This is a genomic window from Erwinia plantamica, from assembly GCF_043420595.1.
Classification (GTDB): domain Bacteria; phylum Pseudomonadota; class Gammaproteobacteria; order Enterobacterales; family Enterobacteriaceae; genus Erwinia; species Erwinia aeris.
The window spans coordinates 57,672-115,342 of sequence record NZ_JBGCUC010000015.1 but is presented as its reverse complement, the minus strand read 5'-3'; the positions used below and the strand labels follow the sequence as shown (position 1 = coordinate 115,342).

Annotated in this window: 45 protein-coding genes and 2 pseudogenes (1 of these 47 only partly in view); 24 read left to right on the top strand and 23 right to left on the bottom strand. The window is 55.8% G+C overall.

Annotation, left to right across the window (positions count from 1 at the left end; all coding sequences use genetic code 11):
• The 10 genes and pseudogenes from AB3U87_RS16200 to tssH all read right to left on the bottom strand — a co-directional run.
• Positions 1-516: the 5' portion of a type VI secretion system Vgr family protein gene (locus AB3U87_RS16200; protein ID WP_477181479.1), read on the bottom strand. 1,707 nt of this gene lie to the left of the window's left edge; the window shows 516 of its 2,223 coding nt (coding positions 1-516); the start codon lies at positions 514-516; the stop codon falls past the left edge of the window.
• A gap of 59 nt (positions 517-575) precedes the next feature.
• Positions 576-1,205, bottom strand: coding sequence for a hypothetical protein (locus AB3U87_RS16195; protein ID WP_394149733.1), 630 nt, complete (start codon positions 1,203-1,205; stop codon positions 576-578).
• A gap of 22 nt (positions 1,206-1,227) precedes the next feature.
• Entirely contained in the window at positions 1,228-5,052 is a 3,825-nt protein-coding gene (gene tssM / locus AB3U87_RS16190; RefSeq protein WP_394149731.1) for a type VI secretion system membrane subunit TssM, read from the bottom strand.
• A 10-nt stretch (positions 5,053-5,062) separates the two neighbouring features.
• On the bottom strand, positions 5,063-6,412 hold the full coding sequence (gene tssL, locus AB3U87_RS16185; RefSeq protein WP_301252822.1) for a type VI secretion system protein TssL, long form: 1,350 nt from the start codon (positions 6,410-6,412) through the stop codon (positions 5,063-5,065).
• Entirely contained in the window at positions 6,412-7,758 is a 1,347-nt protein-coding gene (tssK, locus tag AB3U87_RS16180) for a type VI secretion system baseplate subunit TssK (protein ID WP_301252824.1), read from the bottom strand. The genes tssL and tssK overlap by 1 nt, the downstream gene beginning before the upstream one ends.
• A gap of 3 nt (positions 7,759-7,761) precedes the next feature.
• On the bottom strand, positions 7,762-8,286 hold the full coding sequence (gene tssJ, locus AB3U87_RS16175; RefSeq protein WP_370734908.1) for a type VI secretion system lipoprotein TssJ: 525 nt from the start codon (positions 8,284-8,286) through the stop codon (positions 7,762-7,764).
• Positions 8,287-8,368: 82 nt separating this feature from the next.
• Positions 8,369-8,854, bottom strand: coding sequence for an Hcp family type VI secretion system effector (locus tag AB3U87_RS16170; RefSeq protein ID WP_253456364.1), 486 nt, complete (start codon positions 8,852-8,854; stop codon positions 8,369-8,371).
• Positions 8,855-8,965: 111 nt separating this feature from the next.
• A complete protein-coding gene (tssC, locus tag AB3U87_RS16165) occupies positions 8,966-10,453 on the bottom strand; it encodes a type VI secretion system contractile sheath large subunit (RefSeq protein WP_394149750.1) in 1,488 nt (495 codons plus the stop codon).
• 23 nt (positions 10,454-10,476) lie between these two features.
• Positions 10,477-11,010, bottom strand: coding sequence for a type VI secretion system contractile sheath small subunit (tssB, locus tag AB3U87_RS16160; protein ID WP_125289338.1), 534 nt, complete (start codon positions 11,008-11,010; stop codon positions 10,477-10,479).
• A 143-nt stretch (positions 11,011-11,153) separates the two neighbouring features.
• Positions 11,154-13,799 (bottom strand): annotated as a pseudogene (gene tssH / locus AB3U87_RS16155) (type VI secretion system ATPase TssH); the annotation flags it as partial.
• A 436-nt stretch (positions 13,800-14,235) separates the two neighbouring features.
• On the opposite strand from tssH, the gene tssF reads away from it, so the two are divergent.
• The 7 genes from tssF to AB3U87_RS16120 all read left to right on the top strand — a co-directional run bounded on the left by tssF (position 14,236) and on the right by AB3U87_RS16120 (position 22,075).
• Positions 14,236-16,113 carry a type VI secretion system baseplate subunit TssF gene (gene tssF / locus AB3U87_RS16150; RefSeq protein ID WP_301730628.1) on the top strand — a complete coding sequence of 626 codons (1,878 nt, stop codon included), beginning with the start codon at positions 14,236-14,238 and terminating at the stop codon, positions 16,111-16,113.
• A complete protein-coding gene (tssG, locus tag AB3U87_RS16145) occupies positions 16,113-17,117 on the top strand; it encodes a type VI secretion system baseplate subunit TssG (RefSeq protein WP_253456375.1) in 1,005 nt (334 codons plus the stop codon). Before tssF ends, tssG begins: the two co-directional genes overlap by 1 nt.
• Before the next feature lie 29 nt (positions 17,118-17,146).
• Positions 17,147-18,184: a type VI secretion system protein TssA gene (locus AB3U87_RS16140; protein ID WP_301730626.1), complete on the top strand. Its 1,038-nt coding sequence runs from the start codon at positions 17,147-17,149 to the stop codon at positions 18,182-18,184.
• 96 nt (positions 18,185-18,280) lie between these two features.
• Positions 18,281-19,612 (top strand): GlcNAc-transferase family protein, encoded by a 1,332-nt coding sequence (locus tag AB3U87_RS16135; RefSeq protein ID WP_394149726.1) that lies wholly within the window; start codon positions 18,281-18,283, stop codon positions 19,610-19,612.
• Positions 19,609-20,193 (top strand): DotU family type IV/VI secretion system protein, encoded by a 585-nt coding sequence (locus AB3U87_RS16130; protein WP_301730624.1) that lies wholly within the window; start codon positions 19,609-19,611, stop codon positions 20,191-20,193. Before AB3U87_RS16135 ends, AB3U87_RS16130 begins: the two co-directional genes overlap by 4 nt.
• Before the next feature lie 2 nt (positions 20,194-20,195).
• Complete coding sequence (locus AB3U87_RS16125; protein ID WP_301252833.1) at positions 20,196-21,593, top strand: OmpA family protein; 1,398 nt, start codon at positions 20,196-20,198, stop codon at positions 21,591-21,593.
• Complete coding sequence (locus AB3U87_RS16120; protein ID WP_253456389.1) at positions 21,590-22,075, top strand: DcrB-related protein; 486 nt, start codon at positions 21,590-21,592, stop codon at positions 22,073-22,075. The genes AB3U87_RS16125 and AB3U87_RS16120 overlap by 4 nt, the downstream gene beginning before the upstream one ends.
• A 46-nt stretch (positions 22,076-22,121) precedes the next feature.
• Here AB3U87_RS16120 and AB3U87_RS16115 read toward each other — a convergent pair whose 3' ends face one another.
• On the bottom strand, positions 22,122-22,718 hold the full coding sequence (locus AB3U87_RS16115) for a helix-turn-helix domain-containing protein (protein ID WP_301730623.1): 597 nt from the start codon (positions 22,716-22,718) through the stop codon (positions 22,122-22,124).
• 867 nt (positions 22,719-23,585) lie between these two features.
• Here AB3U87_RS16115 and AB3U87_RS16110 point away from each other — a divergent pair.
• On the top strand, positions 23,586-25,700 hold the full coding sequence (locus tag AB3U87_RS16110; RefSeq protein WP_394149723.1) for a TonB-dependent receptor: 2,115 nt from the start codon (positions 23,586-23,588) through the stop codon (positions 25,698-25,700).
• Positions 25,700-26,716 carry an ABC transporter substrate-binding protein gene (locus tag AB3U87_RS16105; protein ID WP_253456398.1) on the top strand — a complete coding sequence of 339 codons (1,017 nt, stop codon included), beginning with the start codon at positions 25,700-25,702 and terminating at the stop codon, positions 26,714-26,716. The genes AB3U87_RS16110 and AB3U87_RS16105 overlap by 1 nt, the downstream gene beginning before the upstream one ends.
• Positions 26,717-26,725: 9 nt before the next feature.
• On the opposite strand, the gene AB3U87_RS16100 is transcribed toward AB3U87_RS16105, so the two are convergent.
• The 3 genes from AB3U87_RS16100 to adhP all read right to left on the bottom strand — a co-directional run bounded on the left by AB3U87_RS16100 (position 26,726) and on the right by adhP (position 29,676).
• A complete protein-coding gene (locus AB3U87_RS16100; RefSeq protein ID WP_369895407.1) occupies positions 26,726-26,872 on the bottom strand; it encodes a hypothetical protein in 147 nt (48 codons plus the stop codon).
• Positions 26,873-27,283: 411 nt separating this feature from the next.
• Positions 27,284-28,294, bottom strand: coding sequence for an alpha/beta fold hydrolase (locus AB3U87_RS16095; RefSeq protein ID WP_394149721.1), 1,011 nt, complete (start codon positions 28,292-28,294; stop codon positions 27,284-27,286).
• Between the two features lie 356 nt (positions 28,295-28,650).
• Positions 28,651-29,676: an alcohol dehydrogenase AdhP gene (gene adhP / locus AB3U87_RS16090; protein ID WP_253456406.1), complete on the bottom strand. Its 1,026-nt coding sequence runs from the start codon at positions 29,674-29,676 to the stop codon at positions 28,651-28,653.
• Positions 29,677-29,984: 308 nt separating this feature from the next.
• Between adhP and AB3U87_RS16085 the strand changes: the two genes are divergently transcribed.
• The 7 genes from AB3U87_RS16085 (at position 29,985) to AB3U87_RS16055 (ending at position 35,811) form a co-directional block, all read left to right on the top strand.
• A complete protein-coding gene (locus AB3U87_RS16085) occupies positions 29,985-31,571 on the top strand; it encodes an MFS transporter (protein WP_301252841.1) in 1,587 nt (528 codons plus the stop codon).
• A 31-nt stretch (positions 31,572-31,602) separates the two neighbouring features.
• Positions 31,603-32,742: a beta-galactosidase BglB gene (bglB, locus tag AB3U87_RS16080; protein ID WP_253456411.1), complete on the top strand. Its 1,140-nt coding sequence runs from the start codon at positions 31,603-31,605 to the stop codon at positions 32,740-32,742.
• A 13-nt stretch (positions 32,743-32,755) separates the two neighbouring features.
• Positions 32,756-33,517 (top strand): 2-dehydro-3-deoxy-D-gluconate 5-dehydrogenase KduD, encoded by a 762-nt coding sequence (gene kduD / locus AB3U87_RS16075; protein ID WP_253456414.1) that lies wholly within the window; start codon positions 32,756-32,758, stop codon positions 33,515-33,517.
• Positions 33,518-33,559: 42 nt separating this feature from the next.
• Positions 33,560-34,201, top strand: a complete 642-nt coding sequence (locus tag AB3U87_RS16070) for an RpiB/LacA/LacB family sugar-phosphate isomerase (protein ID WP_301252843.1) — start codon at positions 33,560-33,562, stop codon at positions 34,199-34,201.
• A gap of 349 nt (positions 34,202-34,550) precedes the next feature.
• Positions 34,551-35,006 carry an SgcJ/EcaC family oxidoreductase gene (locus tag AB3U87_RS16065; RefSeq protein ID WP_253456419.1) on the top strand — a complete coding sequence of 152 codons (456 nt, stop codon included), beginning with the start codon at positions 34,551-34,553 and terminating at the stop codon, positions 35,004-35,006.
• 172 nt (positions 35,007-35,178) lie between these two features.
• The gene (locus AB3U87_RS16060; protein WP_253456422.1) at positions 35,179-35,361 is read left to right on the top strand and encodes a hypothetical protein; all 183 of its coding nucleotides are present in this window, start codon (positions 35,179-35,181) and stop codon (positions 35,359-35,361) included.
• Between the two features lie 108 nt (positions 35,362-35,469).
• Complete coding sequence (locus AB3U87_RS16055) at positions 35,470-35,811, top strand: hypothetical protein (RefSeq protein ID WP_253456425.1); 342 nt, start codon at positions 35,470-35,472, stop codon at positions 35,809-35,811.
• A 279-nt stretch (positions 35,812-36,090) separates the two neighbouring features.
• Here the strand turns inward: AB3U87_RS16055 and azuC are convergent, their stop codons facing one another.
• Entirely contained in the window at positions 36,091-36,168 is a 78-nt protein-coding gene (gene azuC / locus AB3U87_RS16050) for a stress response protein AzuC (protein WP_367317866.1), read from the bottom strand.
• 172 nt (positions 36,169-36,340) lie between these two features.
• Positions 36,341-36,907: a manganese efflux pump MntP gene (gene mntP / locus AB3U87_RS16045; protein WP_253456428.1), complete on the bottom strand. Its 567-nt coding sequence runs from the start codon at positions 36,905-36,907 to the stop codon at positions 36,341-36,343.
• Positions 36,908-37,278: 371 nt separating this feature from the next.
• Here mntP and AB3U87_RS16040 point away from each other — a divergent pair, with 371 nt between their 5' ends.
• Positions 37,279-37,521, top strand: a complete 243-nt coding sequence (locus AB3U87_RS16040; protein ID WP_125289315.1) for a DUF1158 family protein — start codon at positions 37,279-37,281, stop codon at positions 37,519-37,521.
• A gap of 211 nt (positions 37,522-37,732) precedes the next feature.
• Here AB3U87_RS16040 and mgtA read toward each other — a convergent pair whose 3' ends face one another.
• Positions 37,733-40,378, bottom strand: a complete 2,646-nt coding sequence (gene mgtA / locus AB3U87_RS16035; protein WP_394149715.1) for a magnesium-translocating P-type ATPase — start codon at positions 40,376-40,378, stop codon at positions 37,733-37,735.
• A 619-nt stretch (positions 40,379-40,997) separates the two neighbouring features.
• Between mgtA and AB3U87_RS16030 the strand changes: the two genes are divergently transcribed.
• Entirely contained in the window at positions 40,998-42,437 is a 1,440-nt protein-coding gene (locus tag AB3U87_RS16030; protein WP_394149713.1) for an alpha/beta hydrolase, read from the top strand.
• Here AB3U87_RS16030 and AB3U87_RS16025 read toward each other — a convergent pair.
• Genes AB3U87_RS16025 through AB3U87_RS16015 form a run of 3 tightly spaced genes read right to left on the bottom strand, consistent with a single transcriptional unit; the run spans position 42,425 to position 47,690 of the window.
• Entirely contained in the window at positions 42,425-43,474 is a 1,050-nt protein-coding gene (locus tag AB3U87_RS16025; protein WP_394149712.1) for an AI-2E family transporter, read from the bottom strand. The two genes, AB3U87_RS16030 and AB3U87_RS16025, sit on opposite strands and share 13 nt — an antisense overlap.
• Positions 43,474-46,581 carry an efflux RND transporter permease subunit gene (locus AB3U87_RS16020; RefSeq protein WP_394149710.1) on the bottom strand — a complete coding sequence of 1,036 codons (3,108 nt, stop codon included), beginning with the start codon at positions 46,579-46,581 and terminating at the stop codon, positions 43,474-43,476. Before AB3U87_RS16020 ends, AB3U87_RS16025 begins: the two co-directional genes overlap by 1 nt.
• A gap of 8 nt (positions 46,582-46,589) precedes the next feature.
• Positions 46,590-47,690, bottom strand: coding sequence for an efflux RND transporter periplasmic adaptor subunit (locus tag AB3U87_RS16015; protein WP_253456444.1), 1,101 nt, complete (start codon positions 47,688-47,690; stop codon positions 46,590-46,592).
• A gap of 181 nt (positions 47,691-47,871) precedes the next feature.
• Between AB3U87_RS16015 and AB3U87_RS16010 the strand changes: the two genes are divergently transcribed.
• Positions 47,872-48,075, top strand: a complete 204-nt coding sequence (locus tag AB3U87_RS16010) for a hypothetical protein (RefSeq protein ID WP_301730615.1) — start codon at positions 47,872-47,874, stop codon at positions 48,073-48,075.
• 57 nt (positions 48,076-48,132) lie between these two features.
• Positions 48,133-49,461, top strand: coding sequence for an MFS transporter (locus AB3U87_RS16005; RefSeq protein WP_253456447.1), 1,329 nt, complete (start codon positions 48,133-48,135; stop codon positions 49,459-49,461).
• Between the two features lie 72 nt (positions 49,462-49,533).
• Here the strand turns inward: AB3U87_RS16005 and AB3U87_RS16000 are convergent, their stop codons facing one another.
• Together AB3U87_RS16000 and pdeH are read right to left on the bottom strand one after the other, a co-directional pair.
• A complete protein-coding gene (locus tag AB3U87_RS16000) occupies positions 49,534-51,597 on the bottom strand; it encodes an AsmA family protein (protein WP_394149707.1) in 2,064 nt (687 codons plus the stop codon).
• Positions 51,598-51,657: 60 nt separating this feature from the next.
• The gene (pdeH, locus tag AB3U87_RS15995) at positions 51,658-52,431 is read right to left on the bottom strand and encodes a cyclic-guanylate-specific phosphodiesterase (RefSeq protein ID WP_125289307.1); all 774 of its coding nucleotides are present in this window, start codon (positions 52,429-52,431) and stop codon (positions 51,658-51,660) included.
• Between the two features lie 206 nt (positions 52,432-52,637).
• Here pdeH and kdgK point away from each other — a divergent pair, with 206 nt between their 5' ends.
• From kdgK to AB3U87_RS15975, 4 genes and pseudogenes are all read left to right on the top strand, one after another.
• Positions 52,638-53,573, top strand: coding sequence for a 2-dehydro-3-deoxygluconokinase (gene kdgK / locus AB3U87_RS15990; protein WP_301730613.1), 936 nt, complete (start codon positions 52,638-52,640; stop codon positions 53,571-53,573).
• A gap of 61 nt (positions 53,574-53,634) precedes the next feature.
• Positions 53,635-53,886, top strand: a pseudogene (locus AB3U87_RS15985) (tlde1 domain-containing protein); the annotation flags it as partial.
• A 100-nt stretch (positions 53,887-53,986) separates the two neighbouring features.
• Positions 53,987-54,319 carry a hypothetical protein gene (locus AB3U87_RS15980; RefSeq protein ID WP_394149704.1) on the top strand — a complete coding sequence of 111 codons (333 nt, stop codon included), beginning with the start codon at positions 53,987-53,989 and terminating at the stop codon, positions 54,317-54,319.
• A 608-nt stretch (positions 54,320-54,927) separates the two neighbouring features.
• Positions 54,928-55,803, top strand: coding sequence for an alpha/beta hydrolase (locus AB3U87_RS15975; protein ID WP_253456460.1), 876 nt, complete (start codon positions 54,928-54,930; stop codon positions 55,801-55,803).
• 201 nt (positions 55,804-56,004) lie between these two features.
• Here AB3U87_RS15975 and AB3U87_RS15970 read toward each other — a convergent pair whose 3' ends face one another.
• Positions 56,005-57,504 carry a M16 family metallopeptidase gene (locus AB3U87_RS15970; protein ID WP_253456463.1) on the bottom strand — a complete coding sequence of 500 codons (1,500 nt, stop codon included), beginning with the start codon at positions 57,502-57,504 and terminating at the stop codon, positions 56,005-56,007.
• Between the last annotated feature and the right edge of the window lie 167 nt (positions 57,505-57,671).

Here is a 57,671-nt window from a genome sequence, read left to right as displayed (position 1 = left end):
ATCCGTTTCACCGTATTGCACCTGAAAATCCAGCTGGGGATAAGAACCGGTTAGCCGTTTTTCCAGCGGAAAGTTATATTCCTCCAGCACCTCGTCAATAATCTCCACCACCGTTTTTTGCTGGAAGATCTTGAAGTCGGAGGTCAGCTCCGTCAGGTAAAGCCAGGGGCGAAGGATAATTTCAAAGATGGCCTGATTCGCATCCCGCCCCAGAAACCTGGCACGCTGCACCAGGCCGGAGATTTCCCGGCTGCCCGCGCCGATGCCCATCAATTCATCCAGCCCGTTGCCGTCCAGCTCTATCGACACGGTCATCTCTTTACCGATCAGTGCTTTAATATCCACGTTCGCCGCTGACTGCCAGGGAATAAGATCGCTGGCTGGCGTTTTGGCAGTTAGCTTGTAGGTATATAAAGAAGAGAACGACTCCTTGCCTTCCAGCTTCGTTAATACCAGCGCGGTTTCACCCAGCAAAAGCGGCATTGCTGAGCTGCTTAACGTTATGGTTCTTGCCATATCAACACCTAATCCTTGGTTTGTATTGCACCCTAAGGGAGCGCCTCTCCCTCTCCTTTTCAGCAGATAATGTGCTGCGAATCGATAATTTTGCCGTAGCGGCTTTGCCGCCAGAGCCACGCTTTGCGATCCGTCTGGATAATTTCCGGCCAGTCCGGCCAGGGCATGCTGCCGACGCCTTTTTCCTCCGTGATGCTTCTGTCGTACTCGCTCAGCTCCGCCAACAGCAAATCCGCATGATAACTGAAGCGATAGCGCTCATTAAGCAGCCGTTCGCGAAACGGGGAGTAGTGAGACCGTAATAAATTAACCCATTTTTTCAAATAGATATCTTGATTAACCACGCCATCCTGATTTTGCTGCGCCATCATAATTCTCGCCAGCCAGAAGGCGATATGAAAATCAGACGCCAGTTCCTTTTGCAGCCATTGCACGCTGACGGCGGCGTAAATGGCCGAAAGCCCCGCCGCGCGGCTGTTGACCAATGCCCCCACGTAAAAGCGGCCTTTTTTCCGCAACGGCGGCAGAATAAAGCACCACGGGTAATGCGCCGGTAAAAGCTGTCCGGGCAGCGTCGACTGCATCGCCGGCACCACTTTTGCGGCCAGTACGGCGGCGACTTTTTTCCGCTCTCTGCCTGGCAATAACGTTCGCGCCTCTTTGCCAATAATACCGGTACGAATGGCCATATGCCGCTCCGTGCCCCACGGCTTAAAATGCGCCGGGACAGTTAAAATTTTTCAGTAAATCCACGATAAGCTCATCGTTCCAGGTCAGGCCGGTGACCTCGATTTTGACGGGCCGCTGATGCAGATTAAACAGCAGCACCGGCTGGCCGCCAGGCGAAGTCCCAATATCGTTGACGGTATCCAGCCAGCGCATCAGCGCCCAGGGACCGGTGAAGGTCAGGCCGTTTTCCTGCCCCAGAATGCGCGGCTTGGTGCTCATATTGACGACGGATTCCGCACGCGCGCCCGGCCAGTGAAAAAGTTTTGGCGTAACCGGGCCGTGCGAATACCCCATTACGCTGCCGTCAAAGTTGAGGTTAAGCTGGGTAACCGAAGGATCCAGGTAGGGAATGGAAACGGAGAAATCGATACCCGGCGTGCGGCCGCCGTTCTGGAAGAAAGCGCTGCGGATCGCAGCGGCCTGCTCAAAAACATCCAGCGCGTCTGAATCCTGGCTATTAATATCGCCGCGATAGCGCCAGGGCCTTGCTGCCGTATCAACTTTGTCGGCCAGTTTTTTTTGAAAATAGTCATCCAGCACGCCGCCCGTGGCGAAAAAGCGCTCAAAGTCACGCAGGCTGACTTCCTCACTGTTATCCGCAAAAGGATAGCGGCCCTGCAAAGTGTTGCGGCACACTCCGCCCGGCCCTGAGGCGATGGTTTTATTGCTGCTGTAGACGATCTGATGATTGACCCGTCGGTAAGCGCCGTTCAGCAGCGGCGCGATAATATATTTAAAAGGGTCGGGCCAGACGGCGGACTCCGCGCTCAGCCGCTGTCCTGCGTCGGACACCGACGGCAGATTGCCGTTTTTGATCGCGCTGTCGGAGATGACCAGCAGCGTGTACTGATCGTTCAGCACGCCCATAATCTGGTGCAGTTTAGTACCGGAAGCCGCGCCCATGCCTTTTTCGCCGCCGCCCACGAATTCACGCAGCGGCACAAAATAGTTATCCACGCCCTGACGCAGCGCTTTTTTCTCCTGAGCGGCCAGCGCCAGATTAAGCTTTGAGGCGGCATCCACCAGTCGACTGTTGGATAATCCTGAGCTGCTGACACGCTGGTTTTTTAGCAGGTTATCCTGCTGATCCACGGCAAGCGTGGTTTCCCTGACGGCGCGCCTCGCCAGATTTACCAGCGGCGAGTGGGTAGAAACCAGCGTGCGCAGCATGTAGATATCAAAAGAAAGCCCGGTATTGTTCTGGTCTGCATCCTCGCTTTTCAGCCGGATGCTTTGCAAAAAAGCCTGCCATCGCCGCGTATACTCCTTCAGATAAAGCGTCATCAGGGCTTCGCGCGTCGGATCGACAATGCCCGATCCTCTGTCCACCTTCAGCGCTTTCAGGGCGCTTTGCGCCTCGCTATTGCCCATTACCCAGCTATCTTCAGCCTGTAACGCCCGCACGCTGTCGCCCAGCTTTTTTTTAAAAACGTGGTGATAGCCTTCCCAGGTAAACAGTCCAGGCATCCCTTTTTCCGCCAGCGCCTCATCGGTAAGGGTAAAAATCTGACCGGCGTCCTCATCGGTCATTTTGCTTAAGGTCAGATTCTCCGGCGCTTCCGCCTGCATCTGCGCTATCACGCGTGCATAAAGTCGATTAACCGGCGTGTTGCGATTAAGTATTTCGCGCGCTTCCGCCACCAGGTTTTTATCCGGTTGCTGGCCATACTGCCGCCAGTCCGGGCGGCTGAATAACGCCTCAAGATGGGCGATAAACAGGCTCCTTTCTTCATAAGGCTGGAGCTTTCCGGCATTGTCCCACTGCCGGGCAATCTCGCTGACCAGCCATGCCCGATCGAACTGGCCCTGTCCTGCCAGCATCAGATAACGTTTAAGCGCGTTGTAAAGTGTCGCAGGATCGCGTTCATAAACGGCGCTCTGCAAAGCCTCATGCGCCTGTTGTTCGATTTGCGGAAACAGCAGCCGCTGCAGAAAATAGTGGTAAAGGCCGTCGGCATCGTGGGTTAAACGCTTGCCGACATAAAGGCCATAGCGGAAAGGAAGATCGGGATGCAACACGTCAAGGCCGTTAAATTCAGGCAGATAGTGCGCCAGATTCAGCAGCAGCGGCAGCTTGCCGGGATCCGCCGCCTGTTGATAGCTTTTGACCTCTGCTTCCAGCCTGGTCGCTTTTTCCCCGGCCGCGACAAGGTAGCCGCCGTTATGATGATAGCTGTGGTAGATCCCGCTCAGTAACCAGCAGCAGGCCGCGATGCAAAGCATATGACCAAAGAAGTTCTGGAAGCGATATTTTGACTCTACCCGTAAATTGCGCCGCACCAGATCGCCATCTTTCAGGATGATGTCGGAAAACAGGGATTTCAGAAAATAGTGCCTGCCCCAGGCAACATCCCTGACCAGAGCCTCGCTCTCACCAGTCAGCGAAGCTGGATAAGCCAACGGCACCGTCTGTCGGTTAGCAATATAGTTGCGCCACTTCTGCATCAGCGTCCCGTTATTGACCATAACGGTATCCTCAGGCTGGTGGCTGCTGACAAAGTAGATACCGCGCAGCGAGGTATAGCCCTGATTTTCATCATAGCGTGAGGCGAAGAAAATCGTCTGCGCCACTTCCGTTACGCTGTCCAGCAGCATGCGGAAATCCTGCGGCAGCACGTACATGCGCTTTCTGTCCGTATTGCTGTATTCCTCCTGTTGGCGCACCGTCATTGCCTTTTCCAGACGATTTTCCAGCAGCGCAAATTCCGCTCCGACCCGTTCGCGCAGATCGCCAATGCCGGTTTTCACCTCTTCCCCCCAGGGGAAAGTCACGCCCCATACCTGCTCGCGCTCCTGCTCGGTCAGGCTGCGGAAATATTCGGCGAACCCCATCAGCCGATCCAGTTTGGTAATCAGCATATAAACCGGAAAGCATACCCCCAGTCTGCTGCGCATCGCCTCCAGCCTGGCGCGAACTTTCGCGGCCAGATCGTAGAGCTCCGTTTTATTTTTACCCATTACGTCGGTCACGCCGATCGCCACAATCACGCCGTTAATCGCCTCTATCGGACGATATTTTTTAATGGCCTTGATAATACCGTCCCACTCCGGCTGCTCGTCCGACGAAACAAGATATTTTCCGGCCGTGTCGATAAACAGCGCGTCATTCGCAAACCAGCACTCACAGTTACGGGTAGGCGCGCTCTCTTTGCAGACCCTGCTCAGCTGTTCCGGCAGCGGGAAATGCTGGCCCGACGATAAGATCGCCGTGGTTTTTCCCGCGCCCTGCGTCCCGATAGTCATGTACCAGGGAAGCTCGCCGTGCATTTTTCCAAATGAAAAAAACCGCTTAAGCCAGGTACCGTTTTTACGCAGCTGTCTTATATATGCCGCTGCATCACGGATAGCCGCATTAACCTCGCTGACGTCGCCATCGCTTTTAACCTCTTTGCTGCCGAAAAAAGCGTCAAGCAGCTTAGGATTGTTTTTCAGCGCCAGCAGCAGCTTCCAGCCGCCATACAGCAGCGTGACCAGCAGGATAGCGCCAATCAGGCTGGCCCTGGTGGCGATACCGCTTAGCGGATAGCTTTCACCGATCAGCAGGTAAGGCCCAATCGTCCAGACGACAACGCAGGCCGTTGCGGCCAGCAGAAGAAACGACGGTACGTTAAACCACAGCCCAATCAGACAAAGCAGCGCCAGAACAACATAAATCACGCGCGCCTCAACGCCTGCCAGCGGACGCGTGTCGCCAAAGCCCAGCAAAGGGCCGAGAAACCAAACCGCAGCGATAATCAGCATAAAAAAGGCTATGACCATCACTACTTTAAAAACGCGAAGCGAGAACATCCTGTTCAGATTAAACATGGCTAACTCATTAATAGGTCACAAAAAATTCCACGCGCCGGTTCTGCGCACGTCCTTGTGCATGGTTATTACTGCTGACGGGCTGACTCTCTCCGGCGCCCTGAATGCGGATTTTGTCAGGCGCTATCCCTTCGGTAAGAAAATAGCGCGCCACGTCCGTCGCTCGTTTTTCCGACAGCACCTGATTATTGGGAAAAGCTTTTGTCCTGATGGGCGTGGCATCCGTATGCCCTACGATCACTACCCTGCCGTTCACGCGATGAACTTCCTTCGCGACGCGTTTGATAATAGGCTCCATATCGGCGATGACTTTGTCCGATCCTGAAAGGAACACGGAATCGCCACGAAAAACGACCTTGCTCTGACTTTGCGTTTCGTCAACGCTGACCAGCCCCTGCCTGATCTCTTCTTTCAGCAAAATAGCCAGCCGTAGCTTCATTGCCGCTACGGGGCGGCTTATCTTCAGCTGCTGCATTGCGTGGATCCGCTGCTGAAGCGCTATCTGATGCGTACCCAGCCAGTATTTGCACCAAATCCACAGGCTCCCGACCAGCAGACAGCTCAGCAGCAGCGTGACGCGCACGGGCACAATGCGCCTTTTAGATTTTTTCTGGCCGCGTATGGCCGCGCCATGCGGCGACAGCGCTGGCGAGAGCGAGTCGCGCGTGCTTTGAATAAGGGTCAGAAGCCGCTGACGGATTTTCATCAGCTGTCGGTCGCCATCTTCCAGAATGCTGTAGCGGCCCTCAAAACCCAGCCCGAGGATACGCAGCAGCACTTCAAGCACGTCTCCGTACTCGTGGGGATCTATAGAAAGACGGCCAACCAGCAGGAAAAATTTGTTGCCGCCGTCGTTGTCGCCTTCAAAATGGTTAAGGATGTTGCTTTGCGACCAGCCGGTCTGCATTCCCCACGTTGTGGTATGTGCCGCTTCATCCAGCGCGGTACAAAGGCAATAGCGAACGATAGCCATCTTTTTCCAGGCGATATTGACCTCGTCACATACCACGCTAAACAGATTGATGTCGTGTTTCAGGCTTTGTTTCAGCAGCTCGACATGTTCGGGATACGGGATGGTTTCCGGCATCTCGCTAAGCGCGCGCAGCAGTGGCTGGGCGGCTTCGAGCAGCGGATTTTCAGCCGCCCTTACCTTTTGCACCCGCAGCTGTACGCCTTCGCTTTGCAGCAAAACCTCACTTTTCTGGCTGGACCAGCCCTGGATAAACGCATCAGGATCGCCGCGTTCCGGCGTTCCTGGGTTTCCCGGATCGTCATCCAGCAGAAACTTGCCCAGCGCCTGCGGCGTCAACGTTTCTTCGGGCGCGGCATCCGGCGCGGCAGATTGGCTCTCGTCGCGCATCAGCTTCTGACTCCCCAAAGCTCCATATTCAGGTCAGGGAAATCACCTGCAATATGTAACGCCAGCGCGCCGGTTGCGGCAATTTTGTCCCAGAACGGCCCGCTTTGCAGCAGGTCGAAATAGACATAGCCGGCGTGATAAGGGATCTGACGCGGCGGCACCGGCAGCGCCTGTAACACCAGCCCCGGCAGGTGTGAACGAACCAGCTCATGCAGCTGCTGCGGCGCGCTGATTTTCGCCTGCGCCGAAAACTGCTGTTGCAGTACGTCCATCGGCAGCTGAGCGTGTACGGCCAGCACCAGATTAGAAAACTCGCGCAGCTCGCCCGGCAGCATGGCGGCCGTCCAGACGCCATTGCCTTTCGCATGGAGGTCGATCATTTGACCGGCACGGATCAAAATCTGATTCAGCAAATAATGCAGCTCTTCAACCAGCGGACGAACAGAAGGATAAAGCCTGGCGTGATCGTAGCCCGGCGCGCTCACCGGCCGTCGCGTCTGCGTACGGATAAAGGTCGACAGCTCGCCCGAGAATTTCGCCAGCTCCTGATAAAGCACAATTGGCGGCAGCTCGGGCACGTGCCGCAGATGATCCAACACCGGCTCATATTTATTGAAAATTTGCAGCAGCAGATAGTCGACCACTTCGGCGCTGGCGCTGGCTTTGCCGTCGCTATTAGCCAGTCGGCCCGCCAACATATCGGCGCGCATCCTGACCAGACCGTTAAGATGCGTCAGCCATTCGGCTAACAGTGTGCTGGCCGCATAGCCGGTGACCGGCGGAATATAGTCTTCGGTATGCAGCAGCACGCTGCCATCGGGCTGAATGGCCCTGATGCGGGTCAGCGGCAGACCAATCCAGGATTCCGTCATTTCTTTTTCAGAAACCAGATTCAGGCGCAGCCTTGCCAGCTGGACAGGTTTTGGCCCCTGACGGATCGCATTGGTATCGCTCAGCTCCGTTTCAAAAGCGGCGAAGCGCGCCAGCGAACCGCTGTCGCTGAGATCGAAGATGGTTTCGTCGCTGTTATCCAGCCGCAGCGGCACGGCCAGGAAAATCAGCTGCCCCAGATGATCCGGCGTAATAGTCAGCGGTTCAGGCAGTTCGGCATGGCCTGGTATATCAAAAGGCGTGCCGTCCGGCAGCACGCCGCGCCCGGCGCGCAGCACCAGTTTGCCGTAAGAGAGCGCCTCCAGATCGATATCGTATTGCGCAAACCCCCAAAAAAAAGGCGATATCGTTGCCGCTCGCTTGTGGGCGTAATATTCAAAATAGCGTTCCTGCTGCTGAAACAGCTGCGGACGTAAAAACAGTCCTTCGCTCCAGATAACTTTATTTGTTCTCACTGGCTATTCCCTTTTATCAAGCGCGATGGTTAAGGCATCAAAATGTACCGTCAGCACGACCGCTTCTCCGGGCAACACTTTTCGCCACCAGGATCGTTTTTTATTTTTTTTATAAAGCTCCCACGTTTCACTCCATCCCGCGCGGTCGATATCCCGATAGGCGGCGACGATGCCTAATGCAACGGTATCCTTTTCCGGCGTCAGGCTGATTATTCTGTTTTCGCCAGGCTGTAATATGCCTTCATAGACTTTTTTCGCCTCCGCCTGTAAAGCCGGGTCCGCGCCATCGGTAAGCGTAAAGAAATCGCTGTTTTCAAAGTTATCCAACGATTTTAAAAGATAAAAAGTAATATCCAGCGGCGCAGGCTCTCCCTTTTCATTGGGATTAATTTCTTTTGACGCTTCCAGCCTGATAGTTAACTCCGGCTTGGGAGAGTCGCTGAAAGGGGAACGGCAGCCCGCTGACGTTAAAACCGCCAGAATAATAAGCAAACGACTAATGAATCGGGCTATGTTGATTAACTGCATGGTAAATATCACCTTAAAATCCCGAAGCCAGGCCGAAAAGCTTGTCACCCAGGGATGACAAGCTTTTGTATCGCTTAACGTATTAGCTGCTCAGGTTCGCTTTGACGTCATAGCTTGCGGAGATAACGCCAGATTTGCTGCCTTCAGAGTTCTGCATGACGTAATCCTGCGTCACTTTAGTGAAGGAGAATTTAACCAGCTCACGAGGACGGGTTTCATCCTCTGAAGATCCTGACATATCGACACGGGTAATAATGGTGTCGGTAAAGTTAATGGTTAAATATTCCAGCGGATTGCCGCCCGCTTTACGCACCACGAAGACAATGTTTTTAATATGCTTGCCCGTCAGACAGTGGCTTAATAAATTAGGGCTGGCCTTATCGGTGTAATGGGTAAAGCAGAAATCGGCCACGCTTGCCTTGCCTGAGCCGCCGCCGGATCCGCTGTGCATATTGGAATGCTGTGAAACATCCCAATGCCATTCCAGTACCTCAATTTCATTGGTATGTGCGGCATCCAGCGATTCACCTTCAATGCCGTCGATCTTAATAAACATATCTTGTGCCATGATCATTCCCTTATTCAGCACTATTAAAATCGCTACGCCTGCGCGCAGCGTATGTAGTTAAAGCAGCCTTGCGAACAATGCTGCTGTTAACAATATTAAAATCTGCGATCGTTATGCTGCGCCTTTCAACGACGGTAATTTCGCTACCATACGCAGCGAAACGGTCAGGCCTTCCAGCTGGAAATGCGGACGCAGGAAAAATTTCGCCTGGTAATAGCCTGGATTGCCTTCCACATCCTCAACCACCACTTCCGCTGCGGCCAGCGGACGACGCGCTTTGGTTTCAAAAGTGGAATTAACCGGGTCGCCGTCGACATAATTCATTATCCAGTCGTTCAGCCATTTCTGCATTTCATCGCGTTCTTTAAATGTACCGATTTTGTCGCGCACGATGCACTTCAGATAGTGGGCAAAGCGAGAACAGGCAAACATGTAAGGCAGCCGCGCGGAAAGGTTGGCGTTTGCCGTGGCGTCCGGATCGTAATATTCCGCCGGTTTTTGTAACGACTGCGCGCCGATAAAGGCGGCATAATCGGTGTTTTTACGATGAATAAGCGGGATAAAGCCGTTTTTAGCCAGTTCCGCTTCGCGACGATCGGAGATAGCGATCTCCGTTGGGCATTTCATATCAATGCCGCCATCGTCGGTCGGAAAGGTATGGCACGGCAGGCCTTCGACCACGCCGCCGCTTTCCACGCCTCGGATCAGCGTGCACCAGCCATAGTGTTTGAACGAGCGGTTGATATTGACCGCCATCGCATAGGCCGCGTTGGACCAGGCGTACTTGCTGTGATCGGCGCCGTCGGTAGTTTCTTCAAAATTGAAGTCGTCGACGGGATTGGTATGAATGCCATACGGCAAACGCGACAGAAAACGCGGCATTGCCAGGCCGATATAGCGTGAATCTTCCGACTGCCGCAGCGAGTTCCACGCCGCATATTCCAGATTCTGGGTAAAGATCTTGGTCAGATCGCGCGGATTAGCCAGCTCCTGCCAGGAGTCCATCTGCAGCACGGACGGTGCCGCACCGGTAATAAACGGCACGTGCGCAGACGCGGCGATTTTGCCAATGGAGGCCAGCAGATCAACGTCTGGCGCGGTGTGATCGAAATAGTAGTCGGCGACCAGGCAGCCGTAAGGTTCACCCCCCAGCTGGCCATATTCTTCTTCGTATACCTGCTTAAAGAGCGGGCTTTGATCCCAGGCGATCCCTTTAAAGCGCCGCATATTGCGCCTCAGCTCATCTTTGGAAATATCCATAAAACGCAGCTTCAGCTTTTCGTCGGTTTCGGTGTTGTAGACTAAATAATGCAGCCCGCGCCAGGCACTTTCCAGGGACTGGAACTGTGGATGATGCAGGATCAAATTGATCTGTTCGGACAACTTGCGATCGATCTCGGCAATAAAAGCGGCAATATTTTTATAGGCGTCGTCGGCCATGGTGACCGAACTGCTCAGCGCCTGCTCGGCCAGCGTTTTGACCGCGCTCTCTACGGCGGTTTTCGCCTGCTCCGATTTCGGTTTGAACTCCTTGCTTAACAGCGTATTAAAATCGCTGTAGCCTGCGTTGGTCACCTGGTTCTTTTTCTCAGCTTGCATCGACATGATATCCCTCTCTCGCTTTATTCGTTCCCTAATGGGCTGCCGTCTGTTTTCACTGGTTTCGGTGCGGAAGCCAGCGCGGTTAGCAGCGATTTATCCTGTAGCACTTTCATGACCAGACTTTCCGCGCCGGCTTTGCCGTCCATATAGGTTTGCAGATTGGCCAGCTGGGTGCGGGCATCCAGCAGCTGGGAAAGCGAATCCACTTTTTTGGCGATTTCGTCCGGTGAAAAGTCATGAATGCTTTCAAACGTCATATCGATCATCAGCTGCCCTTCCCCGGTCAGGGTATTGGGCACGGCGAAAGCCACGCGCGGTTTCATGGCTTTCATTCGCTCGTCGAAATTATCGATATCAATGCTGAGAAATTTGCGATCGGCAACCGGCGGCAAAGGCTCAATCGCCTTCCCGGACAGATCGGCTAATACGCCCATAACAAAGGGCAATTCTATTTTTTTCTCGCTGCCATAGATCTCCACGTCATATTCAATTTGTACGCGCGGCGCCCTGTTTCTGGCGATAAATTTTTGAGCACTGCCATTTCTTGAAATCATGATATCCCTTTCATCGTGCTTTATTAAAAACAGCCTATATTCACATTAATAGCGGCCTGTTAAGCGGCGCTATTACCCGTTAAAAATCCGTCCTGCCTTGCCGGATTTTCTCGCTTCTCGCCTGTTTTATCATTTATCGCGTTTTCTTCTTCCCCTTTCGGCTGAAAACGGATAACGATATTATCCCCTGCCGTTATGTAGAGACATTGTTCGCTTAGTGATGCCTGGCTGTTTAATATCTGGCGCGCTATTTCCGGCGCGATATTTTGCTCGATAAATCGGATCAGCATTCGTGCGCCCGTTTCAGCCACGGGACACTGCCCGATAATATGCGTCACCAAATCTTCGCCATAATGCAGCGAAGCGCCATGCTGTTCGCGTAAACGCAAAGCCAGTCTGTCAAGCTGCTGCCGGACAATACGTTGTAGTGATGCTTCCTGAAGCGGCAGATAAGGCACCACGGCCAGGCGCCCTAAAAAGGCCGCCGGGAAGACTTTCAGCAGCTCAGGCTGCACCATTTTTCTGACGCTTTCGGCATCGGGCGCCGTCTCTGCATCGGCAAACAGGCTGGCGATCGTTTCGCTGCCGACGTTGCTGGTCAGCAGCAGCACCGTATTTTTAAAGTCGATTTGCCGCCCTTCGCCATCTTCCATACTGCCCTTGTCGAAGACCTGAAAAAACAGTTCATGCACGTCGGGATGCGCTTTCTCAATCTCATCCAGCAGCACTACGCTGTAGGGCTTGCGACGTACCGCTTCCGTCAGCACGCCGCCTTCGCCATAGCCCACGTAGCCCGGTGGCGATCCCTTCAGCGAGGAAACGGTATGGGCCTCCTGATACTCGCTCATATTGATGGTGATCAGATTCTGCTCGCCGCCGTAAAGCTGCCCGGCGATCGCCAGCGCGGTTTCCGTTTTCCCCACGCCGGACGGGCCAACCAGCATAAAGACGCCGACCGGCTTACGCGGATCCGCCAGCCCCGCGCGAGCCGTCTGGATGCTTTCGCTGACCTGACGCAGCGCATAGTCCTGGCCGATGACGCGCCCGGCCAGCCGCTGCGGCAGTTCCAGCACGGCGCGAATATCGTCTTTTAACATCTGTCCGACCGGGATCCCCGTCCAGTCGGCCACTATCGCGCCGATAACATCCGCATTGACCTCCGCCTGCACCAGCGGCTGCTCGTTCCGGGCCGCCTGCAGGCGCGCTTCCAGCTCCGCCAGCTCATTTTGCAGCGGCGCCATCTCTTCCTCAGCCGTAGAGGCCTCGTCCTGTAGTTTTTCACGTACCGCGACGATGGCGGCGACCAGCTCTTTTTCCCGCGTCCAGCGCTGCTCCAGCTGAAGGGAAGCCTCGGTCCGCTCGGCGATCTCCTGTCTCAGACGTTCGCCGCTGTTGGGCTGCAGTTTGCCAAATCGGCTGGCCTTTTCAACCAGGTCCAGCTCTGCGCGGGCGGCGTCCGTCCGACAGTGGAGACGTTGCAGCATGACCGGCGCCGCATGTTGCGCGACGGCCACGCGCGCACAGGCCGTATCAAGAAGGCCTATCGCCTTATCTGGCAGCTGCCGGGCCGGAATATAACGGTGCGACAGCCGCACGGCGGCCTGCAAAGCCTCTTCCATAATCCAGACGCCGTGATGCTTTTCCAGCACCGGCAACAGCCCCCGCAGCATAGCGACGGCGGCTTCCTCATCCGGCTCTGCAATTTGCAGCACCTGAAAACGCCGTGTCAGCGCCGGATCCTTCTCAATATGGCGTTTAAATTCGCTCCAGGTCGTGGCGCCAATAGTGCGCAGCTGGCCCCGCGCCAGCGCAGGCTTCAACAAGTTAGCCGCGTCGCCCGTCCCGGCATTGCCCCCGGCGCCAATCAGCGTATGAACTTCATCGATAAACAGGATAACGGGCTGGGGCGAAGCGATAGCCTCATCCAGCACGGCTTTAAGCCGCGCCTCAAACTCGCCTTTCATGCTGGCGCCGGCGGCCAGGGCGACGACATCCAGCGCCAGCAGCCTGACTTTTGCCAGCGCTGGCGGCACATTACCCGCCACGATAGCCTGCGCCAGCCCCTCCACGACGGCCGTTTTCCCGACGCCAGCTTCGCCGGTCAGCAGCGGGTTGTTCTGACGGCGACGCAGCAGGATATCGGTCATGGTGCTGATTTCATGCTCGCGTCCCGTTACCGGGTCGATTTTGCCTTCGCGCGCTAACGCGGTCAGATCGGTGGCATACTGCGCCAGCCCGCCGCTTTTTGTCTGGCCGCCGATAGCCGCGTTAATTTCGCCGGGCATGACGCCGGCCTCCGTCGTCGCCTCGCTGACTTCCGGGGAAGCCTGAGTGATATAGCCGAAATCGGCGGTCAAATGTTCCAGAGAGATCCGTTCAAAAGCGGAAGAGATAGCAAACAGGGCGCGCCGCAGCTCCATGGTGGTCAACATGGCGATCAGCAAATGTCCGCTGCGAATACGGCTTTCAAAACATTCCAGGCTGGCATAAATCCAGGCGCGTTCGATAGCGAGTTCAATATGATATGAAAAGTCCGAAATAGTGCTGGCGCCTGCCGGCAATCGGGCCAGCGCCTGAGCGAAGCCCTGTTCCAGCGCCTGCGCGTCGACCTCAAAATGGCGGGCTATCAGACGTAAATCATTTTGCTCCTGCTGCCAGATCTGATTTAGCCAATGCACCAGTTCAACATAGGGGTTGCCGCGCAGCTTACAAAGCGTGGTTGCACTTTCAATCGTTCTGAATAATGTCTCATCCAGCTTGCCGAATAAATTTTGCCTTGTAATCGCCACGTATCATTCCTCCGGGTACATTTTTCACAGGCATAAAATCACACAGACCAGAGTCTTCCGGGGAAGGAAAACAAAATATAATACCCTTGTCCACGCCGTAAAAATAAATTAAGAATACCGCCCGAACGCTATTCCTGAATAACAGACCCGCTACGATTACAACCCCTTATTTAAAAAGATCTTTCCTGTCAAATAACCTGGTGACCCGGTGAAATCCCTGGCATTTCCTCACAATGGCATTGAGACTGTTTTTTTCACATGTTATAAAATCTGAAAAAAGCATAAAAACCGCTGCGTGTATTTAACGCGCTTATTAATTAATAACACCCTGTTGTTTTTCAAAAAATAACAGTTAGCTTACTAAAAAACCCTGTTCAGACGGCCAAATTAATAAAGACAAAGCCTACGTTTAAAAACAAGGATAACGGGAGCAATTGTGAATCATAAATTCCTCGATTATTACAATCAGGAACTCACTTTTATGAAAGAGTCAGCGCGTGAGTTTGCTGAAAAACATCCCAAAATTGCCGGGCGTCTGGGGATGAGAGGCATCGAAACGGCCGATCCTTATGTTGAAAGACTGATTGAAGCATTTTGCTTTTTATCTGCACGTACGCATTTAAAACTGGATGCGGAGTTCCCAAAGTTTACGCAGCGGCTTCTGGACATCGTCTACCCTAATTATAATTCGCCCACGCCCTCCATCGGCGTGGTTCAACTTGCGCCTGACCTGAAAGAAGGAGAGCTAGGCCACGGCTATCTTGTTCCCAAAAACAGTGCGTTTTATACCCGCATATTGCCTGGCGAAAATACACGTTGCGAGTTTCGCAACGGTCAGGATGTTACGCTGTGGCCAATAGAAATCGTTGAGGCTCGCCTGACTTCCGTTCCGCCGGATATTCCCAATCTGGAAAAGTACCGTATTCCTTACGCCAGGCTGAAAGGCGCTCTGCGGATCAAATTGCGTGCGCAGGGGGAACGGGTATTCTCGCAGCTGACCGGCTTCGATCGGCTGCCGCTCTATATCGACGGCGATGAGCGCATTGTTTCCCATCTTTTTGAACTTTTGCATACCAGCAATGTGGCTATGCTGGTACGGGCCGGCAACAGTAAAGCGGAAGACGTGGTCATCGCCCAGCGCCCGCTGACTTTTGAAGGGCTGCATCCCGATCAGACGCTGCTGCCGCTCTCCTGGAACATGTTTCATGGACATAACCTGATCCATGAATATTTCGCCTGTCGTCAGCGCTTTTATTTTTTTACGCTGACCCAGCTGGCCGCCGGTTTGTCCCGCAACCACAGCAACGAGGCCGAGCTGATAGTGCTGCTGGATCGGCTTCCCCAGCAGCTGATTGGCCATGTTAACGCGTCAAAGTTTTTACCGTTTTGTACGCCAGTGATTAACCTGTTTCCCAAAGTGGTGGACAGGATCGAAGTCAACCGGGCGCTAAACGCTTTCCATGTGGTTCCCGACCGCAGCCGTCCCCTTGATTACGAGGTTTTTTCCGTGCATAAGGTGCGCGGCCAGCAGGCGGAAAGCAGCGAGGAAGTGGTGTTTCAACCGCTTTATCAAACGCGTCACTGCGACTATGGCAATTTCGGCCGTTACTTCTCGCTCAATCGCGAAGCCAGAGTAAAAAGCGAGAGCAAGAGAAAATATGACACCCGCACGCCTTATCCCGGAACAGAGGTCTTCGTCTCGCTGGTCGATCAGCAGGAAGCGCCCTATGCCGACCATATTCGCTATCTTACGGTCGAAGCGATGGTCACCAACCGGGATCTGCCACGCCTGATTGCCAGAAGCGGCAGCTTTGATTTAACCCTGTCCGACGCGGTTCCTGTTCTGGGCGCGGCCTTTGTCTGCCAGCCCAGCGCGCCACGCGAGCCTTTTGCGCTGGGGGAGTCGGCCTGGCGTTTGATCCGCCAGCTTAGCTTTAACTATCTGCCGCTCTCCGATCTGGAGCACGGGCCGGGCGGGGAATCGCTGCGCAATATGCTGCGCCTGTTTTTACACAACGCCGATCGCGAGTCCAATACTCAGGTAGATAGCCTGATCGGCTGTAAAACGTTTCCGGTTACCCGGCGTCTTCCCGGTGACGGCCTGTTGATTTACGGCAGAGGCGTGCGCTGCGTGCTGACGGTAGATGAAGAAGGCTTTTCCGGCGTCAGTCCTTACCTGTTCGGTCTGGTGATGGAGAATTACCTTTCTCGCCACGCCGCTATTAATGTGTTTACCGAAACGGAGCTGCACTCGATGCAGAGGGGCGTCATCGCCAGCTGGCAGGCCCGCCCCGGCAAACGAGGCTCGTTCTGATGCGCGCTTCCTCCGTCGATATGCTGGCCGCCTGGTTTAATAACGAGCGGCCCTGGGAAGCCGGTTTTATCAGTATCATGCGCGCAATTACGGCTAAAACGCCGACGCTGCCGGTGCCCGGTACAGCGGTGCTGCCTGGCCAGGAGACGTTCCGCATAGGCCAAAAAGCCTCTCTGATTTTTGCGCCGCGCGAGATCGCTTCTCTCGGCCTGGAGAATGGCCGCATCGGGATAAAACTCTTTGGCCCCGGCGTATGGGGCCCGCAGGGCGCGATGCCGCTGCATTTTTCCGAACTAGCGTACTCGCGGACGGAGGCCCAGGACAATACGCTGACCGACTTTCTCGATGTTTTTCATCATCGCGCCCTGTCGCTGTTTTATCGCGCCTGGTTTGTCGCGCAGGATACCGCCTCGCTGGACAGACCGAATGAGGAACAGTTCTCTTTTTATATTGCCAGTCTGGCAGGCATGGATCTGGCCGAGCTACACGATAAACCGCTGCCGACCCACGCCCGACTGGCGTCTTCTGCCCATTTGATCCGCGAGGCGCGCAATCCGGAAGGACTGGCGGGCGCCATCGAATATTACTTCCAGATAAAAGCCCGGCTGGAAGAGTTTGTGACCCAGTGGATCTTTCTGGATCCCGCCGATTGCTCCGTGCTGGGCAACGATGCGGCCATGCTGCTGGGCGATGGCGCAATATTAGGCAATACCGTGCGGGACAGGCAGCACAAATTCAAGCTGCTGCTCGGCCCCTTAACGCTGGATAACTATATGCGCTTCAGCCCGTGGGGATCGGATCTGCCCGTACTGCGGGAGTGGGTGCGCAATTTTACGGGGTTCGAATATGCCTGGGATGTCCAGCTGGTGCTGGCTGCCAGCGAGGTGCCACAGGCGACGCTGGACGGCAGTCATCAGCTTGGCTACGCCGTCTGGCTGGAGAGAAAAGAGGACGTTACGCCGGTTTACGGCATGAGCTTTGAGCCGGAGCGCTATCACCCGTAGCGCCCGGACGCGATATAAAGGACAACATCGTGACGGAAAGCAACAAGCATCATTACTATCAGGATCTGTTACAGCCGGTGCCCGGCGATCGGCCCTGTGGTGAAAACCTGGAATATGACGCCGCTTTTATTATGCTGCAGGCCAGGCTTCAGCCAAGGCTGGACGCGGAGTACGGCAGCTTCGTCGAGGCTGCCGAACCGGTGAACTGGGCGGAGATTGAGCGCGACTGTCAGGCGCTGCTGCAACGAAGCCGCGATATCCGGCTGGTGGTGGCGCTGATGCGCTGCCGTATCAGGCAAATCGGCATGGCGGCGCTGCATGAAGGGCTACTGATATTACGTGACTTACTGACCACTTTCCCCACGGATCTTTATCCGCAGCTGACGGAAGAAGGCGAGTTCGATCCGGTTATGCGGGCTAACGCCCTGTCCGAGCTGGATGATATCAACGGGCTGCTTGCCGATTTTCGTCAGCTGCCTCTGCCGAAAGCGGCAGGTCTGCAAATTGCCATAAAAGATTTTGAAAAAGCGCACGCCACGCCGCGTGAAGAGGGCGCGCTGCCCGAAGCGACGGCGGCGGCTTTGCTACTCGAATGGGAAGCCCGTCAGGATCAAACCCTCCTCTCACTGCAAAAAGCGCACGCCTGCCTGATGGAACTCCGCGCCATCCTGACAACCTCGCTGGGCGATGAAGCGCCGGATTTTGCGCGGTTAGGCGCCATTCTGCGGCTATTTATCAGTCAGGAAGCTACGGTTTCGCCGCTGTTGCCAGCCGTTTCTTTTGTCGCAGAAGAAACGGTAGAACAGCCGGTTCAGGCAGAAACGGCGGCAGAAAACGAAGCCGTCAGCGTCCCCCTGATTACGCCCCGCCAGACCGGTATTGCCAGCCGCGCCGATGCGCTGCTCAGGCTACAGGAGCTGCGGCTATGGTTTACCCGAATGGAACCCGGCAGCCCGGCTATCCTGCTGCTTCAGTATGCGGAGAAGACGGTGGGAAAAAGCTTTTCTCAGCTGGTAAAAATGCTGCCGCCGGAAATTATCGACAGGCTCGATAGCGACAAAGAATAGCGTAGCCTGCCGATTGCGGCAGCCAGCCGCGCCCGGCAACTCTGGCAGCACTGTTCGATCAAGGGATTTATCAACGTCAAATCACAAGGCGGCTCTATGGAAAGGAAACCAGCCATTTTTATCAGCATCGCCAGCTATCGCGATCCGGAACTGATCCCGACGCTCCGGGATTTAATTGAGAAGGCCTCCGGATGCTACAGGCTTGCCGTGGCCGTCTGCTGGCAGGATGAGGGCGACCGCCAGCGCTTTCAGCAGGCCGGCATGACGCTCTGCGCGGCAGAATCAACAGCAGAGTATGACCTCCTGACCTGGCGTTATCTGGAGACGGAAATCCGGATGATTTCCCTGCACTATTTCTTCAGTAAAGGCGCCTGCTGGGCCAGAAACCAGTGTGAAACGCTTTACCGCGAGGAAGAGTATGTGCTGCAAATCGATTCCCACTGCCGCTTTGTAGAGGGCTGGGACAGAGAAATGGTTGCCATGCTGGAAGCGCTGAAGGTGCAAAGTGAAAAGCCGGCGCTCTCCTCTTATCCGCCGGGCTATGTACCCGGCAAAGAAGAGGAAAAAACCCAGGCGATATTTCGCCTGGTTTTCAGAGGCTTTTCCAGTGAAAAAATAGTGCAGCTCACTTCGGTTGATTTTCAACAAGCGGCGCCAGTCAGAGGGAGTTATCTGGCGGGCGGCTTTATTTTCGCCGAAGGCCGTTTCGTAAAGGAGGTGCCGAACGATCCGCAAATCTTCTTCGAGGGCGAAGAGATAGCGATGGCGGCCCGGGCCTTTACCCACGGTTATGACGTCTGGCATCCGCATAAAATAGTGCTGTGGCATTTTTACGGCAGGGAAGAGGCCAGTCGAATTTGGGGCGATCATGATGACGAGGCGAAAAAATCCGGTTCCGTAGACCGTGCCTGGCACGAAAGAGACAGCCTGTCGAAAAAAAGAGTCAGAACCCTGCTGGGTATGGAGCAGGCTGAACCGGCCGACATGGGTCGCTATGGGCTGGGCAGCAGGCGCACGCTGGCTGAGTTCGAGGCCGCGCTGGGCATCTCCTTTACCAAATTTGCCGTGCTGCCAGAAGTGCTGGGAACGGAACGTGTCGCCTGGTTTCCACCGCCCTATGGCAACTGGCGGGAAAGATTAAGCAGCCATCAGCAAAAAACTATTGGGTTGACGCAGGAAGAGTTTACCTCGCCGCTGGCTGATATCACCTGCCTGCATATTGGTGTTTATAGCAACGCCAACGATCTGCTTTATAAAAAAATCCTGTCGGGAGAGGAAATAAATGAATGCCTGGCCGGGCATGACGGCGGAGAAATCGCAATCGATCTGGACGTGACATTTCCGATCATGTTCACGCCCGCCGCGATACGTTTTAGCGCTTATGACGATAGCGACGGGTGGAGTAAGGTTGTGGAGAAAGCCTGGTGAAAAGCACAACGCTCTACCATCGCCTGATCTGCATTGATGCCCTGCTCTCTTTTGACGGCATTATTCCTTCCCTGCCGGAATTGCAGTTAATGCTGATCGCGCTTATTGAGCGGTTCAGCAAAGCGCTGATTGCTGAAGGTGAATGCGAACAACTTAGCGATGAGCTGTGCCACGCGCTCTGCTGCTATCTGGATCGGCGAGTCGCGTTACGCCTTCGCGCCGACAATATTGCCTGGGACCGCTATGCGCTGACGCACTATTTTTACGGCTATACGGACGGCCCAATGACGTTGGGCGACAGGCTTGAACCGCTGCTGGCCGACGGCCAGGGCCAGATCTTCACCTACGCCCAGAAATTGTTTCTTGTTTCGGCCTTTACCGGCAGGAACAGTGCTCCCCTGCTGTCACTGTCTGTCACTCAGCCAGCCGCCGCCTGCCAGACAGAAACAGAGGAGGCGGCTCCGGACACCATGCCGCCACGATGGCCGGCATATTTTATGCTGCCGTTGCAACTCATTCTGCTGAGCCTGCTGCTGATCGTGCTCTGGCTGTTTTGTTCTGCCTGGCTGGAGGCGCTTTAACCATGCCAGCTTCGTTGTTAAAAAATCAGCCCGCTGCCGCCGCGCCCGCCATCCTTATTATCGGCCCCTATGCCGCAAAATGGTTTTCTGAACGGCAGCCGGAACAGGAAGACGAGCCGATAAGTTGGATCGTGGTACCGGAAGCGGAAGCGCTGCCGGAAATAGTAAAGCGGATGAGAAAGAAGAAGCATCGCCTCTATGCTTTTTTCCCCTTTTTCCCGGACGGCGAGGAAACCGACGCTCAGGCGCTGGCGAAAATCGCAGCATGGCGCTTATATGAGCAGGAGGCGCTGCCGTGCGTGCTGGGTCTCTATGCCCGTCTGAGCCATGAAAGCCAGGCCGGACAGGCAAAATGGTCCGGTAAGTTTGACCTCCGCAAGGTCGGTGAAACCACCCTCGCGCGCGAGCTGGCAAAACTACTCGCCGTCTCTGAGCCGCTCAGCTGCCACTCAATCTACCGTTACGCCATGACGGACGCGCTGCGCCTGTGGTTGGAAAGTTCGGGGATAGCCAAAGCGCTACAGGCGCTGTTCTCCGGTTCTTCGCTACGGTTAAGCGCCGTTCTGCTGGCCGATAATGGCAACGGCTTTACCCGTCATGGCGCCTGGGCGCAGTGGCTACAGCAGAAATTCGGGCTCTGTCCGGGTCTTTCTCCGGGCGTTATGCTGCCCAGCTTACCTGACGTCATCGACCCGGGCGTGCCTTATCAGCCCGACAGGCAACGCTCGGGGTTTTCATGGCGCTGGCTGCCGGTTTGCGCTGCGCTGCTGCTGGCGATGCTGCTGATCGGCTCCACCTGGTTTGAGGCTAAAAATATCGCTGCGGCGACCCGTACGCTGGCCGATTTCCGGCAAACGGAAGAGACACAGCTGCAGAAAAAAAGAGCGGTTTATCAACGACTGCGCGACCAGAAACAGCAGCTGCTGTACTGCCGCGACGCCTGGTTTAGTCGGCTATGGCGATTTTCGCGCTGTGGGGAAATGGCGGCGCGCGTCAGTGACGCCCTGCAAAATTACAATCCGTCGCCGGTTTTTATGGCGTCAGGCTCCGTCGCGCTGTTTGCCAGAGGAAGCGCCACGCTCGGGCCTGACAGCAGTAAAAATCTGGCCTGGCTGCTGCCGTTAATGCAAAACAATGCCCAAACAACTTTTGCCATCGTTGGGCATTCCGACAATACCGGCAGCCCGGAAGCCAACTACCAGCTCTCGATACGCAGGGCGAAGGCGGTTCGTGACTGGCTGGTCAGCCATGCCAACGTCCCGCCGGACAAACTTGTGATTAAAGGGATGGGCGACAGCCTGCCCGTTGCCAGTAATCAGACCGGAGAAGGCCGGGAAAGAAACAGGCGTGTGGAAATCATCCCATTGGCGGATGCAACAAATAAAACAGGTGAACCATGAGTAAAAAAAAGAGCTACATCATGTACGAAGGCACTTTTCTGACCGAGGCGCCCTTTTATGATCAGAGCATTAACGTCCTGCGTTTTCGCGATCCGGAAGCGAACGAATATACCATCCTGATTAATCGATCATTTAAAAATGAGGGGCAAACGCTGGAAGAATTTTGCGAAACGCAAACTAATTTTATGGCCAACAGCCTGCCCGGCTATAAAAGCGAGGGCAAAATGCTGAAGAATGAAATCGGCCCGGCTAAGTTGCCGGTGATCCAGACGGCCAACTCTTTTCTGGAGAATGGACAGCCGGTTAAGCAGGTGCAGTCTACCGTCGAGCTTCCCTGGCATCCGGTAATCAATCCTGCCAGGCTAAATCTGATTGTATTTACGCTGGCTTCCTCAGCGGAATTTAATGACTTCCAGCGTAAGCATTATGTGCAAATCATCAACAGCTTTAATCCTGAAACCGTGTCGATAGTCGACAGTTAAGCTACCGCTTTATATGGCCCGCTTAAAGGCGGGCCGTAAGATAATGTTACAGGCAGAGCGTATTACCTTTTTTATTACCATATTTCGCTACAAAAGAGGCATATTTGTAAAATTCGACCCGGTTAAGCATCCCCATTTTTCTGATGGCGTTGCGGCAATGCGTACTGACGGTTTTTTTTGAACGCCCTAACATCCTGGATATATTTTCCGTATCGTAGCCCTGGCCAACCATCAGCATAACCTTGCTTTCTGTAGAAGAGAGCTGCATAAAGTCTTTTAGCCCGGTTAACTTATAATTTTCACGGCTGGCAAAGCTGGCCGCGTTAGTAGTGGCTATCAGCATGATTTTTCTAATCTTTCCGGTAATTTGCGGTATATTATCTCCACGACAGATAAAGGGAATGTGTAGCGCTGACAGGTGAGGTTCCGCCTGGCCCTTGCCGGCAATCGTTTCGCGCTTATAGAAAAAAACGCTGATCATAATGTCTCTGAACACAATATCGGCTTCTTTCGTTACCGGGCTACTTGTTTCTGAAACCACTTCAAATAACCCATCCCTGAGGGTTTTCCCTGCACTTGTAATCAGCGATTCAACGCCTTTCCGGTAATATACGTTATCGCTGGAAACGATTATCTTTAGCATAATATTTCATCCTGAATATAAATTACGCAATGAGTTTCTGTTTTATGCAGTCGCGCAGGTTTTTCACAACATTAATATGCTGTGACGGCGGAGATAAACGCCGGTATCGATTTTAAAGGCACAGGAAAAGTAAAAGACGGTTTACCCGCCGATGCCGTGCGCCCATCCTTACGCAAGCTTTTTCCACCTTAAAAAGTGAGTGAAATATGAACAACCCTAAAATAATAATCGATAGCAATGGCTAAAATAGCCTATAAGATCCTGATACTTTCCACTCCGGCGGTAAAACCGGGAAGAAATAACTTGCCGAAACACATCCTTTTCTATTCCGACAGACCTGCATGGATTACGTTATCTTATTGATCCCATAATAAACAGATATAGCAGTATTTTATACAAAAATAATCCGATACCGTGAATAACAAATATTCCTCAAGGAACAGGCTCAACCTTTCTGTGTGCCTTTTATGCCGTATTACTGAAGGTTACCAACAAGTCGCTATTTTATCAAAATTCAGATCGGGCACAACAAATACGGACGGCATTTGCCTGGCGGTAAAATACCTGATGGCATATTGGCATCAAATACAGGCGAAAAAACCGTCCTTACAGGCCTGCCGCTTATCACAAAAATTTTCTACCCATCTGATAATGTTCCCGCTTTACGCAAAATAATATGATGCAGAAAATCTGTAGGCATCATTAATTATTGTTGATGGGCCGTTATCCAGCAGCATATTCCAGGCTCCTGCGGATAGCACTCGCTATATAATTTATCATATAACGATATGCTATCTTTCGCGTGAACTTTACAGGCATCTGCATTCAGGCAGCCCGAAGGCTGCTTTTCGATCGGCAAGGTATAAAATGACAATAGCCTCACCGCCGCGCATGATGAAGCGCGCGCTTTACGTACTGATTTTGACAGGTATTCAGGCTCAGGCCGCTACCCAGGAAGAAACCCTCACTGTAGCCGCCGCGCCGGATAGCGAAGCGGCTGCGCCCGACAGGCAGGTCACGCTGGGTAACCTGGGCAAGCAGGAAATCCGCAATACGCCCTGGTCCGTGCAGCAAGTCTCCCCAACGCTGATGAAGCACCAGCAGTTAAAAAGTATCACGGATATCTATCGCTATATGCCTTCCGTGCAGGGTGACGGCGCCCGCCCGCAAACGCGTGGAATGCAGGGCAGCGTGGTACAGAACTCTATGATTGACGGCCTGAATGTCGTCTCGACTACCGATTACGCTGCCGAGCAGTTTGACCATCTGGAAGTGCTGAACGGTTTGGGTGGATCGCTTTACGGGCCGGCAAATCCGGCCGGGCTGTTTAACTTTGTGGCGAAGCGCCCCACCGATATCGCACAGCACAGCCTTACTTTTGGCGCTGGCACCGGCCTCAGCCGCCTGGTTTCCGGCGACTTCAGCGGCCCGCTGGACGACAATGACCGCCTGCGCTATCGCGCTAATTTTCTGGATGATGAGGGTGACGGCTTTGCACACGGCAGTAAAAAGCGCCGTCAGCTGTTCAGCCTGGGGCTGGACGCAACGCTAACCGATCGCACGACGTTAGAAAGCAATTTCAGTTATTACCACTATTATGAAAAAGGGCTGCCGGGCAAATTTGCGCTGGGCAATGGCCTCTCTTTCCCCGCCGCGCCGGATCCCAAAAAGACGTATCTCGGACAATACTATGCCGGTAGCGATAACCATACGCTGACCGCCAGCGTACATCTGAAGCACGATTTTGACGGGAACTGGCAGGGCGAACTGGGCGTGCTGCGGCAGATTGCCGATCGTGAATCCACGGCGGTCACGAATACTTTTACCGACCGCGCCGGTCATTATAAAACCACCACCTCCTCTTCTACAGCCAGCCGCTTTACCATTAACAGCTATATGGCGAACCTGAACGGCGAGCTGGAAACGGGCTGGCTGCATCATCAGCTTTCCACCGGCCTGCGCGGCTTTGTCTGGAAAAATTATAATCCGCTGAACGGCACCACCAGCACGCTGGGTAGCGCCTCGCTCGACGAGCCGCAATCCTTTGCCGAACCGGACTACCCGGATTTCACCCATCGCTACCACTCGGCTACCGCCACGCAGCAGGCCTTTTTGCTTAGCGATACGCTGACCTTCTCACCGCAGTGGAGCCTGCTGCTGGCCGGTAGCGAAAGCTTCCTGACTTCCGCTAACTATGCAAAAACCGGCAGCCGCAGCAGCCATTCAGATAACAGCGGCTTTAGCGGTTCGGCCAGCCTGATGTTCAAGCCTGTCGAACCGCTGACGCTCTATATGAGCTGGGCAGACAGCCTGCAACAGGGCGATACCGCGCCGAGCGGCTCCACGAACGCGGGCAGCATCCTGGCGCCTTATCGCAGCAAACAGCTGGAAGTGGGCAGCAAGCTGGCGATTGATAAGCTGTTGCTGACCGCCGCGCTGTTCCGGATTGACCGCCCTTTCGCTTATGCCACCGCCAGCGGCGACTATGCCGTGGACGGCAGCCAGCGCAACCGGGGGCTGGAGCTGATGGCCGACGGCGACGTTACCGACAGGCTGCATCTGTATGGCGGCATGACATGGCTCGATCCACGCCTGCGCGATACTGCCAGTCCCGCCACGACCGGCAGGCAGATAGTGGGCCTGGCTCGCTATACGGCCAGCCTGTTCGCCGCTTACGATTTACCTTTTTTACGCAATACGGATATTCATGGCGGCATGCACTACGTAGGACGCCGCAGTACCGATAACGCCAACGACAGCTGGACAGGAAGCTATACGACTTTCGATATCGGCAGCAGCTACACAACGCGGCTCTTCAATACGGAAACCACTTTTCGCCTGGATGTCACCAACCTGACTAATCGCCATTACTGGACGAATATCGTGCCCGGCGGCCTGAACGGCTACAGCGGCGCGGGCTATGCCAGCGCCCAGCTCGGCGAACCGCGCATGGCGCAGCTTTCTCTACAGCTGAGGTTCTGATGATAAAACCCCTGATTACGCCGCTGCTGGCGGCTCTCTTCCTGCTTTTTGCTACACCTGGCTTTGCCCGGAGCGTTATTGACGACGCCGGCAACAAGGTCGAGGTACCGCAGCAGGCCCGACGGATCGCCGACGGCTGGTATGCGCATCATTCGCTGTTGATGACCCTGGGCGCGGGCGACCGCATCGTGGCGACCGTTAATCACGCCAGCGATCGCCCCTGGATGTTTAAAATAGCGCCGTCGCTGCATCAGGCGCTGTCGGTTCATGGCCGCACGTTTAACAGCGAGGCGCTGCTGGCCGCAAAGGTCGATACAGTATTTGTAGCGGCAGAAGATGCGGATGCTGACGCTTACCGGCGGGCCGGGCTGCCGACGCTGGTCATGCACTTTGACGATTTTCCCTCTATGCAGCGCTCGCTGCTGACGACGGCCGGGGTGGTCGGCACGGCGCAGGCGCGACGGCGAGCACAAGCCTATAACGCCTGGCTCGATGCCCGGATTGCCGCTATACAGGCGAAAACCGCAGGGCTAAGCAATAGCCAGCGGCCTGGCGTTTTACATATTCAGTCCCTGCATCCGCTGAAGGTTGACGGACGCAACACGTTGATCGACACCTGGATCCGCCTGGCTGGCGGCCGCAATGTGGCGGCGGAAGTAAACGGCAATATGAAAGAAACCTCGCCGGAAAACGTGCTTTTCTGGCAGCCGGATATCATCATTATCGGCGCGGGAGCCGGAAAGCTGGCCGATTCAGACTATGCGGCGCTGTTTGCCAATCTGCAGGCGGTAAAACGCCATCAGGTCTGGCAAAATCCGGCGGGCGTGTTTCCCTGGGATCGCTACGGCACGGAAGCCGGGCTGCAAATTCAGTGGGCGGCAAAACTTCTGCATCCCGAGCTTTTCCCGCAGCTTGATATGGTCAAGGCGACGCAGGATTTTTACCGCCGCTTTTTCGATTACGCGCTAACGGTGGACCAGGCGCAGCGCATATTGCACGCGCAGGGGCCGGCATAAGCGCGGCCGTTACGGCCTGTCGGGCACGTTCCAGCTACAGTCGATTTCATCGTCGTGGCTGGAACAGTCTGCAACCGGATTATGTTGCTGAGCATGACGGTTCCCCATGCAGCCACACAGCAGTAAAAAACAGACCAGAACGCTATATTTTTTCATATTATCTTCAGAGAAAATTGCCTGAAGAAAGAATAAAAACGATAGCGTCAACGTAATGATAACGCGCCGAATAATAGCCAAAAATTAATAGTAAACTTACAACTTTGAAGGAAATAATATTATTAATATGACGCGAATAGCTATTAATTTAATCCACTATTAACACCTGAAACCTTCCCGTTAATTATTATTTATTTCGCAAGCAACACGCTATCGTTTCGGTTTGGTTGATGCCGATAAATTTATGCTTTTTTCCGTATGGCGGATCCCCCTGAGCGGCGGGGCTAAGCCAGTCAGCTAACCATGTGGCAAATAGCGGGTCAGGTTATCGCTTTTCTGACTCACCGGGAGGCACCCGGCGTCATGCGGACGCGTTCGCAGCGCAGGCTGGAAGCCTGCGCTGTGCTGTCATCAGAGCTTGTTCAGATCGTCAATCAGCGTACGGTTAAACATAGCGGGATCTTCCATCTGCGGCGCATGTCCCATTCCTGTGAATTCAATCAGCCTGGCATGGGGGATCAGTTTCGCCGCCTCTTTGCCCAGCTCGTTATAGTGCCCTATTTTCGCTTTTACCTCCGGCGGCGCGATATCGCTGCCGATAGCGGTGGTGTCTGCCGTGCCAATCAGCAGCGTCGTCGGCACCGTCAGGTTGCCAAATTCATAATAAACCGGCTGGGTAAATATCATGTCGTAGAGCAGCGCGGAATTCCAGGCAACCAGCTTGTGGCCCGGCCCGTTATTCAGCCCCGCCAGCATAGTGACCCAGCGATCGTATTCCGGCTTCCACTGGCCGCTGTAATAGGTTTTCTGCTCATACGCCTTGATGCTTTCCGCGCTGGTTTTCAGCTCTCGCTGATACCAGTCGTCCACGCTGCGCCAGGGCACGCCCTTCGCCTTCCAGTCTTCCAGCCCGATCGGGTTGACCAACGCCAGCTTTTCTACCTGCTGTGGGTACATTAACGCATAGCGTGTAGCCAGCATCCCGCCGGTTGAATGGCCGACCAGCGTGATCTTATCAATATGCAGGCTGGCGAGCAGCTGATGCGTGTTTAACGCCAGCTGCTGGAAACTGTATTGATAGTAAGCAGGCTTGGTTGAGGTGCAAAAGCCGATCTGATCCGGCGCAATTACCCGATAGCCCGCATGACGCAGCGCCTCTATGGCATCCTGCCAGGTCACGCCGCAGAAGTTTTTGCCGTGCATCAGCACTACCGTCCGCCCGTTCGCTTTCCCTGCCGGTCGCGCGTCAATGTAGCCCATAGAAAGCGGCTGCTGTTGTGATGAAAAATCAAACTTTTCAATTGGATAAGGGAAATCGAAGCCCTGTAGCTCTACGCCATACTGCGGCGTATTGTCGGCAGCCACTGCGCTAAAGGTCAGCAGCGCGGCTGCGAGCAGCCCTGTTTTAGCCTTTTTTAACACCTTAACTCTCCTCATTAACGTTCAAAGCGAAACGATGACTTCTGAGCTTAGCGGTTAATCGTCCCGATAAGGCGTGCAGCCCTTGCTGTACAACGCCACAGCGCTTAGCAAAAAGAGCTACGCCTGTGGCGAATTCTCCACGGGTGAGTAAAGTTAATTTGTTACCATGTGTTCAAAGGGAAAACAAATGTTAAACAATGCGGGTTGGCTGGTGTCACTGCTGTGGCTAAGCCTCTGTTGCCGACTGGAGCCGGAAGCGCCAGCACGGTCGAGCTTCTTTATGAGCGCGTGACAGGTTTTGTAAATATTTGCCTGTGGAAATAAGTGGTTAAGCCGTTTCCACAGGCAAGTCAGCTTTAGCCAGCGTGGGTGTCAGCAGTAAAATCAATCACCATACGGCCTTTGATTTTCCCTTCCAGCATTTCGTCGAAAATTTCATTAATCTCCTCAAGAGAACGTTTGGTGACTTTCGGCACCACTTTTCCCTCGGCCGCGAACTGAAAAGCCTCAGCCAGATCTTCACGCGTGCCCACCAGCGAGCCGACCACCTGAATACCGTCCAGAACGAGACGTGGGATATTCAGACTCATCGACTCCGGCGGCAGGCCAACGGCCACGATACGGCCACCGGCACGCATGGCGTCTACCGCCGAATTAAATGCCGCTTTGGCTACTGCCGTTACCACTGCCGCATGCGCGCCGCCCGTTTTTTCCTGAATGATCTTCGCCGCATCCTCCTTCAGCGAGTTGATAACTAAGTCGGCGCCCATTTCTTTGGCGAAAGCCAGCTGCGCATCGTTTACGTCCACGGCGATGACTTTGGCATTAAAAACATTTTTGGCATATTGCAGCGCCAGATTGCCCAGTCCGCCCAGGCCGTAAATTGCCAGCCACTTGCCTGGCTGAATGCCAGAAACCTTTACCGCTTTATAGGTGGTGACGCCCGCGCAGGTTACGCTGCTGGCCGCTGCCGGATCCAGCCCGTCCGGCACTTTCACCGCGTAGTCCGCTACCACGATACACTCTTCCGCCATGCCGCCGTCGGCGGTAAAACCGGCATTTAATACGTTGCGGCACAGGGTTTCATTGCCCGTCGTGCAGTATTCGCAGTGGCCGCAGCCTTTATAAAACCACGCCACGCTGGCCCTGTCGCCCACCTTCAATGAGGTCACGCCAGGCCCGACCTCGCTGACGACGCCGACGCCTTCATGGCCGAGCACCACGCCGGTACGATCGCCAAAATCCCCATTTTTAACGTGCAGATCCGTGTGGCAGACACCGCAGCATTCCATTTTTAACAGCGCTTCGCCATGCGCCAGCGCGCGCAGCTTTTTCTCAACGATATCGACAGTATGATTCTTGTTGACCACGGCAGCTTTCATTGTGCTTTCCTCTTCGGTTGGGTTTTTAACTATATAAACATTTTCACCGCTGACTTTGATTTAACGCCATAAAATCAACCACAGATCGCAACAAATCTTGCCTGGCAAAGCCTGAATGGCTAATTCAATAAAATTGAAACGCCATTTTATTAAATTAGTGAAGCCGCCCGCCGCTATCTTCTTTTCTTCGCCACCGCCTTATATCGGCTGGCAAAATCGCAAAGGTTTTCTGGACGTCATAACTCTAACGTACTTCCTCTCCCGACATACAGCCGGGCTGTGCATGTTGGTTACTCAGGATGAACATTATGACAATACGTAAACCAGGAACGCTTAATTATCTCGCCTATGGATCAGGGGATTTTCTGGGTGCCGGTACGATGGCATTAACATCTGCCTGGCTGCTTTACTTTTACACCACCTTCTGCGGCCTCAGCCCTATTGAAGCCACCTCTATTTTCGCCATGGCGCGCATTGTGGATGGCGTGGTCAGCCCGCTAATGGGCTACTTAACCGACCACTTCGGCTCTACCCGACTCGGCAAACGCTTCGGCCGCCGTAAATTCTTTATCCTTCTGGGCATTCCCCTTGTGTTCAGCTACAGCCTGATGTGGGTCGGCGACATGACCTACGTCTACTACCTGCTGACCTACCTCTTTTTTGAAGTGGTCTACACCTCGATTCTGGTGCCTTATGAAACCCTGGTGCCGGAGATGACCGACGACTTTAAAGAGAAAACCAAATTCTCCGGCGCACGCATCGCGCTGGCGCAGCTTTCCGCTATTCTGGCCGCTTTCCTGCCGGGTATCCTGCTGGCTTATTTCGGCAAGGATAATCCGCTCTCTTTCTTCTATTCCAGCCTGGTCTTTTCCGTGCTGTGCGCCATCGTGCTGACGCTGGTTTATCGCTATACCTGGGAGCGCCCGGCCGAGAAAAAATCCGCCGCCGCGCTGGCAGCCGAGCAGCAGAAGCTGACGCTGGGGCAAAGCCTTGGCCGCCTGAAAACCGAGCTGTTATCTACGCTGCGCATCCGTATCTTCCGTCAGCATCTGGGCATGTATCTGGGCGGCTATATCGCGCAGGACGTTTTTAACGCCGTGTTTACCTACTACGTGGTATTTGTGCTGATGCAGCAGGCCACCGTGGCTTCCAACCTGATGGGCACGATGGCGATCCTCCAGTTTGTTGCCGTGATCGGCATGATCCCGCTCTGTATCCGTATTGGGCCGGCGCCCGCCTACCGCATCGTGGTGGCGCTGTTTGCGCTCAGTACGCTTTCCTACGGCGTGCTTTATTACAGCGGCATGAGCGATGTCTTCTCGCTGCTGCTGCTGATCTCCGCTATCGCTGGCCTGGGCCGCGGCGGCATTAACTACGTGCCGTGGAATATCTATACCTACATTGCGGACGTGGACGAGGTGATTACCGGTCAGCGTCGCGAAGGCATTTTCGCCGGGATCATGACCCTGACGCGTAAGGCTTCGCAGGCTGGTGCCGTCATGCTGGTCGGCATCCTGATGCAGCTTTCCGGTTTTGTGGCGGGCAGCACCGAGCAGGCCGAAAACGTCAGTCATGCGATCCTGATGATCATGTGCGGCGGCACGATCCTGGTCCTGTGCATGGGCTTCCTGATCTCCCTGCGCTTCAAGCTGAATTTGACCACGCACAAAATCCTGCGTGACGAAACCGAGAAAATGCGCATAGCGGGCGGCGTCGTCCCTGACAGCATCACGCCGCAGGCTCGCGCTACCGTCGAGATGCTGGCCGGAATGCCTTACGAATCGCTGTGGGGCAATAACAACATTGGTTACCTGAATCGGCACAAGCCAGCGGCCGGCACTCTGCCCGCTCAGACCACAAAAGCGGCGCCCGGCGACAATTTAACGCATTCATAGTCAACTTAAGATCCACGAGGACAGAGCAATTATGGTCGTATACCCAGTAAAACACAGCCCACTCCTGCGCCAGCCGGAAAGGTTTATCTCCAGCCAGGAGCTGCATCAGCTGATCAACAAACTGGTGGACAATTTGGTGAATATTACCGACGAAACCGGCGAGTTTTTACTGAGGCTTGACGATGGCCGGGTGATTGACACCAAAGGCTGGGCAGGATGGGAATGGACGCACGGCATCGGCCTGTACGGCATTCATCAGTATTACCGCCAAACCGGGGACGACCGGCTGCGAGCCATCATTGATAACTGGTTCAACGACCGTTTTGCTGAAGGTTCCACCACCCGTAACGTGAACACGGTTTGCCCGTTTCTGACGCTGGCATACCGCTATGAGGAAACCCGCGATCCACGCTGGCTGCCCTACCTGGAAAGCTGGGCAGACTGGATTATGCATGATATGCCGCGTACCGATATGAGGGGTTTGCAGCATATCACGCTGGCGGAAGAGAACCATCAGCAGCTGTGGGACGACACGCTGATGATGACCGTGCTGCCGCTGGCAAAAATCGGCAAGCTGCTGAACCGCGCGGACTATATCGAAGAAGCCAAGTATCAGTTTATGTTGCATATCCAGCATCTGATGGATAAGGAAACCGGGCTGTGGTTCCACGGCTGGACGTTCGATGGTCACCATAATTTTGCTAACGCTCGCTGGGCGCGCGGCAACAGCTGGCTGACCATCGTTATTCCGGAATTCGTTGAGCTGCTTGAGCTGCCGGAAGGTGATGCGACCCGGCGCTATCTGCAACAGGTGCTTTCCCGCCAGCTGGAGGCGCTGGAAAAATGTCAGGACGAAAGCGGCCTGTGGCATACGTTGCTGGACGATCCCAACTCCTATCTTGAAGCCTCCGCAACGGCTGGCTTCGCCTTCGGCATGTTAAAAGCCGCGCGTCGCCGCTGTGCCGATCCCCGCTATATAGCGGTGGCGGAAAAGGCGATTAAAGGATTGATCTCCCGCATCAATAAGGACGGGGAGCTGACACAGGTTTCCTTTGGCACCGGCATGGGTAAAGACCTCGATTTCTACCGCCAGATACCGCTGACCTCCATGCCTTATGGCCAGGCGATGGCGATCCTGTGTCTGGTGGAATACCTGCACGTCTATCTATAAATAAGGAAACTGCATGATTCTTGACGATTTTTCTCTACAGGGAAAGGTGGCTGTGGTCACCGGTTGTAATACCGGCTTAGGGAAAAGTATGGCAGTGGCTCTGGCACAGGCGGGCTGTGACATCGTGGCGATTAATCGCCGCGATCCCGCCGATACCGCGGCGGAAGTCGGCGCAACGGGAAGACGCTTTCTCAGCTTGCAAGCCGATCTCGGCCGTCAGGATCGGCTGTCATCACTGTTGGAACGTGCGGTAGAAGAGATGGGGCATATCGATATCCTGGTCAACAACGCGGGTTTGATCCGCCGCGAAGACGCGCTGAACTTTAGCGAACAGGATTGGGATGACGTGATGAACGTCAATATCAAGACGCTGTTCTTTTTATCGCAGCTGGCCGCCCGTCAGTTCATTAAGCAAGGGAGCGGCGGCAAGATTATCAATATTGCCTCGATGCTCTCTTTCCAGGGTGGCGTACGCGTGCCTTCCTATACCGCGTCGAAAAGCGCGGTGATGGGGCTGACGCGTCAGCTAGCCAACGAGTGGGCGAAATACGGCATCAACGTTAACGCGCTGGCGCCGGGTTATATGGTCACTAACAACACGGAGCAGCTACGCAGCGATGAAGAGCGCAGTGCGGAAATTCTGGCGCGTATCCCGGCTGGCCGCTGGGGTACGCCGCAGGATTTAATGGGTCCGGTGATTTTTCTGGCATCAAAAGCCGCTGACTACATCAACGGCTATACCCTTGCGGTAGATGGCGGCTGGCTGGCGCGCTGATGCGCCATCGGCCTCTCAATGACTGAATACTGGAGAACAAAGATGAATATTGCACTGATGATGGAAAACAGCCAGGCGGCGAAAAACGCCGTGGTGCTGGAGCAGTTACAGGCCGTAGCGGCGCAGAATAAAGACGCGGTGTTTAACGTCGGCATGAGCGACGAGAACGATCATCATCTGACCTATATCCACTTAGGCATTATGGCCAGCATTCTGCTGAACGCAAAGGCGGTAGATTTCGTGGTCACCGGCTGCGGCACCGGTCAGGGCGCGCTGATGTCGTTAAATATCCATCCTGGCGTGGTTTGCGGCTACTGCCTCGATCCGGCGGATGCGTTTCTGTTTGCGCAAATCAATAACGGCAACGCGCTGTCGCTGGCCTTTGCCAAAGGCTTTGGCTGGGGCGCCGAGCTGAACGTGCGCTATATGTTTGAAAAGGCCTTTACCGGCCGCCGGGGCGAAGGCTATCCCGTCGAGCGTAAAGAGCCACAGGTACGCAACGCCGGTATCCTCAATCAGGTAAAAAGCGCGGTAATCAAAGATAACTATCTGGATACGCTGCGCGCAATTGACCCGGAACTGGTGAAAACCGCCGTCGGCGGCGAACGCTTCCAGAAATGCCTGTTTGAACAGGGCAAAGATGCAGAAATCATTGCCTGGGTTAAGCAGCTATTACAGAAATAAAAACGTTGGTGGTCGGCTTCGGCTGACCATCTTTTTTTACCCGCCCGGCTCCTGTCGTTTGCAATGCTCTGCTTATCCACACGGCGCATTTTCGCTATAAAAACCCTGCCTTTATCTCATCTTATTAAAAAAACACCCGGATAATATAAATCATGTTATTCATCTTTATTAATGCCGTTAATAATAAATAAACAATTAACGCAGTGCTTACAATAAAGAATGCTTATTGACGTGATCTATATCAACCCTCTGGCATAGCCTTTTCCCATCGCTGCGAACGTTTAATATGCGTTTATTAGCTTCTGGTATTTTAGCTTTATTAAAAACACAGATACTACGGAGATAATTAATGAAGGCTGGATTAATTGGTTTGATGATTGCCGGCGTGCTTACCAGCTCGGCGGCTTTTGCTCAGGAGAGTACTTCCTGCGTTAAAATGACCGAGCAGGAAGTTGCCTCTATGTTCGATCGCTGGAACGATTCGCTAAAAACAGGCGATGCCAACACCGTTTCGCAGAACTATCTGTCAGATGCCGTGCTGCTGCCAACGCTGTCGAACAAAGCTCGCCTGACGGACGAAGAGCGCGTTGATTATTTTAAAAAATTCCTGGCGAAGAAGCCGGTTGGCCATATCGACAGCCGTACCGTTCGCATCGGCTGTAATAAAGCTATCGATACCGGCACCTATACCTTTACCTTTGGCGATGGTTCTAAAGCCGCCGCGCGTTATACCTTTACCTATGCATGGGACGGACAGAAATGGCTTATTTCAAGCCATCATTCCTCCGCCATGCCCGAAGGTTAAGATTGCTGTCTCCACGGTTGAGATCGTGGAGACTTTTGCACCTCCTTCTTATTCCTCCCGCTAAAACTATTCAGGCGCCATAAAACACCGTTCCCGGTGATGGTTACTAAAATCGCCTTTCTGACCATGTAGAAGACGCTGCACTACCAGCCAGCTTTCCTGCCCGGGACTGGTGATAGCGGGCGACGATCGCGTCAATCCGCCGCCGCAGGGCATTGCGCTGTTTGATATCGTGGCGGCGGCAGAGAAAAAGCTGCATGTAGAAGCGGAGGCAAAACGTTACGCTCGCTACAGCGGCCCGCGCTTCGATCACCTCATCGCGCAGCAGATCGACTGGTACAGAGCCTGGCTCTGAATTAAAGTATTTACTCTTCAGGCGTACGGTGCCGGCCCGCTACGGAAGCGCTATCCTTAACGGGCCATGCCGAACCGGCCGAACGTAAATCCTTGTGAAGGAGCAAATATGAAAAAAATAATGCTGCTGCTTGCCGCTCTGGCGGTAACTGGCGCAGCGCAGGCTGCAGACTCAGACGATCCGGCCCAGGGCTATATCGCTAACCTTTGTACGCTGGTGACGCAGGATAAAGCAGCCGACTCGGCGGATGGCTATATCACCAAGCTGAAAGCGCTGCACATGCGCGGCCAGTCGCCTTCCGCGCAGGAAAAACCGGACTTTGACGAAGACGAAGCCCGAACCGTGGTTGCTGCCTGGATGAATCTGAGCGAAGACCAGAAGAAGCAGGCCAGCCAGAATATGGAAGCCTGTCAGAGCGCTACGCTGGACGAGTACCAGAGCCAGGATTAATGGCCTTTCGCCCTGCTGGCTGTGACGCAGTCAGCAGCGGCGGCTTCTTTTTGACTGCGTGGCGTCATCAAAACCGGCGGGCGGCAGAGAACGCAGGCGTAGCAAGCCAAAGCGGTCATTGTCATCAGCAGACCGGAAGCGATTGAAAAGCGAAGAGCGTGTTAGCGAGCTGAAAACGATTGAAACGTGGGATAAGCGAAGAAAATTTTAGCGGGGTAACAGGTGATAACCATCGGTCTTTCCCTGACCGCGGCTATCGAGGGTTTCGGGCCGGAGCCATTAATACATAGCGCCTGGCGGTACGTGTTTAAATGTTTCAACATAGCTACGGAACACGTAATTGATAACTTTTTTCATTTTTTGCACCTGAAATTCAACTTTTATTGATAGAACGCAAAAAAAGTATACAAGAAGCGCACTTTCCAGGCAAATAAATTTGAAGCAGATCACATAATTCGCAAGATTATGCGAAAGCGAACCTAAACAAAAGCTAAACGAGACGGGTAAACCCGGTCTTTTGTCTGCACCTTTACAGGATGCCCAGGTGCTCAACCAGGATACTGGTGCCAATGCCAATCAGCACCACGCCGCCGAAAATCTCCGCCCACTTGCCCATCACCGGGCCAAGAAAACGGCCTAACAGGATGCCCGCCGAAGCCATTACCAGCGTCGAAGCGCCAATCGCCAGCGCGGTCGTCACAATATTCACCTGCAGGAAAGCCAGGCCGACGCCGACGGCCATGGCATCCAGACTGGTCGCAACGGCGGTCATCGCCAGCAGCCAGAATCCGTGACGCTGGGGCGCTTCGCACTCTTCATCCTTTTTACGGAAACCTTCCAGAATCATGCGGCCGCCAAGCACCAGCAGCAGCGTAAAAGCGACCCAGTGATCCCATGCCATTACGTAGCGGCTGGCTGCAATGCCTACGCCCCAACCAATCAGTGGCGTCAGCGCTTCAATCGCGCCGAAAATCAGGCCAATGCGCAGCGCTTCTCTCAGACCCGGACGCTGCAGGCTTGCGCCTTTGCCAATCGCGGCGGCAAAAGCATCCATCGACATGCCGAAGGCCAGAATAAGGGTTGCATATAGGTTCATTGTGGTTATACCGGTCTGGCGGTTATCTTCTCGCCCAGACATCAAAAGAACGGTTCTTGTTGAAGAAACAAGCCCCTCAGGCTTAATGTGCGTGCATCCTACCACGCGATTGCGCGTATAAAAAGACAATAAAATCAGTTGTTTAAGTATAGCCTTGGCTATACTTTTTAACGAATGCTAATTTCGCGCAAAAAAGAGGCGCAAAAACACTAAAGGAATTACCGGGTTATGATGAGCGACCTTTCAGCCGGTGGGGAATTACGCGCGATAAAAATCGCCAAAAAGCGCCGAAAAAATTCCCTGCGCGTGCAAGGTTGAACCCGCCAGCCGTTTACCGGAAAATGGCCGTCACTGACCGAGACGGAACCGCTATGAACAATCCTTTTCTGACCTTTTTAATGCCGATGAGCACGCTGATGCTGGGCTTTCTCTCCGCGCTGCTGCTGCCCGCCCCCTGGTTTGGCGTGGAGCTGACGCGCCGCCTGACCACGCTGTTTCATCTCAGCGATGTCGGCCAGCTCTATACGCTGGTGTTCTGCCTGTGGTTTTTACTATTAGGCGCGCTGGAATACTATGTGATTCGCTTTATTTATCTGCGGTTTATCAAGGTATAAACAAACTTTTGCCGGCCCTCCACGCGGGTTCCGGATCAGGTTGACGACGGCGCGGCAGGCTTCGTTTAAAGCTTCTGCCAACCGCGCCCGGCTCTATGCCTGCTCCTTTTCAGTGGCCGAAGATCATCAGCAGGCCGCTGGACAGGATAACTAACGCAACAAAGAACAGCACGATAGCAGTGATGGCGTTGTTATATTTCATCTTTCCTCCTCAGAACCACTGGCCGAAACGGCGGATGTAAAGGCGCTTCATTCCCTGCGTCATCAGGCAATAACCCAGCAGCGTCGCTACCAGCCACGGGAAGTAAGCCCAGGGCAGCGGCGTCAGCCCAACCGCTTCGCCCAGCGGTGAAAAGGGGATGGCGATCCCCAGCGCCATCACCAGCCCCGTCATCAGCATCACCGGCAGCGCCGCGCGGCTCTGGATAAAAGGGATCTTCTGCGTGCGCAGCATATGCACCACCAGCGTTTGCGACAGCAGACCTTCGACAAACCAGCCTGACTGGAACAGCGCCTGATGCTCCACGCTGTTGGCGGCAAAAACGTGCCACATCAGCAGAAAGGTGGTGACGTCAAACAGCGAAGACGTCGGGCCCATCCACAGCATAAAGCGGCCGATATTCCTTGCGTCCCACTTACGCGGCTTGCGCAGGAACGCCTTATCCATTTTGTCCCAGGGCAGCGCCAGCTGGGAAAGGTCATACATCAGGTTCTGGATCAGCAATTGGATAGCCAGCATGGGCAAAAAAGGCAGGAATGCGCTGGCGATCAGCACGGAAAAAACGTTGCCGAAGTTGGAGCTGGCGGTCATATTCAGGTACTTAATAATGTTGCCGAAAGTCTCGCGGCCTTTGATAACGCCCTGCTCCAGCACCATCAGGTTTTTTTCCAGCAGAATAATATCGGCAGACTCTTTTGCAATATCCGTAGCGCTGTCGACGGAAATCCCGACATCCGCCTCCCGTAACGCTGGCGCATCGTTGATGCCGTCGCCCAGGAAGCCGACCGTATGGCCGTTTTGTTGCAGCATATTCAGCACGCGGGATTTTTGTAGCGGCGTCAGGCGGCAAAAAATGGTGCGTGAATCCGCCAGCGTCGCCAGTTCGCGGTCATCCAGCCGCTCGATTTCGCTGCCGCACAGCGGCTCTCCTGGCTCCAGCCCGACATCGCGGCAAATTTTGCTGGTGATAATGGCGTTGTCGCCGGTCAGCACTTTTACCGTTACGCCGTGCTCGTGCAGGGCGGCAATCGCTTCTCTGGCGCTCTCTTTGGGCGGATCAAGGAAGGTCAGCAGGCCGCAAAGCGTTAAATCCCGCTCATCATCCTTGTGCAGCGGCAGCGTTAGCGGCATATCGCTCAGATCGCGTTCGCCGATAAGCAGTACGCGAAAGCCCTGCTGATTCCAGCGCGCCGCCTGTTGGCTCCACTGCTGACGCGCGGCCTCATCCAGCGGACGCCGTTCGCGTCCGTCCTGCCAGTGCGTGGCGACAGACAGCATTTCGCCCGCCGCGCCCTTGCAGATCAGTTTCTGCCGATCGTGTTCGTCCGCCACCACAATGGACAAACGGCGGCGTTCAAAATCAAACGGCAGCTCGTCGATTTTGCGATAGCGATGCAGCCCGCTAACCACCCATTTTCCCTGGCTGAAGCTCAGGATCGCCCTGTCCATCAGGTTTTTTACGCCGGTCTGATGGCGGCTGTTCAGCCAGGCCAGCTGCAAAACCCGATCGCTGCTGTGCCCGTGCGCGTCAAGATGCTGCGCCAGGATAATGCGATCCTGGGTCAGCGTGCCGGTTTTATCGGTACACAGCACGTCCATCGCGCCAAAATTCTGAATAGCGTTAAGCCGCTTCACCACCACTTTGCGCCGCGACAGGGCAATGGCGCCTTTCGCCAGATTAGAGCTGACAATCATCGGCAGCATCTCCGGCGTCAGGCCAACCGCCACGGCCAGCGCGAACAGCGTGGCGTCTGCCCAGTCGCCTTTGGTAAAGCCGTTGATAAACAACACCACGGGCACCATCGCCAGCATAAAGCGCACCAGCAGCCAGCTGACGCTGTTTACGCCGCGATCGAAAGCGGTTTGTGGCCGGCTGCCGGTCACGGATTTTGCCAGCGAGCCAAACCAGGTACGGTTGCCTGTCGCGACTACGACGGCGGTAGCCGTACCGCTGGCGACGCTGGTGCCCATCAGGCAGATATCGGGCCTGTTCAGCAGATCGTCATCTGGCTGGCACCGATCTGACGCGGCATGTTTTTCTACCGGCACCGCTTCGCCGCTTAGCGAAGCCTGGCTGATAAACAAATCTTTAGCGGTCAGCAGGCGCACATCTGCCGGCACCATATCCCCAGCCGACAGAAAAATCACGTCGCCGGGCACCACGTCCTGTAGCGCAACTTCCATTCTGACCGGCGCGGCGTTTTCGCTACTGCGGCGAATTGCGGTTGCCGTCGTACGTACCAGCGATTTCAGCGCTTCCGCCGCTTTATTGGTGCGGTACTCCTGCCAGAAACGCAGCAGGCCGCTGAGCGCCACCATGGTCAGCATGATGATAATGCCGGTAAGATCGGTCTCTTCGCCCTGCCGCAGCGGCAGCAGGTAATCCGTGAAAAAGCTGATGGCGGCCAGCACGATCAGGATCCAGATAAAGGGGTTATTAAAGGCCTGGATCAGCTGGATCAGCGCGTGCGGCGCCTGAGCCGTGGCGACCTCGTTTTTGCCATATTCCAACAGGCGCTCGCTGGCATCAGCGGCGGTCAAACCATTGCGTTGGGTGTGCAGACGAGCCAGCGTGCTGTCCAGGCTCAGTTTTATTTCTTGTGCGATAGCCAGATCGCGGGAGCGGGATTTTTTCATGTGCCTAATCCTTTATTTTTATTCAGGCGCAGAGAAGCGACCCTGCGCATGAGGATTTGATTTTTGGGGTCAGGATTGGGCGAGGCGGGGAAGAGGAAAAGAGGACGTTACGGGAAGCGTGTACGCTTAACTCTGCCTGTTTGCCATCGCCCGTCGCTGGTCGGAGGTTCTTTCATCGTTAATCCTTGCCCGGCGGCTGCGCGGGAGAAAAAAGTTATGACGGGGACGTAATGCTCAGGAGAGAGAAAAACAGTGCCCACCGGTTATCGGCAAGCAAACGGCGTAGCCTGCCTTATGAGTTAAAACGTAAAGGATGACTGTCCAATTATTGGCTCCGTTAAGGAAATCGCCGCCACTATAATCCCGCTTACCGGGGAAGTAAACCCAGACGGCGGCGAGCGAATTTTTCAGCGTAAACAATTATTTTTCATTTATAATCAATAGATTAAACTAATTTATAACCGTAACTAACCGCTGAGTTAATCTAAACCCTGACTCAACGAGTGCGATTTAATGGGTCACTTAGTGGGTACGGCACACCAGCGCGAATGATGACGATCAACGCTATCGTCCTGATTTCCTCTATACTTCCTGCGCAAATTTGCCAACGGGAACAGCCATGCTACAACGCACACGATTCTGGATAAGACGCCTGGTGTTACTGGTTGTCCTGCTGGCCTTCCTGCTGCTGGCGCTGCGTGTTGCCGTTACCGAGCGCGGGCCAGCCCTGGAGCCGTGGCATACCTGGCTGCCTGCCGAAATGAGCGACCGTCAGATGGACCGCAGCGACTGGTCCGCCTATTTGCGCAATGAGCAGCAGATCTTTGTCCGGATGAAAATCGACGTCAGACCGTCGGAAGACAGCGCGGATAGCTATAACCGTTATGCGGAGAAAAGCCCGGTTTATCCGGCGCGTTTCGCCACGGACTGGAACCGTTCTTATCAGCTATTGCCGCAGGGAAAGCCTCGCGGCGCGGTGGTGCTTTTGCACGGGCTGACGGATTCGCCCTATAGCCTGCGACATTTCGCCGCAGATTATCAGCAGCATGGTTATGTGGTGGTCGCCATCCGGCTACCGGGTCACGGCACCGTCCCGGCGGCGCTGACCCAAACCGAATGGGAAGACTGGCTGGCGGCGACCAGGCTGGCGGTGCGGGAAGCCCATCGGCGCATTCCGGCGGGCACGCCGCTGCAAATAATGGGCTTTTCCAACGGCGGCGCGCTGGCGATGAAATATACGCTGGACGCGCTGGAGGATCCCTCGCTGCCCGTGCCGAACCGGCTAATTTTGATTTCGCCGATGATTGGCGTCAGCAGCTATGCGCGCTACGCGGGCCTGGCCGGATTGCCTTCTCTGCTGCCCGCGTTTGCCCGTTCGGCCTGGCTGAGCATCCTGCCGGAGTTCAATCCCTTTAAATACAACTCCTTTCCGGTGAAAGCGGCGCGGCAGTCGTGGCTGCTGACCAGCGCGCTGCAAAGTCAGCTGCACCGCGATCGCGCCAGCCGTTTGCTGGACAAACTGCCGCCGGTGCTGACCTTCCAGTCGGTGGCCGATGCGACTGTCAGCACGCCCGCCGTGGTGCGCGGCCTCTATAATCTGTTGCCCGCTAACGGCAGCGAGCTGGTGCTTTTCGACGTTAATCGTTCGGTGGCGCTTTCTCCGCTGATGCGTCCCACGGCGCTGCACGCGGCGGATAATCTGCTGCCGGCGACGCCGCGCAATTACGCCGTTACGCTGGTGACCAACGCGGCGCCGACCAGCAACGATGCCGTTGCCCGCACCACGCCCGCGGGCAGCAAGGTGACCACCAGCGTGCCGCTGGGCGTCCGCTATCCGGCGGACGTCTATTCCCTCTCGCACGTGGCGCTGCCCTTTCCGTTCAGCGATTCGCTGTATGGCCGTCAGCCCGACCGGCCGAACGAGTTTGGCGTCAGCTTTGGCGTCCTGACGCCGCGCGGCGAGCGCAGCGTGCTGATGGTCAGCCTGGATATGCTGATGCGCCAGGCCTCCAATCCGTTCTGGTTCTGGATGCAGCAGCGCGTTAATCAGACGCTGTGAGGCCTGCCGTTGCCAGGAGGTCTGCCGTCGCTGAGCAGCAGCGCCAGCCGTTCGCCGCCCGGCGTCTGCTCCAGCGCTATCTTCACCACGATGGTCAGCGGCACGGAGAGCAGCATCCCGACCAGCCCCAGCAGCCAGCCCCAAAAAATCAGCGACAGAAAAACCACCAGCGTGGACAGGCCCAGCCCGCGCCCCATCCAGCGCGGCTCCAGCATATTGCCAATCACCAGATTAATCAGCAGATAGCCGACGGCCACCACCACACTTTCCCAACTGCCATTAAAGATTAAGGCCTGGATCACAGGCGGAACGGCGGCGATAACCGAGCCGATATTGGGGATGTAGTTCAGCGCAAATGCCAGCACGCTCCACAGCAGCGCAAAGCGCAAGCCCATCAGCCACAGCAGCAGCCAGACCACCACGCCGGTCAGCAGGCTGATAGCGGTTTTCAGGATCAGGTAGCGGCTTACGCTGTCGAGCGCCTGCTGGATAGCCGCCATGCCATCGCCGGGTCGGCTGAGGATCCGCCGTAGCTTTCCCGGCAGCAGCGGCGCTTCGAACAGCATAAACACCACCGTCATCAGCAGCAGAAAGATGCCGCTGATGGCGCCGGAAAGCTGCGATACCAGGCGACTGACCAGGTTGATGGCCGCGTTAGGATCGGCCAGCGCCATCGCTTCGCCAAAAGAGAACGGCACGCCAAAACGCGCCATCAGCTGCCGCGTCTCTTCCAGACAGGCAAGCATCACCAGCCGGTATTGCGGCAGCGTGCGGGCAAAGTCGTTAAGCATTGCCGCCAGCGTGGTCAGCAGCAGAACGCTTGCCAGCACGATAATGCCGATAATCAGCGCAACGGCCAGCAGCCTCGGCAGGCCAATCCGCTGCAACAACATCACCAGCGGATTGAGGATGACCGCCACGAACAGCGCCAGAATAAAGGGCACCACGATATCGGCCCCCGCCCGGATGCCCGCAAAAATAATGACCAACATGCCCAGCATCACAACGGCTTTCAATGCCCTGTCATGGTGGGCCATTAACGCGTTCCCCGGGGCCGTTTGCGCCACTCCCGCAGGCGCTGAATATGCAGCCAGAGCGCGGGAATAAATAAAATGCCAAACAGCGTGGCCGCCAGCATGCCGCTAAAGACCGTGATGCCGATAATCCGGCGGCTGGCCGCGCCCGCGCCGCTGGCCATCACCAGCGGCAGCACGCCGACGATAAAGGAAATGGCGGTCATCATGACCGCACGAAAACGCTGGCTGGCGGCCTGCTTCGCGGCCTGACCGATCGGCACGCCGCTGGCGCGGCGATCGCGGGCAAACTCGACCAGTAGAATGGCGTTTTTGGCGGCCAGGCCCATCAGCAACACCAGCCCAATCTGCGCATAGACATCGTTGGTAAAGCCCATCAGATGCAGGCCGGCTACGGCGCCTGCGGCGGCGAAAACCACCGACAGCATTACCGCCAGCGGCACGCTCCAGCTTTCATACTGCGCCACCATAAACAGCCAGGCGAACAGCACCGCCGCCAGATAGATCAGCACGGCCTGATTGCCGGTTTGCTGCTCCTGATACGACATGCCGCTCCAGCTGTAGTCGTAGCCTTCCGGCAGATGCTGCGCCAGCACCTCGGTCATCGCCTGCATCGCCTGCCCTGAGCTGACGCCCTGCGCGCCGCCGCCGCCGATCGCCAGCGCCGGAAACTGGTTGTACTGCATGATGTAAGGTGCGCCGAGCGACGGCTTCAGCGTAACCAGCTGATTCAGCCTGACCTGCGCGCCCGTGTCGCTACGCACGGTCAGCGCCAGCAGCTGCTCGCTGTGCTGACGAAAGCGCATCTCATTTTGCACCTGTACCCGAAACTGGCGGCCGTTCCGGGTAAAGTCGCCCGCCTCGCTGCCGCCGAACGCGGTTTGCAATACGGCAACAATTCGACTGACCGGCACCTGCATCAGCGCGGCCCGCTCGCGGTCAATGGTCAGGCTCATTTCCGGCACCGTCGCGCTGAACGTAGTAAATACCCGGCTAAGCTGAGGATGCTGGTTCGCCGCCGTAATCACGGCGTGGGCAGCCTGCGCCAGCGCCTGCGGCGACTGTCCTTCCAGCGCCTGAATACGCAGATCGAAACCGGCAGCGTTGCCCAGACCGCTGACCGGCGGCGGCACGAAAGCCATAATGGTGGCGGCAGGAATGGCGGCCAGCTGCTGCTGAAGCGGCGGCAAAAGCTGCGCGATGGATGGACGCTCGTGCCACGCTTTCAGCAGCACAATGCCGAAGCCGCTGTCGGGCGAATTACCGCCGCCCAGCAGGCTGAAACCGGTGATTTTGATCACGTCCGCCACCGCCGGATTTTTTTTCACGACCTGGTACATCTGCTCCATCACCTGCTGCGTTCTGGGCAGCGCCGCGCCTTCCGGCAGCTGAACGTTGATAAACAGGTAACCCTCATCTTCCTGCGGCAGAAAGCCATCGGGCAGCTGCTGATAGCTCATCCAGGTCACGACGCCTGCCGCCAGGATCACCGCAGCCGTGGTGATGGCGTAGCGATTAATTTTTTGCGTCAGCGCGACATAGCCGTCACGCGTCCGGTTGATAAAACGGTTGAGGCTCGCCAGCGGCCCTGTCGTCGGCACGACGCGCCGCCGCAGCAGACAGGCGCAAAGCGCGGGCGTCAGCGTCAGCGCGCAAACGCTGGACAGCACCATCGACGCCGACAGCGTGACGGCGAACTGCCGATAAAGTTCGCCCACGATGCCGGGCAGCACGGCAGTCGGCACAAACACCGCCAGCAGCACCAGCGTGGTGGCGATAACCGGCCCGGCAATCTGCGCAAGCGCCTTGCGCGTCGCCTCGGCTGGCGACAGCAGCGGCTCCTCCTCCATCAGGCGCTCGACGTTTTCCACCACGACGATGGCGTCGTCCACCACGATGGTCAGCGCCAGGATAATGGCGAACAGGCTCAGCGTGTTGGCCGAGTAGCCTGCCGCCAGCAGCACGGCAAAGGTGCCCAGCAGCGAAACGGGAATGGTCAACGCCACGATAAATGTCGCGCGCAGGCTTTGTAAAAACAGCCAGACCACCACCAGCACCACCACCAGCGTGACAAGCAGCGAAAGCGCGATCTCATGCAGCGTGGCGGTCACGGGCGTAGTGGCGTCAAACTTGATCTGATACGCCATATCCTGTGGGAAAACCCGCGCCTGCTCCGCCATTTCGGCCCGCACCGCTTTCGCCACGCTAAGCGCATTGGCGGCCGGAGCGGGATAGACCATCAGAAAAACGCCCGGCGTATTGTTCAGCGCGGCGTTAATCTGATAATTCTGCGCGCCCAGCTCGGTGCTGGCGATATCGCCAATACGTACCATGCCGCCGCGTGCGTTGCTGCGCAGTACAATCTGCGCAAAGGCTTCCGGCGTCAGCAGCCTGCCCTGGCCGCTGACGGTTAGTACGGTTTGCTGGGTCGCAGGCGTTGGCGCAGCGCCAATTTGCCCGGCGGCGGCCTGCACGTTTTGCTGCCTTAGTGCCTGCATCACGTCATCGGTCGTGATGTTTAACGCCTCCATGCGGTGCGGATCGAGCCAGATACGCATACTGTAATCGCGCGCGCCAAAGACCTGCACGTCGCCTACGCCATGGATACGCGCCAGCGCGTCGCGCAGACGCACCGAGGCGTAGTTGCTGAGAGAGAGCGTATCAAGCCTGTTGCCCGGCGACAGCACGCTGATGCTCATCAGAATATTGCTGGCCCGTTTCCGCACGGCGATGCCGTTTTGATTGACCTCAGCGGGCAGGCGGGTGCTGATTTGCGACAGCCGATTCTGCACTTCCACCGCCGCCATATCGGGGTCGGTGCCGCTGGCGAAGGTAATGCTCAGCTGATAGCTGCCGTTATTGCTGCTGGTGGACTCCATGTAAAGCATATTGCTGACGCCGTTGAGCTGCGCCTCGACCGGCCCGCCCACCGCTTCGGCCACGTCGCGGGCGCTGGCGCCGGGATAGATCGCCGACACGCTAATCACAGGCGGCGTGATCTGCGGAAACTGTTCAACCGGGATCGCTTGCAATGCCATCGCGCCGGTCAGCGTGATAATCAGCGCAATCACCATGGCGAATTTAGGCCGCCTGATAAAAAAGTTCAGCATAGGCTTCCTTATAACGCTTCGCTGGCGGCGACCTGCATACCCGGCCTGACGCGCTGCGTGCCCGCAACGATAACCCGATCGCCTGCGGCAAGGCCGGCGGTGATGATATAGCGCTGTCCAATCTGCGCGCCGACTTCAACAGGGACTTGCTCTACGTGCTGCTGCCGATCCACCCGAAACACGAAGTAGCCGCCGCTGTCCTGCTGTAGCGCCGGCGCGGGCAGCAACAGCCGTTCCTGCGCCGGCGGCTGAAGCTGCACCTCCACCATGCCGCCCGGCAGCAGCAGGTGCTGCGGATTGGCGAAGGCCAGGCTTACGGCCACGGTGCCGGTTTGGTTATCAATATGATTATCCAGCGCAAAGAAACGGCCGCTGTAAGGGTAAGCAGCGCCATTGGCCAGCTGAATGCGGGCCGTTATCGCCTCATTCGCCTGCTGCATATCGCCCTTCAGCGTTTTCTGCCAGTCGGCCAGATAGTCGCGCTCGTTGATGGCTATCACCACGTGCACGGGATCGAGCTGCTTCAGCCTGACCAGCGCGCCGCGGGCAGGATTAACCAATGCGCCTTCGTGAATAGCGCTGTGGCCTGCGCGTCCGCTAATCGGCGCGGCGATGCGGGTGAAAGCCACGTTCAGCCGCTGGGTCTGTAAAAGCGCTTCGGCCTCTTTCCGCGCGGCGCGCGCCCTGTCGCGCTCGGCCAGGGCGTTATCCAGCTCGGACTGACTGACCGCCGTCCCCACGCCCAGCCGCTGCAGACGCGCAAGGTGCAGCTGTGCTTGCCGGGCCTGCGCCGCCGCCTGATTGACCTGTGCCTGGCTGCGCGCCAGCGCGGCGTGATGCTCTGCCGGATCGAGATCAAACAGCGGCTGCCCTTCGCGGATATTTTCACCGTTTTTGAAATAGCGTTTGACGATAACGCCTTCGGTTCTCGCCATCACGTCAACCTGCCGGAGCGCCTCAACGCGCCCCAGGTAGCGGCGAGGATGGGCAATTTTTTCGCGGGTAAGCGTGGTCACAGTCACGGCAGGCGGCGGCGCAGCGGTAACCGTAAAGGTAAACAGCAGCAGCGGTAAAAGGCGCGTCAGCGCGCGGGTGGGAGTCAGTGGCATCCGGGCAAAACCTTCCAGAAATTCAGCGGGGAAAAGTGTCAGGAAGTTTATTGACCAGGCCGTCTGACGAGCTGTTTTCGATCAGGAAAAAGCCGAATGACGGCAGAAAAGCGGGGTTGATTTAAGGTTGATTTAACCGGCGCCGACATGCTTTGTAACCGCCCGACGGCGCGTACCCTGAATGCCGCCCTCAGCCGAAAATGCCGCCGGGTGCGCAAAAAGCGGGCTGGCGCAGGCATTTTTACCTGAAGAGATACTTTTTATCGCATCTTTGCTGGTGGATCTTGCCATGAAAAGGGCGTTTCGCCCGGCTATCAGCCAGCGCCGACGCTATCTTACGCACGATCCTCTTTTCCGCGCCTGCACCCCGGCTGGCCACCATTGAACGAACGGGATCCAGTGCGTAAGATTCCTTTTCACGTATTAAAAATAAGAAACAATTATGCAAGCCTCCATCGCACCATCGCTCGACGCCGAACAGGACACCCAGCCCGTCAATTCACGCGGCAAAGTGGTGATCGCTTCGCTGGTCGGCACCGCTATCGAATTTTTCGATTTCTATATTTACGCCACTGCGGCGGTAATCGTTTTCCCGCATATTTTCTTCCCGCAGGGCGATGCCACCGTCGCAACGCTACAGTCGCTGGCAACATTCGCCATCGCCTTTATTGCGCGCCCCATCGGCTCCGCGCTTTTTGGTCACTTCGGCGACCGCGCGGGCCGTAAAGTCACGCTGGTCGCGTCGCTGCTGACGATGGGCATTTCCACCGTAGTTATCGGCCTGCTGCCGGGCTACGAAACTATCGGCGTCTTTGCGCCGCTGCTGCTGGCGCTGGCGCGTTTTGGACAGGGCCTGGGGCTGGGCGGCGAATGGGGCGGCGCGGCGCTGCTGGCGACCGAAAACGCCCCGGCGAAAAAACGTGCGCTGTACGGCTCCTTTCCGCAGCTTGGCGCGCCCATCGGTTTCTTTTTTGCTAACGGCACTTTCCTGCTGCTCTCGTGGCTGTTAACCGATGAGCAGTTTATGCAGTGGGGCTGGCGCGTGCCTTTTATTCTCTCTGCGGTGCTGGTGCTGATCGGGCTGTACGTGCGCGTTTCGCTCAATGAGTCGCCGGTTTTCGCTAAAGTTAAAAAAGAGAAAAAGCAGGTCAAAATCCCTATCGGCACGCTGCTGTCGAAGCATATGAAGGCGACCATTCTGGGCACCTTTATCATGCTGGCGACCTATACGCTGTTCTATATCATGACCGTCTATTCCATGACCTATGGCACCACGCCTGCGCCAAACGGCTTAGGCTTCCCGCGTAATACCATGCTGTGGATGCTGATGCTGGCGGTGATCGGCTTTGGCGTAATGGTGCCGATTGCGGGCCTGCTGGCCGACCGTTTTGGTCGCCGCAAGACGATGATTGTGATTACGCTGATGATTATCGCCTTTGCGCTGATTTTCCCTTCGATGCTGGGTTCCGGCAGCCAGTGGATGGTGATGGCTTTTCTGCTGTGCGGCTTAAGCGTGATGGGGCTGACCTTCGGCCCGATGGGCGCGCTGCTGCCGGAGCTGTTTCCGACCGAGGTGCGTTACACGGGCGCGTCGTTCTCTTATAACCTGTCGTCGATTCTGGGCGCTTCGGTCGCGCCTTATATCGCGACCTGGCTGGCACACAACTATGGCCTGTTCTACGTGGGGCTCTATCTGGCGGCGATGGCCTGTCTGACGCTGTTCGCGCTGCTCGCCAGCCGGGAAACCCGCCACGAGTCGCTGTTCGACTAATCCGGCTCGTGATGCTGAACCGGCCCTCGGCAGTTTGGCAAAAAAAAGCCCGGCGCAATCGCCGGGCTTTTTTTATTTCTTTTTCATCTGCTGCAGGACGTTAACGCACTGGTTCTGCTCGTTATCGCTGGGCGAAATCAGCGCCAGCAGCGCGGCGGCAGGCGCCACTACCGCCCCCAAAGCCACGGCCGCAGCGCCACGGGCAATCAGCGGCCCGGCTTTTACGCCCGCGTCGGGATTTTTAAAGGTGCCCTTGACGTAAAGCGGTGAACGCAGCGTGACGATACGCATTCCTTTACTCTCTGGATTAATCGAGAGATCCAGCCGTTCGTTAGCAAAGTTCGTGGTGCCGGTGATGTTGATCACCGCGTTCTCCGTATCGAAGACAAAGAGTTTGGTCGAGGCCACCCCGTTCGCCACGTTCAGATCGGCCGCCGCGCAATTGATACGCACTTCGTCATCGCCGAACAGCTTGCCAACCACATAGTTACCTACGTTAAGACCGACGATTTCCATCAGGCCACGGCTGATCACGCCGTCATTCATCAACAGTTTTACGCTGCCGTCGCTGGTCGCCAGAATATCGGCAACGGAGTTGCCCGTACCGCTCAGCGTGGCGTCACCGTTGATCTGTCCCATGCTGCTTTGCATCGACTCTACGCTGGAAAACAGCTGCTTCAGCTTCAGATTACGCGCGTGAAGATCGGCGCGCGCCCGCATCGGCGAACGGTCGCCTTCCATGCGGATGGTTGAATTAAGGCTGCCGCCCGCCACGCCGAAACGCAGCGGATCCAGCAGCAGATTGCCGTTTTTCAGCACCAGATGCGTATAGAGATCGCTGATGGGCAGGGAATCGCTGTGTTCGATACGCTTGCCGCTAAACTTCACGTCGGCGTCCATTACGTCCCAGTTTTTGGTATCGAATCTGTCGTGCGGCAGCACCCGATCCGCAGGCTGATTAGGTGCCTCGCCTCTTTTCGCCTTCGCCTGCTCGGTTTTATCACTGCCCTTACCGGATTTAACGCCGATCAGCGGCCCCAGATCGGCCATGCGCAGCTGGCGTGATTCCAGCGAGCCTTCCAGTTTAGGGCGCGGCTTCACCTGGCTGTAGGTCAGCGAGCCGTGAATATCGCTGTCGCCGATATGGCCGTTAAAATCGTTGTAATGAAAGACCGGGCCGCCTTTCTGTTGAAAACGGGCAATCAGATGGCCGTCGGTTTCATAAGGAGGCGTATCCGGCAGCAGCACGCCGGTCAGGCCATACAGGTTCGCCAGCGTATCGCCGGAGAAGCGCAGGCGGATATTCAGCCCGCCCAGGTTCATTGGATCCTGCAGGCTGCCCGCCACCTGCACGCGCGTGGTGCCGTTACGCACATCGGCCTGAATGGGGAACGGATTGGTTTTGCTGCGCAGCGAGAGCATGCCGCCGAGTTTACCATCGCCGGTCAGCTTCTCATCGTTATAGGTCCCGGCCGCTTTCCAGCCGAAAACAAAGTCTGATGCGCCCTTCTGACCCGCTTCATCCTTGCCGCCTGCAATCTGCGCGTAGGGAACGGGCTTGCCCAACGGATTGACCGTCACCTGCACGTCCGCCTTGTTGATGGCGTCACGGTAAGCGATTTTTGCCTGATCGAACAGGATGTTGTCCATGCGGAAAGTCCACGCGGAAGGCTGCGCATCGGACGAGGCGCTGTCGCTGGCGGCCAGGTCAAACGTCCAGTTATTTTTGCCCTTCGCCGTCTGGATCAGACGCGTATCGGGCTGCTCCAGCTTGATCCACGGGATAAAGATTTCTTTATGCAGCAGCGCCAGCGGAGAGAGCGTTGCGTCCACGCGCTGCAAATGCACCATCGTAATATCGTCAATAGCAGGCGGGTTGCCCAGCAGGATATCCTGCGCGTGCACGTGCGGCCACGGCACCCAGCTGCGCCAGCCCGGCTCGTCGCGATTACGCTCCCAGGCGACGCCCAGATCGCCGCGGATGGCGAAAGGACGATTCAGCTCTGTGGAGACTTTCTGGTTGATAGTTGGCTTCAGGCGGTTCCAGTTAAATGTCGCGATAACTACCACTACCACCACAACCAGCAACAAAAAAATCCCGACAATCCAGCTAATTACTTTTCCTGTGCGCGACACTGTTTATCTCCTTGTTCGCTTCGTCTCCTGTAAAGATAGACGAGCAGAGAGAAAACGGTATTACGCCAGCTTTAGCGGCAGCGTTTCCAGCCGATCAAATGGCATAGGGTGCGCGAAATAATAGCCCTGCGCCGCGCAGGCGAACGAGTTCTTTACCTGATGCCACTCCTCCAGCGTCTCGACGCCTTCTACAATCACGCCTTTGCAGTAGCGGTTGATCAGCGCCAGCAGCATATTGAACAGGCTGCGGCCCTCTTCCGATTTTCTCAGCAGGATAAACAGCTCACGTGCCAGCTTGATATAGTCATATTTCAGCTCCGATAGCGCAGAAAAATTCGCCATGCCCGAGCCGAAATCGTCCAGCCACAGCGGCCCCAGCTCCGGGATCTGTGCGACCAGCGCTTCCTGCGGCAGCACCTGATGTTCCACCAGTTCAAAACGCACCCACGGACAGCGCGCGATAAGCTGGCGAACCAGCGGATTGTGCTGGACGGCCTGTAGCGTCGGGCCGTCAATATTGACCGAGGCCACCATGCCGCCTTCGATAAATTTTGTTTTCCACTTCTCCAGCAGTTCCAGCTGCTCGCGAACAATCAGCATCCGCTCCGTAGCGTCAAGCGCGGCAAAATAGGACTCCGGCGATACTCTCTGGCCCGGCGCGGAAGGATGAAACACCGCAGTGAGCAGCTCAATTGCCATCAGGCTGCCGGTTACCCGGTAGATCGGCTGAAACGTGTAGGTGCGCTGGCATTCTCGCCAGTAAAGACGCTCCTGCTGCTGCTGTTTCACGACAGTTGAGGGAGGAAGCCGGTGTCTGATGTTCTTCAGCACCATATTAAGATCCTTGTTATTTTTGAGGCCGTAATGGGTGGGGCTTCTGCAATCAGTATCGGCATTCGCCTGGATAACTTTATCGCGTTCTTTGCGGCTAAAGCGGCTCGTGAGGCCTGCGCTAAAAAAATAAAACAGCGTTTTAAAATATTGACTGCGGCGGTCAGCACGGCGAAACTGGGGCAAAAAAACGTAGCGAGCGGAATATCATGACCAGGAAAAATATCGCCGTTATCGGCGAATGTATGATTGAGCTGTCCCAAAAAGAACAGGGCCTGAGCCGCGGTTTTGGCGGCGATACGCTGAATACGGCGGTCTATCTTGCCCGTCAGACCAGCCAGCTGGCCGTCCATTACGTCACCGCGCTGGGCACGGATACGTTCAGTAGCGATATGCTGGCGGCCTGGCAACAGGAAAAAGTGCAGACCGGGCTTGTCCAGCGCATGGAGAACAAACTGCCCGGCCTTTACGTGATAGAAACCGACGCCCACGGCGAGCGGACTTTCTATTACTGGCGCAATGATGCGGCCGCGCGCTTCTGGCTGGAAGGCCCGCGCGCCGAGGAAATTTGTCAGCAGCTGGCGCAGTTCGACTATCTCTATCTGAGCGGCATCAGCCTGGCCATCCTGACGCCAGCGGGTCGCGAAAAGCTGATAACGCTGCTGGCGCGCTGCCGCAGCAACGGCGGCAAGGTTATTTTCGACAACAATTATCGTCCCCGGCTGTGGGCTTCCGTTGCAGAGGCGCAGGCCGCTTACCGGTCAATGCTGGCCGTGACCGACATCGCCTTCCTGACGCTGGACGACGAGCATTTGCTGTGGGGCGAAACCGGCGTGGAAGGCGTCATTGCCAGAACGCATGAAGCCGGGGTGTCAGAGGTCGTTATCAAGCGCGGGGCAGAAGCCTGTCTGGTTTCCGTAGCCGGCGAACCGATTGTGGAAGTGCCTGCGCAGGCGCTTCCCGCCAGCCGTATTGTGGACACCACCGCAGCCGGTGACTCGTTTAGCGCCGGCTATCTGGCGGTACGCCTGAACGGCGGCGACGCGGCAGAGGCAGCAAGAAGAGGCCATTTGACGGCCAGCACGGTGATCCAGCATCGCGGCGCGATTATCCCGCTCTCCGCCATGCCTGATGTACCTGCCTGACGCCTGTTCCCTCGCGCCGCAAAACGCGGCGCGGCGGATTTAACAGGCCGGATGCAGGAACGATATCGCGCTTGAATGCCTTAAGTATAAAGGCCCGCTGCCACACGGCAGATATCACATTGAACGTCCTGAAGCCGTACATCGTTCTGCAGGAAAATATGTTTTACGCCTCACCCCCTTGCCGGGGAACAGCATGTGTAACAGGGATGGGTTTCTTATTCAGGGTGATAATGGCAAAGGAACTGCATCCACAGGCTGTATTGTCTCACTTATAATCGGCAAAAAATTGCGGACAGCAGGGATCAGGAGCTAATCGTACAATGAGAAATAGTCTCTGACAGCGTTATTTATCTGTACACATGGGTTTGCGGGCGCCAGCCTGCCTTGATATAAACAGGAGCATTGGGATCAGTATGACCGATGCCCTGATTGAAGATTCAGGTATCAAGGAGAGCGATATTCTTTTGCAGCAAACTAAACTGACCCTCGTCAGTGCCAATAAAGTGACGCCTGAGCTGGCAGAGCTTCTGGCCAGGAAAAGCTATAATTCAGAAAGCGAGCACTTTACCCCGATTGAAAAATACAAGGCAATTTTTCTGCAGAGCAATGCTCAGAATATTATTGTCCAGTATGATTATATTAATCATAACAATAAACACAACATCACTTTAGCGTCACTTCTGATCGATGACGACGAATGCTCCGTGAAGTTTAACGGCTATATTATAGTAAAACGTGAGCTTTAACCGATCACAGCCAGCATCCGCCGGGGAAAAAGCTACACCCTATTATTTCAATTTCGCTCGCTAAACTTTAGCGTTATATTCACGCCTGCATAAGAACGAAATTAACCTCTGGGAATCGGGTGCTGTAGCTCCCTTTAACGCGCTGAGGCAACAGGCAGCAAAGAAGCAAACGGGTAACAGGCAACAGCAACAGCAACAGCAACAGGTAACAGGTAACAGGTAACAGGCACCAAATCAACAGATTACACAGCAGCGGTTTGCGCCGGGCGGGCAAATTTAATAATATTTACCCTAAATTTTCCATCTTACCTAAGCCAAATAAAAAGTGGATTATCAAGAAAGCGATGCCAGGTAGCTTTTAAAAACTTAACGGTAATTATTTCCTCTCAATAAAAAACAAACTTCCAGCATTTAATACTACTTATTTCTGCTGTCTTATCGCGACCAGAATACCTGCTAAACTTCCTGGATAAATTCTGAAATAGATGAAATTAAGCGCTGAATAGTGGACGGCTTAGCCCAAAATCGGTGATGCTGAATTTATTACCATAAGGTATTTGAATTTTTAGCTTCGCCTGTATGACCAATAAGGCGGAGCGGGAGCGTTTATGAAAGCCGACATTATCACTATCTGGCCCCACGGCGATGCGCCAGGCGCCAGCGATTCACGCGTTAGCCCACAGATTGTGGATATGGCTAAAGAATATGAGCCTTTCGATCGTGCTGCTTCGGGCGTGCGTTGCCCGGAGCTGGCGTTCTGGTATCCCGAAACCTCCAACGGCGTAACGCTGCTGGTTGCGCCAGGCGGTGGTTTCGAGCGCATTATGATCGACAGAGAGGGCAGCGCGCTGGCGATGTTCTTTACCTCTATGGGCTATACGCTGGCGGTGATGACCTACCGTTTTCCGCAGGACGGCCACCATGAAGCGGCCGAAGCGCCGTTAGCAGACGCCCAGCGCGCCGTGCGCGTCTTGCGCCATCGCGCAGCGCGCGGCCTGAACGGCAAACGGATAGTGATGATGGGTTTTTCAGCCGGAGGCTATGTCGCGGCCAGCGTCGGCACGCGCTTTGACGAAAAGCTTTATCCTGTGCAGGATATCGCCGATTCACTGGCCGCCAGGCCCGATGCGCTGGTGCTGCTCTATCCGGTGATCAGTATGCGTGAAGGACTGGCGCACGCCGGTTCACGGCAGCAATTGCTGGGCGACTGCCCGACCCAGCGCGAAATCGAAGCCTACTCTCTGGAAACCCGCGTAACGGCGCAAACGCCGCAAACGCTGCTGATCCATGCCGTTAATGACGAATCGGTGCCGATTAATAACAGTATGGTGATGTTCAGCGCGCTGCGTGAGCACGGCGTGCCCAGCGAACTGCATTTCTATGAGAAAGGCGGTCACGGCTTCGGCATCCGCAACGTGGCGGATCTGCCGCTTGCCAGCTGGCCGATGCTGGTGAATGAGTGGCTGCGCGCGCGCAAGTGGTAGCGCGCGACTGCGGATAAGAGCGAATCTGGTCTACGCTACGTAGCCTTAATTAAGCGACTGCGCCGGGATTGCCAATCAGGCTTATGCAGCCTGACTGAAAGCGCCTGCGACGAGTGCTAATCTGGCCGCAGCCTGACTGAAATCGCCTGCGGCCGATTGAGCTGAGCCGCAGGACGAAAAAAGAACGGCGCCCCGGGTCGATTAATTCTGCGTGGCGGGGATATCCGACACTTCAGGCCGGGTCTCGTCCACCGCTGACGGAGCGGCTTCAGCGGCAGGCGCAGGCTGCATAATTTTCTGCCAGCCGTCGTAAAGCGCCTGCACGTTGGTTTCCGCCTCGCCCTGCGGCTGCATCAGCAGCATGGTCAGCGGCTGCGAAAGCTGTTGGCGCAGCTCCTGGTTCATCATCTGCAGCGTCAGCTCTGACAGGAACTTCTGCCGCAGCTTCTGGTACTGCTCAGGGGCGATATCCACCACCGCATTCTGCTGCGAGCGCAGGCGCTGGCTCATCAGCACGTCCGTATTGGTGCGCGCGTAGGTCGCAAACAGCTTGTTCAGCTCGACGGTTTTCTGCGCCATCAGCGCGTCGAACTCTTCCTGCGGCAGACCGTTATCGCGAATATTCGCCATCTCATGCGCGATCAGGTTCAGATTAGGGGCCAGCGTGTTGTTGTCCGCGTCCAGATTAATCCCGCACTGAGCGCGCTGATAAAGTACCCGACAGTCAAAGCCGACCTGCACTTTCTGCGCTTTATTGTCGCTCAGTACGCGCTGTACGTGCCAGAAAAGCGCCTCGCGCGCCAGATCGCTCTGCCAGTAACGCTGTAGATTTTGCGAATCGCGGATCGGCTGCCACGGGTTATCCCACACCAGCGACAGGCGATCCTGGTTCAGTTTAGCGTTGACCAGATTGACAGGCTCCTGCGGCAGGGAAGAGAGCGTCGGCACCGGCGCGGGCGTCTCACGTTTGCCCTGTAGCGGCGCAAAAGTGCGGTTAATCTGTTCCACCAGGCCACGGCTTTCCACGTTGCCGACCACGAACAGCGTCATGGCGTCCGGCGTATACCATTGTTTGTAGAAAGCGTTCAGCTTTGCCATATCCACCGGCGTGCTGACCGGCGAAGCGGGATCGTGGCCTAACAGCGCGGAGCCTTTCAGCCGGTAGCGCCACCAGGGATCCTGCGGGTCGGCAGGCCAGGTAGCGATAGGATCGTCGGCGTTCAGCGCGGTATTAACGGTCTGCTCGTTGACCGTCATATCGCTGACCGTAGCCGCCAGCCAGTTCATCGCTTCTTTCAGCACTTCAGGGCGGTTGTTAGGCAGGCTAAGCGAATAAAGCGTGAAGTCATACGAGGTCACTGCGGGCGGCTGAGGGCGATCCGGATTCATGCTTTGCTGCCACAGCGAGCGCTGCTGCGCGGTGTCCAGCCTGGCGTTATGCACCAGCGCCAGGCGCGGCAGCAGATGGCTGTAGCCTGCCTGCTGGGTGCTTTCCACCAGCGACCCGGCATCAACCATCAGGCGGACTTCCACGCGGTCGCTGGGACGCTGCGGCGTGGTCAGCACCTGCCAACGAAAACCGTTCTCCAGTTTTCCCTGCTGCCAGGCGGGATCGGGTTGAAGAGTTTCAGCCTGCACCGAACTGCTGGCGAAGGCCAGCGCTATCCCACCCACTAAAAGACGAATTGTGGTGCCCTGCATGTGAACCCCTACTCAATCACAAACCAATAAAATCGCTGGTGGCCTACGGCTATCGGTGGAAAGGATAACTCAGGGAAGCCGACGAATAGCTTCTTAGACCACGCGACGGCGGGGATGTCCCACCGCAAAGTGAAAAATAGTCAAACAATGGGGGTTATTATGCAAAT

What these genes read in the sequence shown, in the direction of transcription:
- AB3U87_RS16040 (WP_125289315.1), top strand. Translation starts at nt 37,279, where the DNA reads ATGAACAATCCTTTTCTGACCTTTTTAATGCCGATGAGCACGCTGATG.
- mntP (WP_253456428.1), bottom strand. Translation starts at nt 36,907, where the DNA reads ATGAACCTATATGCAACCCTTATTCTGGCCTTCGGCATGTCGATGGAT.
- tssJ (WP_370734908.1), bottom strand. Translation starts at nt 8,286, where the DNA reads ATGCAGTTAATCAACATAGCCCGATTCATTAGTCGTTTGCTTATTATT.
- AB3U87_RS16085 (WP_301252841.1), top strand. Translation starts at nt 29,985, where the DNA reads ATGACAATACGTAAACCAGGAACGCTTAATTATCTCGCCTATGGATCA.
- AB3U87_RS16010 (WP_301730615.1), top strand. Translation starts at nt 47,872, where the DNA reads ATGCCGCCCTCAGCCGAAAATGCCGCCGGGTGCGCAAAAAGCGGGCTG.
- adhP (WP_253456406.1), bottom strand. Translation starts at nt 29,676, where the DNA reads ATGAAAGCTGCCGTGGTCAACAAGAATCATACTGTCGATATCGTTGAG.
- AB3U87_RS15970 (WP_253456463.1), bottom strand. Translation starts at nt 57,504, where the DNA reads ATGCAGGGCACCACAATTCGTCTTTTAGTGGGTGGGATAGCGCTGGCC.
- pdeH (WP_125289307.1), bottom strand. Translation starts at nt 52,431, where the DNA reads ATGGTGCTGAAGAACATCAGACACCGGCTTCCTCCCTCAACTGTCGTG.
- AB3U87_RS16135 (WP_394149726.1), top strand. Translation starts at nt 18,281, where the DNA reads ATGGAAAGGAAACCAGCCATTTTTATCAGCATCGCCAGCTATCGCGAT.
- AB3U87_RS15980 (WP_394149704.1), top strand. Translation starts at nt 53,987, where the DNA reads ATGACCGATGCCCTGATTGAAGATTCAGGTATCAAGGAGAGCGATATT.
- tssM (WP_394149731.1), bottom strand. Translation starts at nt 5,052, where the DNA reads ATGTTTAATCTGAACAGGATGTTCTCGCTTCGCGTTTTTAAAGTAGTG.
- azuC (WP_367317866.1), bottom strand. Translation starts at nt 36,168, where the DNA reads ATGAAAAAAGTTATCAATTACGTGTTCCGTAGCTATGTTGAAACATTT.
- AB3U87_RS16030 (WP_394149713.1), top strand. Translation starts at nt 40,998, where the DNA reads ATGCTACAACGCACACGATTCTGGATAAGACGCCTGGTGTTACTGGTT.
- AB3U87_RS16115 (WP_301730623.1), bottom strand. Translation starts at nt 22,718, where the DNA reads ATGCTAAAGATAATCGTTTCCAGCGATAACGTATATTACCGGAAAGGC.
- tssG (WP_253456375.1), top strand. Translation starts at nt 16,113, where the DNA reads ATGCGCGCTTCCTCCGTCGATATGCTGGCCGCCTGGTTTAATAACGAG.
- AB3U87_RS16105 (WP_253456398.1), top strand. Translation starts at nt 25,700, where the DNA reads ATGATAAAACCCCTGATTACGCCGCTGCTGGCGGCTCTCTTCCTGCTT.
- AB3U87_RS15975 (WP_253456460.1), top strand. Translation starts at nt 54,928, where the DNA reads ATGAAAGCCGACATTATCACTATCTGGCCCCACGGCGATGCGCCAGGC.
- tssB (WP_125289338.1), bottom strand. Translation starts at nt 11,010, where the DNA reads ATGATTTCAAGAAATGGCAGTGCTCAAAAATTTATCGCCAGAAACAGG.
- tssC (WP_394149750.1), bottom strand. Translation starts at nt 10,453, where the DNA reads ATGCAAGCTGAGAAAAAGAACCAGGTGACCAACGCAGGCTACAGCGAT.
- AB3U87_RS16070 (WP_301252843.1), top strand. Translation starts at nt 33,560, where the DNA reads ATGAATATTGCACTGATGATGGAAAACAGCCAGGCGGCGAAAAACGCC.
- mgtA (WP_394149715.1), bottom strand. Translation starts at nt 40,378, where the DNA reads ATGAAAAAATCCCGCTCCCGCGATCTGGCTATCGCACAAGAAATAAAA.
- AB3U87_RS16025 (WP_394149712.1), bottom strand. Translation starts at nt 43,474, where the DNA reads ATGGCCCACCATGACAGGGCATTGAAAGCCGTTGTGATGCTGGGCATG.
- AB3U87_RS16120 (WP_253456389.1), top strand. Translation starts at nt 21,590, where the DNA reads ATGAGTAAAAAAAAGAGCTACATCATGTACGAAGGCACTTTTCTGACC.
- AB3U87_RS16020 (WP_394149710.1), bottom strand. Translation starts at nt 46,581, where the DNA reads ATGCTGAACTTTTTTATCAGGCGGCCTAAATTCGCCATGGTGATTGCG.
- AB3U87_RS16065 (WP_253456419.1), top strand. Translation starts at nt 34,551, where the DNA reads ATGAAGGCTGGATTAATTGGTTTGATGATTGCCGGCGTGCTTACCAGC.
- AB3U87_RS16055 (WP_253456425.1), top strand. Translation starts at nt 35,470, where the DNA reads ATGAAAAAAATAATGCTGCTGCTTGCCGCTCTGGCGGTAACTGGCGCA.
- AB3U87_RS16195 (WP_394149733.1), bottom strand. Translation starts at nt 1,205, where the DNA reads ATGGCCATTCGTACCGGTATTATTGGCAAAGAGGCGCGAACGTTATTG.
- AB3U87_RS16170 (WP_253456364.1), bottom strand. Translation starts at nt 8,854, where the DNA reads ATGGCACAAGATATGTTTATTAAGATCGACGGCATTGAAGGTGAATCG.
- kduD (WP_253456414.1), top strand. Translation starts at nt 32,756, where the DNA reads ATGATTCTTGACGATTTTTCTCTACAGGGAAAGGTGGCTGTGGTCACC.
- AB3U87_RS16015 (WP_253456444.1), bottom strand. Translation starts at nt 47,690, where the DNA reads ATGCCACTGACTCCCACCCGCGCGCTGACGCGCCTTTTACCGCTGCTG.
- AB3U87_RS16100 (WP_369895407.1), bottom strand. Translation starts at nt 26,872, where the DNA reads ATGAAAAAATATAGCGTTCTGGTCTGTTTTTTACTGCTGTGTGGCTGC.
- AB3U87_RS16125 (WP_301252833.1), top strand. Translation starts at nt 20,196, where the DNA reads ATGCCAGCTTCGTTGTTAAAAAATCAGCCCGCTGCCGCCGCGCCCGCC.
- bglB (WP_253456411.1), top strand. Translation starts at nt 31,603, where the DNA reads ATGGTCGTATACCCAGTAAAACACAGCCCACTCCTGCGCCAGCCGGAA.
- tssL (WP_301252822.1), bottom strand. Translation starts at nt 6,412, where the DNA reads ATGCGCGACGAGAGCCAATCTGCCGCGCCGGATGCCGCGCCCGAAGAA.
- AB3U87_RS16005 (WP_253456447.1), top strand. Translation starts at nt 48,133, where the DNA reads ATGCAAGCCTCCATCGCACCATCGCTCGACGCCGAACAGGACACCCAG.
- AB3U87_RS16110 (WP_394149723.1), top strand. Translation starts at nt 23,586, where the DNA reads ATGACAATAGCCTCACCGCCGCGCATGATGAAGCGCGCGCTTTACGTA.
- kdgK (WP_301730613.1), top strand. Translation starts at nt 52,638, where the DNA reads ATGACCAGGAAAAATATCGCCGTTATCGGCGAATGTATGATTGAGCTG.